Here is a 46,385-nt window from a genome sequence, read left to right as displayed (position 1 = left end):
GAAGCGGAACGCCAAGCGCAGTTAGCCAAAGAACAAGCGGAACGTGAAGAAGCGGAACGTGAAGAAGCGGAACGTGAAGAAGCGGAACGTGAAGAAGCGGAGCGCCAAGCACAATTAGCAAAAGAAGAACCCAAACCTAAAAAAGAGGGGTTATTTTCTCGCCTTAAAAAAGGCCTGCTAAAAACGAAAGCTAATATAGGTTCAGGGTTTGCTTCTATATTTAAAGGTAAGAAAATCGATGATGAGTTATTTGAAGATTTAGAAACTCAGTTACTCACCGCTGATATTGGTGTTGAAACCACCATGAAGCTCATCGATAACCTGACCGATGCCGCTGACCGAAAGCAGTTAAAAGATGGCGAAGCACTCTATGATTTAATGAAAAAGGAAATGTCGGAGATTTTAAAAACGGCAGAGCAACCCCTTGCTATCCCGACCGATAAAAAACCTTTCGTTATTTTAATGGTCGGTGTAAATGGCGTGGGTAAAACTACGACTATCGGTAAGCTTGCAAAGCAGTTTCAAAGTGAAGGTAAGTCAGTCATGCTTGCGGCAGGCGATACTTTCCGAGCGGCAGCCGTTGAACAATTGCAGGTTTGGGGCGAAAGAAATAGCATTCCGGTTGTTGCACAACATACCGGTGCTGACTCAGCCTCAGTGGTGTTTGATGCGTTTCAAGCTGCTAAAGCAAGAAATATTGACGTATTAATAGCAGATACAGCGGGTCGATTACAGAATAAAGACAACTTGATGCAAGAGCTTGAAAAAATAGCTCGAGTAATGAAAAAACTTGATCCGGATGCGCCGCATGAAGTGATGTTAACAATTGATGCTGGTACTGGTCAGAATGCCATTAGTCAGGTAAAACTGTTTAATCAGGCTGTTGGGTTAACAGGGATCGCGTTGACTAAGCTTGACGGCACTGCGAAAGGTGGGGTGATCTTCTCTGTTGCAGATCAATTTAAAGTTCCCATTAGGTATATCGGTGTAGGTGAAGGTATTGATGACTTACGTACCTTCAAAAGCGATGACTTTATCGAGGCGCTGTTCAGTCAAGAGTAAATAGAGACATCAGTTGCAACAAGGCGGGCAAATTTGCCCGCTTTGTCGATTGCCGAATTGCTACAATCGCCAAGGACTGAGTGCCAATGGCAAGAATAAGTATAAGAGGCCAGCATGATTAAATTTGAGCAAGTGAGCAAAACTTACCCCGGTGGACACAAAGCACTGGAAAAGGTGAGTTTTGAACTAGGTAATGGAGAGCTTGCATTCTTAACCGGCCACAGTGGCGCAGGTAAAAGTACGTTATTAAAATTAGTCAGCGTGATGGAAAGGCCATCAGCAGGCCGTGTTTATATTAATGGTGTTGACTTAAACACCGTATCTAACAGACAAGTTCCTTTCGTGCGTCGCGATATTGGTATTATCTTCCAAAACCACCGTTTATTAGAGCGCTATAGTGTGTTCGATAATGTCGCTTTGCCGCTGGTGATTGAAGGTACTCACCATAAACAAATCACTAAACGGGTTCACGCTGCGCTAGATAAGGTTGGTTTACTTGATAAAGTAAAATGTCATCCCAGTGTTTTGTCTGGCGGTGAGCAGCAGCGGGTCGGTATAGCGAGAGCCATTGTAAATTCACCACCTTTATTGCTTGCGGATGAGCCTACAGGAAACTTAGATCCAGAGCTGTCGATGGAAATTCTTAGTTTATTTGAGGAATTTAATCAACACGGCACTTCAGTCCTTATTGCTACTCATGATCTTGGGTTAATTGCTCGGATGAAATACCGCAGTTTTACCCTTAACCAAGGTCGTATGTTGCAAGATCCGCTAGCGGAGGGCACATTATGAGTTTGCTGTTTAAAGGGCGTGGTAGTCAGACTGAGCAAGGTAAAAAGTCAATTTTCCACCATTTTTACTTTTTTTGCCTGATGATTATTCGTCAAGGTATACAAAGCCTTGGTGAAATGTGGCGAACCCCGATGGCCTCTTTAATGACTATTTTAGTACTGGGGTTGAGCTTGACGTTACCAGCAACACTTTATGTTGTGGTCAAAAACGTGCAGCAGGTTAGTAGCGGCTTTAAGGAAGCGTCGGAGATTTCACTGTTTGTGAAAGACGAGATGTCAGAAGCGCAAACGCAAACCTTGGTGAAACGACTGGCATTGTATCCAGAAATTGAAAAAGTGGTCTTGATCAATAAAGCCCAAGCTTTGAATGAATTTAAAACGATGTCAGGGTTTGGCGAGGCGCTGAATTACTTAGAGGAAAATCCTTTACCTAATGTGGTACTGGTTACTCCTGTTAGCCGTTATCGAAAGCCACAAGCAGCATCAGAGTTGCTTACTAAGTTAGAAAAAGAGCGCGAAGTTGAGTTTGGTAAACTTGATATTGAATGGCTTGAGCGATTAAACGCATTACTTGGCTTATTAAAAGAGAGTGTGATCACAGTCGGATTTTTATTGCTAAGTGCAGTTATTTTAATTATCGGAAATACGATACGCCTATCGATCATGGATAAAAAAGAAGAAATTCAGGTGCTAAAATTAGTTGGCGCAACAAATACCTTTATTCAGGCCCCGTTTCTATGGACTGGTGTATGGTACGGTATTGTTGGTGGGCTCGTTGCCTTTATCTGTGTAGTACTCATGCTTTGGTGGCTAGAATCTGCGGTCTCCACTGTGGTTGGGGTATATCAAAGTAGTTTTGTGCTTCAAGGGTTGACAGGTAATGAACTGCTCGTGCTGCTCGGTACTGCCATCGCATTAGGTTTTGTGGGATCTTTTCTTTCCGTTCATCGCTATATTAAAGAGATTGAACCCGAGAAAGTATAGCAAATGCCATTAGACTGCTAATCTTTAGCAGTCTAATGCGACTTATCATCGTGTTTTAGCACACAAAGTTGTCGAACGAATCAAATTTAGCACTGTCATAAAAAAATAACATCGTAAAATAGCACGCACCATTTAATTATTTTTATATATAAATCAATTGATTATGCGTTTTTCTTTGAGGCGTTATAAAAAGGTTGATTTTAAAAATTAGATAAAGTAGATTGCATTTAGCACTCTAGATGTTAGAGTGCTAAATATACACGAAACGGTTTATCACTGAGGTGAAAAATGACGAAAGATTTATACGCACTAGCACTAACAGGTCAGCAAAGCGCAAGCGTTGAGGGTTACCTTCAATCGGTTAGCACAATACCTATGTTGGGTGCCGAGGAAGAGAAACAACTTGCGACACGCCTTCAGGAAGAAGGGGATCTTAACGCAGCTAAGCAACTTATCATGTCTCACTTGAGATTCGTTGCACACATTGCGAAAAGTTATTCTGGCTATGGCCTACCTCAAGCGGACTTAATTCAAGAAGGTAATATTGGATTAATGAAAGCTGTAAAGCGTTTTGACCCAAGTGTGGGTGTGCGCCTAGTCTCTTTTGCAGTACATTGGATTAAAGCTGAAATTCATGAATACGTATTGAAAAACTGGCGTATCGTTAAAGTTGCAACGACAAAAGCGCAACGTAAATTATTTTTCAACCTGCGCAAAAACAAAAAGCGTCTAGGTTGGTTTAACCAAGATGAGGTGACTACGGTCGCTAATGAACTTGGTGTAAGTGAGAAAGAAGTTCGTGAGATGGAATCGCGTATGGCTGGTCAAGATATGGGTTTTGACCTATCAGCCGATGAAGACGAAGGGCAAACAAGCAACTTTTCTCCAGTACAATATTTAACAGACACCAGCAGCGACCTTGCAGAAGAAGTTGAGCAAGAGCAGTGGCAAGAGCAATCACATAATCGTCTGTTTGCAGCACTTAAGACCTTAGACGAGCGCTCGCAGGACATTGTAAGTGCACGTTGGCTTGCTGATGACAAGGCGACATTACAAGATCTCGCTGAAAAGTATAACGTTTCAGCTGAGCGTGTACGTCAGCTAGAAAAATCAGCAATGAAAAAATTGCAAAGTGCAATGAGCTAAATTTTTGCAAAAATGATAAATCGTGTTTTAAATGCCGCTACGCTAGCGGCATTTTTATTTTCCCCTCAGATCAATACCTTAACTAGAGCAACCTTGATAGCCTGTGGCATTCTTTAAACTATCATTATTTTGAGCTTACAAGTGTTCGCTAATTTTACTATAATGCGCCAGATTTTAGTTCTGGAGTGGTTAAATTGATTGCCATCATACGAATTCTCTTTTTAACAATATTTATTATTGTAAGTGGTATTTTGGGCTTGTTGTTGTGTATTGTGCGCCCTTTTCACGCCAATAATGTACATACTATTGCCAAGTGGTATGGCTATATGTCTAAATTGATTGGCGTGGAGCTCGTTATTACTCGCCATGAAAAGGCCAAAGATGTGGTTCCGGCAATGTATATTGCTAACCACCAAAATAATTATGATTTATTCACCCTACCAGCCGTAGTGCCAAAAAATACGGTGAGTATGGGTAAGAAAAGTTTAAAGTGGATCCCTTTCTTTGGTCAGATGTATTGGCTCTCAGGTAATATCCTCATCGATAGAGCAAATCGCTCAAAAGCACTGGGTACACTTACTAAATCTGCAAAAAAGATCACAGAATCAAAATTATCTGTTTGGATGTTTCCTGAAGGCACACGTAGCTATGGTCGTGGGCTACTGCCGTTTAAAACGGGAGCCTTTCATACCGCGATGAGCGCAAATGTGCCCATTGTTCCTGTATGTATGAGCTCTACCCATGAACAGATAAAACTGAACCGCTGGAACAACGGTAAAGTGTATATTGATATGTTGGAACCGATAAATTTAGATCCAGAAGTTCCAGCAAGGGATCACGCAGTTCAGATCCATGCTAAAATGGCACAAAGAATAGCTGAACTAGATGCAAAAGCGAGAGTACAATAATGGAAAACTGGCGTGAAATAAGTGAAGACATCGTTTCTTCATTACTTGAAGATGGTTCAAACCCTGAGACGCTATATGAAGTAGAGCACCACTTTGTGTGTGAAGACTTTGACAAGTTAGAAGCAGCAGCACTTGCCGCATTTAAATTGGGTTACGATGTTGAAGAGCCAGCTGAGCTTGAGCTTGAAGATGGTGGCAAGATTTGGGGCTTTGATGTGGTTGTTGAAGCTGAACTTGATACAGATGTTATTATGGAAGATGTAGAAAAGTTAGAAAAGGTCGCAATGGACGCTGGTGTTGAATACGATGGCTGGGGAACTTACTTCCAAGAATAGCACCCTTTCCAGAGCCCTGTTCGCGGGGCTTTCCCCCTCGTTATGTCGTTTAAAAGCTGCTCACATTCATTTTCCGATTGCTTGCAATATTCAATACAATAGTGTGAATTTAATCTGAATAGATGGTGTTTTATCTCATTCAATGGTATTAATATCCATTGGCTAAACTTGTAGTGTAAACGATTCATGCAGATTGTTCTCCCTATTGAAGACCTTAAACCAGGTATGTTTGTGGATAGTGTTCATAAGCACAAATCTGACGCGGGTGTTAAGATCAAATCTCGGGGTATGGTTAGAGATGAATCGATCATTCAAAAGCTCGTAGACAAAGGTGTACTTGAGCTAACCATTGACTTTACACAAAGTGATATTCCGGTTCCGCAAAAATACCAACAGCCAGAAAAGCCTCAAACCGAAGCTAAGGTTGAAACAACTGAAACCGAGCCAAAACAGGGGAGCGAAGGCAGTTTATCTACTACGCGTAGTAAGCCTAAAAGCAAACCTAAAACACAAACGAAAGAACAAACACTGCAACAAGAGTTTGCAGTTGCGATGCAAAAGTTCGAGAACAACAATCGTAAAATCCAAAGCTTATATGGTGATGTAACATCCGGCCTCAAAGTGGATATGACGTTAATTAATGAAGTGAGTAAGGACATTGTCGCTTCAGTGCTGCGTAACACCAATGCAATGGCTATTTTAACCCGAATTAAAGACAAAGATGGTTACAACTGGCGTCATATGACTAACTGCGCCATTTTGATCACCGTATTTGGAAAGCACTTAGGACTACAGCACCATATTATTGAACAACTAGCCATGGGGGCGATGTTACATGATATTGGTCATGCCAAATTACCTCAGGGCTTGATTAATAAGCCCGGCAGTTTTACGGAGCTTGAGTACCGAGCAGTAAAAAAGCATGTAGCGCAATCATTGGGGTTGAGTAAGGGGGAATCAGGGATTACGCCGATCATGTTGGATATGATCATCAATCATCACGAGCGACTTGATGGTACGGGTTACCCAAGAGGGATCAAAGGTGACGCACTTAGTACTGCTGCAAGAATGATGGCCATTGTCGATGTATATGATGCCATTACAGCAGATCAATACCACAAAGAGGCTGATGAACCCATTAATGCCCTGCGATTTTTACTATCGAGTAAGAAACAATTCGATCCTATCTTGGTCCAGCGGTTTATCAAATGCATAGGGGTTCACCCTGTTGGTACGATAGTTAAACTGACTAATGAAAGGTTAGGGTTAGTACTTGAGGGGAACAAGCATGCTCCTACAGCACCATTGGTTCGAGTATTTTATAACACCAAACATCTACATCATGTTACAGCAAAAGACTTAGATTTAAGTGAGTCAGAAATAAAAGTAATCGCGAGCGTGAGACCATTGGATTACCAAATTAATCTCTCTCGTTTGCTACGAGATCAGTTGCTTATTTAACCTCTTGGTTATTGCAAGCAAATTTAACACGGTAGTGGCGGAGTACTCTGACTAAGCATAAGTTTTTGATTCAAGATTTAGACTGAGCAACAGGAGAGAAAGCATTTTTACAACGCCGCTTGAGGTTCTGCCATTTCGCTGAAAGCAGCGCGCCTGTCATGCAGCTAGCCATCATCAATATCCACAGCAAAGTCCCATTTTCAGCGTGCAGCGCTGAACAATTTAACAATAGCGAAAGCAGTGCTGCGGCTATCGCACTCAACCAATACTGGTTCACTGGGTTGTCACATTCACCTGCATGACGACAGGCGCAATAGTTTGCTTTACATAGACAGTAAACACTAATACCGCAAAATACTAATGCCAAAAACAGTAATGCTACAGACATGTTGTTCTCCTTGCTACGAGTAGCGCACAGATTTGATTCACACTTAGAGTCATGAGTTTATATAAGAGACTAATATCCGTCAATGATATTGGTAATTATTATCATTTGGGTGGTTAACTCATCCGATGAGCTTATAAAGTGCGTAATTTGTACGTTAAATGTTCACTTAATCAACAAAAAGTCGCAAAAAAGAAGATTTCTAGTCTGCTTTTAGGTAGGGTGTCGGGAATTTATTATTTGACCGATTTTGGAATAAGAAGTTAGTTAACTCATTGAAATGCGTAAGCTCAAAAATGGGAGACTAGGCTAACCAGATATTATTTCGAATTTAGGTTATTTGGCTTATTTATTGGGTGCCGATACCTTCAGTGAACTGATGCTTAGTGCTATCAGAATTAGCATGATATTTGGCCCTAAAAAGTTTTTAATCATTGGCTTATCAGTGGTTAATTCACAGGGGATTAGAGAATGAACAAAGTATTATTAGGTCTTATTGCCTCGGGTGCGATTTTGTCGTCTTCACAGGCTTTGGCTGCTGCTTTCCAATTAGCAGAGCAAAACGTATCTGGTCTTGGCCGCGCATATGCGGGTGAGGCTTCTGCAGCGGATGATGCATCTGTTGTTGCGCGTAACCCAGCGTTGATGGGGCAACTATCAGGTACTCAACTTTCGGTTGCTGCTATGTACGTTCAGCCAGATGTGAGTCTAACAGGTACTAGTACAAACAATGGCGTTCCAGCTGCTGCATTGAATGACAACAGCATCGCGCCTAGCGCCATTGTTCCTGCTATTTATGCAACACACAAATACAATGACAAATGGTCTATTGGTGCAGGTGTATATTCACAGTTCGGCCTATCGACTGAATTTGATAAAGACTATGTTGCCGGTCAAATTGCAGGTGAAACTGAAATCGTTACCGTTAACGCAGGTATTTCCGCTTCATACCAAGTTGATGAGCAGTGGAGTGTTGCATTGGGTATTAACCATGTTTATGCCGATGCAAAAATTATCCGCAATTTGGGTGTGAACAACCTAGGTCAACCAGCTAGCCTTGAAGCAGTGCATCTTGAAGGTGATGACACAGGCTTTGGTTGGAATGTGGGTGTAGCTTATCAAATCGATGAAGACAATCGCCTTGGCTTCCATTATCGCAGCGAAACAGACATCACTTTTGATGGTCACTTCCGCAGCGCTTTACCAGTAACTATGGGCGGAACCAGCAATGTATCAGTTCCTGGCTATGTAGATGTTACTTTACCTGCGATTGCTGAGATTTCTGGTTCGCATAAATTAAATGCAGCAACTTCTGTGCACTATAGCGTATTGTGGACGGGCTGGAGTAGCTTTGATGAGCTTGAGGCGATCATCGGTACTTCAAAGTCAGCATTCACGAAAGAAGAAAACTTCTCGAACTCACTACGTTTTGCGTTTGGTGCAGATTATCAGCTAAATGACTATGTTAAGTTACGTGCTGGTATGGCCTATGACGAGTCTCCTGCGGATGAAAAGCTTCTGTCAATTTCAATCCCAGATACCGATCGTACTTGGTACTCTTTTGGTGCTGAATACACTTTACCAAATCAAGCAACTGTTGATTTTGGGATCAGCTTACTAAGAGGTAAGACACAAAACTTTATCGAGACCGACAAAGCTCAAAGCGAATGGGGCTTCCGTTCAAAAGGTCACGCGATGATCTTTGGTCTACAGTATAACCACACGTTTTAATCTCAAAATAATTTGAGATAAAAAAAGCGGCTGAACAGCCGCTTTTTTGCTATTTATAGCAGAGACTTTAGTTGATAAAGCAAGGCGTGTGCCTGCTTAGGAGTTAGGTCATCTGGGTCCATATCAGCTAGCAAAACTTCCACTTCTGAAGGTTCATTGGCAAGCATAAGACTTTGCTGCACAGGGGCTTGAGCTGCGCTTGGCTGATCGCCAACCACGCTTTGGTGCTGCTCTAATAAGGCCAGTTTTTGTTTCGCCATTTTAATAACGGCTTTTGGTACGCCCGCAAGGCTTGCGACTTGCAGACCAAAGCTTTTACTTGCAGCACCTTCCATTACCGTATGTTTAAATGCGATTGTGTCGTTGTGCTCAACAGCGTCAAGGTGCACATTCACCAGACCGGCTTGTTGCTCTGCAAGCTCGGTGAGTTCGAAATAGTGGGTAGCAAATAATGTTTTTGCAGCGATTTTACTGGCGAGATAATCCGCTGTGGCATAGGCCAGAGATAGGCCATCATAGGTGCTGGTCCCACGACCGATTTCATCCATTAATATCAAGGATTGTGCCGTGGCATTGTTTAAAATGGTCGCGGTTTCAGTCATCTCAACCATAAAGGTTGAGCGCCCTGAGGCGAGATCATCACTGGCTCCAATGCGTGTAAAGATGCGGTCGACTAAACCAATCGTTGCTGCGCTTGCCGGTACGTAACTCCCTATGTGTGCCATTAACACAATTAATGCAGTTTGGCGCATATAAGTCGACTTACCGCCCATGTTGGGACCGGTGATAATCAGCATTTTACGCTCATCGTTTAGCTTGACCGGGTTGGCAATAAAGGGCTCTTTACTTACCTGTTCAACCACAGGGTGACGGCCATCCTGCAAATCGATTTCAGTGCCGTCGGTTAGAGTTGGCTTGCAATAGTCAAGTGTCTGGGCACGTTCAGCTAAGGTATTTAATACATCTAAATCAGCAAGTGCAGCTGCCATTACCTGTAACTGCTCAATGTAGGGAGCGATTAGTTCAAACAGTTCTTCATATAAGCGTTTTTCAAGCGCAAGGGCTTTTGATTGGCTACCGAGTACTTTGTCTTCATGCTCTTTTAGCTCTGGAATAATGTAGCGCTCATTATTCTTCAGTGTTTGTCTGCGAATGTACTCTGCTGGCACCAAGTGTGAATTAGCACGGCTGATCTCAATATAAAATCCATGAACTCGGTTATAGCCAATCTTTAGTGTTGAAATACCTGTACGTTCACGCTCACGCTCTTCGAGTTTTTCTAGTACATCGGTTGCCCCTGCACTTAATGCGCGAAGTTCATCAAGCTCTGCATGGTAACCTTCAGCGATAACGCCACCGTCGCGAATAAGCACTGGTGGGTTATCAATGACCGCGCGTTCTAATAGGTCCTGCAGTTTTGGCAATGCAGGCGACTGGCTAACAATGGATTGGATGCGAGGATCTTGTGCATCTTGTAGAATGTCGTGTAGCGGTGGCAGAGCCTGCAGAGCGCTTCTTAGTCTGGTTAAATCTCTTGGACGCGCGGTAAACAGCGCAAGGCGCGCTACGACGCGTTCAATGTCGCCGATTTGCTTCAATGCGTCATAAACTTCCATGCATAGTTGCTGTTCGATAAGATTGGCGATGGCATTAAGACGAGCGTTGAGCTCTTGGCGTTGGCGAACTGGGGTATGGATCCGGCGCTTTAACAGTCGAGAACCCATTGCAGTCGACGACTTATCTAAGATCTGAGCAAGGGTGTTTTCAACGCCACCGGATAAATTGACAGTGAGCTCTAAGTTTTTACGTGTCGCAGCATCTAAGATCACCGCATGCTCATTCTTTTCGAGCGTGATGGCGCGAATATGAGGTAATGCTGTCCGTTGTGTATCTTTGACATACTGCATGACGCAGCCCGCTGCGATAAGTCCCATTTCTGCATTTTCAACACCAAAGCCAACTAAATCGCGAGTTTCAAATTGCTGGCAGAGTAAATGTCTTGCTGTATCTAAATCAAACTCCCAATCTGGGCGGCGGCGACTGCCTTTTATAGACTCAAGTACTAAAAGATTTTGAAATGATTCAGGGTACAATAACTCTGCGGGTTGTAGACGTTGTAAGGTTGAATTCAGCGCCTCATCTGTTTTTAGTTCAACAATATTGAAGCGACCTGAATTTATATCTAGATACGCTACGCCATAACCTAACTGCTTTGGGTGTTGGTAGACCGCGGCTAATAAATTATCTTGACGCTCTTGCAGCAGCGCTTCGTCTGTTACTGTACCAGGGGTAACAATACGGACTACCTTACGTTCAACAGGACCTTTGCTGGTTGCAGGGTCGCCTACTTGCTCACAGATGGCTACGGATTCACCAAGTTGTACTAAGCGTGCTAAATAGTTCTCTACTGCGTGATAGGGAACGCCAGCCATTGGAATTGGGTTGCCGCCTGCCTTACCACGATAGGTTTGAGAAATATCTAGCAGCTGTGCCGCTCTAATCGCATCGTCAAAAAAGAGCTCGTAAAAGTCACCCATACGATAGAACAGCAAAATTTCTTGATGCTGAGCTTTTATTCTCAGGTATTGCTGCATCATTGGGGTTTGTTGGTTTATAGTGTGTTCTGAATATAGATCTGACGACATTGTTGATACCTAAAAGGTTTTCCTATGGAGCACTACAAAGAGATAGCCGAATATGCGGCACAATTGGGCGCTATTCTAACGAATAAAGGCATAACAATCACTACCGCAGAATCATGTACTGGGGGAGGAGTGAGTTACGCGTTAACGGATACCCCTGGAAGTTCTGCTTATATCGATCGCTGTTTTGTGACTTACAGCAACCAAGCCAAACACGAATTATTGGGAGTATCACAGCAGACATTAGAACAATATGGAGCGGTGAGTGAACAAACAGTATTAGAAATGGCACGTGGTGCGCAACGAGTGGCGAATGCCGAAGTTGCGATTGCGGTTTCGGGTATTGCAGGGCCGTCGGGTGGGAGTGTTGAAAAACCTGTAGGTACTGTATGGTTTGCGATTGCAAATACTGTTAGTGTGCACACATTTCATCAAGTTTTTGCTGGAAATAGAGCTGAAGTTAGAGTTCAAGCTATTGAATTTGTTTTAAAAAATGTAATAGAGATAGTAAATTCATAAAATTATACTTGATACTGTAATTTCATACAGTATACTAGGTGTCATTACGCTGAATTGGAGAAGCAAATGAACGATAACAAGCAAAAAGCACTAGACGCAGCACTATCACAAATTGAGCGTCAGTTTGGTAAAGGCTCAATCATGAAGCTAGGTGAGAACAAGGCACTAGATATTGAAGCCATCTCAACTGGTTCATTAGGTCTAGATATTGCGCTTGGTATCGGCGGCTTACCAACAGGTCGTATTGTTGAAATCTATGGTCCTGAATCATCGGGTAAAACAACACTAACGTTACAAGCGATTGCTGAAGCGCAAAAGCTGGGCAAAACATGTGCTTTCGTTGATGCGGAACATGCACTTGACCCTATTTACGCGGAAAAGCTCGGTGTTAATGTTGATGAGCTGCTAGTGTCACAGCCAGACACAGGCGAACAAGCACTTGAAATCTGTGACATGCTAGTACGCTCTGGTGCGGTTGATGTGGTTATTGTTGACTCAGTAGCAGCCCTAACACCAAAAGCGGAAATTGAAGGCGACATGGGTGACTCACACGTTGGTTTGCAAGCTCGTCTAATGTCTCAGGCACTACGTAAACTAACTGCTAATATCAAGCGTTCGAATACACTATGTGTTTTCATCAACCAAATTCGTATGAAGATTGGTGTGATGTTTGGTAACCCAGAAACAACTACAGGTGGTAATGCGCTTAAATTCTACGCTTCAGTGCGTTTAGATATTCGTCGTATCGGTTCTGTAAAAGAAGGTGACGAAGTAGTTGGTAACGAAACGCGTGTTAAGGTTGTGAAAAACAAGGTTGCGCCACCATTTAAACAAGCTGAGTTTATCATCATGTATGGTGAAGGTACTTCTAAGCAAGGTGAGTTGATTGACCTTGGGGTTAAACACAAGCTAGTCGATAAAGCGGGTGCATGGTTTAGCTACAAGGGCAATAAGATTGGTCAAGGTAAAGCTAACTCAATTAAGTTCTTAAAAGAGAATGTAGAGATTGCCAACGAAATTGAAGGCAAACTTAGAGAAATGCTACTGGCACAAGCTACCATCCCTGAAGATGCAGAGGGTAAAGGCCTTGCTGAAGTTGAAGACGATTTAGAGCTATAGCCTATTAGTCCGCAGCCACATTTGCGTATTGGCTGTAGTGACGATAACAAAAAAGCCTGACGTTAAATTGTCGGGCTTTTTGCGTTTTACGAGAAGTTTACTTTTGATAACAAGGAGATAGTTATCGATTAATTCGAATGGATTGCGAATTTTGATATAAAAATTTATTAGTCATCTTTTCTAGTGCCTATTCAGCCGCCTTTTCAATGAGTTATATTTTTTAACGAGATAACGAAATTAATGAATATCGATGAAAGCAGAAAAATTAGGCAAATTGGGATGATCTCGACTATGGTTTTCTGATAAAATCTGCGCCTAATTTTTTCTAAGTGAATTTGCAATGGGTAAAAACGTCGTTGTATTGGGCACCCAGTGGGGTGACGAAGGTAAAGGTAAAGTAGTAGACCTACTTACAGATAAGGCTTCTTTAGTTGTTCGCTATCAAGGTGGACACAACGCAGGCCATACACTAGTAATTAACGGTGAAAAAACGGTATTACACTTGATCCCATCAGGTGTGCTACGTGAAGACGTTAAATGTGTGATTGGTAACGGTGTAGTATTAGCACCAGATGCACTAATGAAAGAAATCCACATGCTTGAGGCGCGTGGCGTTCCAGTTCGTGAGCGTCTGCTTATCAGTGAAGCATGTCCTTTGATTTTGCCTTACCACGTTGCACTAGACCAAGCACGCGAACTTGCCCGTGGCGAGAAAGCAATTGGTACAACAGGTCGTGGTATCGGCCCTGCATACGAAGATAAAGTTGCACGTCGCGGTCTGCGCGTTGGCGATCTTTTCAATCCAGAGCAATTTGCAGCGAAACTAAAAGAAGTACTTGAGTTCCACAACTTTGCGTTGGTTAACTACTACAAAGTAGACCCAGTTGACTTCCAGAAGACATACGATGATGCAATGGAAGTTGCAAAAGTACTTAAGTCTATGATCGTTGATGTAACTGAGCTACTTGATCAAGCGCGTAATGCAGGTGATCACATCTTGTTCGAAGGTGCGCAAGGTACATTGCTTGATATCGACCATGGTACTTACCCATATGTAACCTCTTCAAATACGACTGCAGGTGGCGTTGCTACGGGTGCTGGTTTTGGCCCTCTACACTTAGATTATGTGTTGGGTATCGTTAAAGCGTACACTACCCGTGTAGGCTCAGGTCCTTTCCCAACAGAATTATATGACGGCCTAGATAAGCAAGACCCTGTTGGTAAGCACTTAGGTGAAAAAGGCCACGAATTTGGTGCTACGACTGGTCGTCTGCGTCGTACCGGTTGGTTTGATGCAGTGGCGATGCGCCGTGCCGTTCAAATCAATAGTATTAGCGGCTTCTGTTTAACTAAACTAGACGTACTTGATGGCCTAGAAACAGTAAAAATCTGTACTGGCTATCAGTTAGAAGACGGTACGGTGACGAATGTAACTCCTCTAGCGGCTGAAGGCTATGAAAAAGTAACGCCGATTTATGAATCAATGCCTGGTTGGAGCGAAAACACATTTGGTGCTACTACTGTTGAGCAGCTTCCTGAAGCGGCAATTAACTACATTAAGCGCCTAGAAGAAATCACAGGTGTACCAATTGATATTATTTCAACTGGTCCAGATCGTGTTGAGACAATGATTGTTCGTAACCCATTTACTGAATAATCTCTCAGCGATTTTAGAGACGAAAAAGCTGCTTTTGCAGCTTTTTTTGTGCCAGTCACCCTACAACTTTTTCGTTACCTGCCGATATTAAATAGAGTGCATATGCTTCGGGCATCCAAAGAGTGGTTACACTTTGGCCTGAATAATGCTAATCAATAATGCTGTAGCGCAAGCATGCTGCTTCTGCTGCCTGCTATAGTTAAAAAACTAGCTTTAATTTAATGGGTCTCCAATGAACTACTTACTTCGTTACATTGCTGCACCGCTGTTAGGTGCTTCTCTTGGTCTTGCTATACATGGGAATGCATCGGCTGAAGAGGCGATTGAGGCTGTGCCTTTGTACACTCAGCAAGAGTTGCTCGAACTCATTAATAAAAACCAGCATCTAGCACGAGTTAAGGCGGATGAATGCCAGTTAGTCAAAGATATTGAGGCCCGCGCCGAAATTATGGCACTGCCTTCATACCAGTTTCTCTATGGCGACATGCTTGCTTATGCGGTATGTGTCGACCGTAATGTTGAGTTGGGTCTGCACTATATGAAAAAAGCCGCTGAGCAAGGCTTAGCAGCGGCCCTAGAGCAACTTGGGCGCTATTATGATGTCGGTCAGTTGGTACAAGAAGACAAAGCGATGGCGGTTACCTACTTAAGAGAGGCCGCAGCATTGGGTAATCTAAATGCTCAGTTGCGTCTAGTAGATGTGTTTAATCGCGGTCACGGTAGTCCAAGAGATTATGAAGACGCCTATCGTTGGTTATTTCACTCTGCCGTTGCAGACAAAAAACTGCATAAGCGCATTCAGCTTGCCCTTTCTCAGCTAGCTGAAAAGATGCCCGATAGTGTGGTAAAACGCGCTAGGTTACCGATATAGATAAAGCTTCTGCACTAACCTGAACTCGGGATAACAACTTGTTCTCTAGCAGCTGTTATTCCTTACTACGGCGTTAAATTTGCTTGCAATAGGCCAGCTATTGGCGCACAAATTTGCCTTGTATTAAGCAATAACTTCTGGCTAGAGTGGTATCACGTTTTTGAGTTTAGGTATTTTAGTTGATTAACTAACTTCTTATCCCGAGTTCAGGTTAATGAACTCGGGATAACAACTTGTTCTCTAGCAGCTGTTATTCCTTACTACGGCGTTAAATTTGCTTGCAATAGGCCAGCTATTGACGCGCAAATTTGCCTTGTATTAAGCAATAACTTCTGGCTAGAGTGGTATCACGTTTTTGAGTTTAGGTATTTTAGTTGATTAACTAACTTCTTATCCCGAGTTCAGGTTAACTAGCCAGCGGCGCACTTACAAATATAAAGGGTGAGCCTGTTCATTACTCACATCTAAATCGCAAAATTTTTGTCTAGCTACTAAAGCTATTTCTGCGCTTCAAATAGCTCGTTTACTTAATACATTTGATATAACCAGTATTGAGCTGAGCCGCATAAATTTATACTGCTCAGCTTTTTCAGGGGGAACTCAGATTAAGTGATCTGTTGATTACTCAACTTGGCACCAATTTGCCCCTCTTTACTGGCATTGGGATCTTTCAGCACGGTGAGCTTTGGTGGTTGTAGCGCAATGACTCGATCCCCTTCTTCTGGTAGCTTTTTCATTTGTGAAGTAAAAGGCCGGATCAACACAGGCTCTTCATCTTTGTTCTGCTCAGTAAGCACAAACAGTGGAATCGCCTCGTTATTAACCTCTTGATATTGCTCCCATTTAAACTCATCAGAGATTCGAGTGACACTCACTTTCCCCCCTTTAGCCATCATGCTACTTAGCTTGGCGTAGTTACCTTCTTCACCAAATAAAATCTGGCGTGAAAGGAAGGTTGCGCTGTCTTTATTGGCTTTTGCATGGTTGGTCGACGACTTAAGCGAGTAGACAAATTGATCACCAAGCAAGTGTGAAAAATACTGCACGCCAAGGGCGTTGTGATGGCGATTTGGAGAAAGTGCCAATACCGACTTTAAACTTGTCAGCGGTAGATAACGCTCTGCGTGCTCGGATTGTGGGTTTCCATAGTAGCAAGGTAAGCCGTCCATTCTCGCCATTTTACAGTTTTCCCAAGCGGGATCGGACAGATAAACATCGACATTTTGGTCTTTTAAGCCTTTAGCTATGGCGCGAGCAACGTGGTTTGCACCAATAATGAGTAAGGTATTGGGTTTAGGTTGACGTACACCTAACAGGCGTGCAAATGGTGTGGCTGTTAGGCTTTGCAGTACAACCGTGATAATAATTACCGTAAAAATCAGCGGTACCATTTTGTCCGCATCAGCAATCTGAGATTTAGTCATGCTTAGGGCAAACACTGAGCCTACAGCCGCCGCGACAATCCCTCGCGGGGCTATCCAGCTAAGCAAAATTCGCGACTTAATGGGCAAGTCAGTATTAAACGTCGACAAGAAAATCGACAGGGGACGAGCAACAAACAGTACCACAGCTAAAAAGATAAACACGTCTGTATCTAATAGCATTAAATCTTCGAGTTTGAGTCTAGCAGCCAGCAAAATAAACAAACTAGAAATGAGGATCATTGAAAGATCTTCTTTAAACTCTAAAACCGAATCAATTTCCAAATCATCTTGGTTTGCAAGCCAGATCCCAAAAATCGTCACCGCCAATAAGCCAGACTCATGGCTAAGGTGGTTTGAGAGAGTAAAGCTAAATAACACTAAAGCGAGGATCGCAAATTTGTGTAACTCAAAGGGAAGCCACTCTTTGCGGATTAAAAAACTGGTTAAAAAGCCAGAGACTACTCCAATGCTAATACCTACTCCTAAAGTGGAGATGAGCGCCCAGAGTGTATGACTAAAGATCCCTTCGCCACCAACCAGTGACACCGCCTCAAACACCAAAACAGCAAACAAGGCACCTATCGGGTCAATTACTATTCCTTCCCAACGCAATATTCTGTCGATGTCTTTATCTGGTCGCATCGCGTTCAGCATTGGGGCGATGACGGTAGGTCCTGTAACGACCAATACGGCACCTAAAACGGCAGCCACTTGCCAGTTAAGTTCGAGTACAAAAATGGCGGTAGTAGCAATGATGGCAAATGTAGCTAACATCCCGATAGAACATAAGTTTCTGACTACTTTTCCGATCCCTTTGAGCTCTTTAAAGTGAAGGGTAAGGGCCCCCTCAAAAAGAATTACTGCAACCGAAAGTGAGACCACTGGAAAGAGTAAATCTCCAAGCAAAGCATCAGGATCAAGGGTGCCGCTAAAAGGACCAAGTGCCAAGCCGATCAGTAGTAAAAACAAAATAGCAGGCACCTTAAAGGCCCAAGCAAGCCATTGGGCGATTACAGAGCAAACTGCAATACCGGCAATGTAGATTGCTGACATAGATTCTCCCCGGTTGGATTATTCCAACATTTTTATCAGTATAGCTATCATCCAGTTATAACATAGTGTGAATGAGGGTAAAGTGAATAAATAATTGAAACTAGGGTATTATTAAATTGATTTATGGTGGTCATAAATAATTAACATACATTAGGGTTGCAATCTTACCCGTGCTTACGTTAAGGTAATAAGCGTTCGAGGTGTAAGGCAACTTATACCGTCATTCACAATCTACTCATTACGCAATTATTCATTGCGGTACAGCCTTTCCAGCCGCACCAAACCATGGTGGACCTGTTGGAAACGGCTCGACGTCAAGGTCTAAATACTTGGTGTCACAATCAATCTTCTATTAGTGAAATGTCAGCCAACAAAATTTTTGTTGCGTCTGGGTTTAGCATGTGTGGCGATGTTATGGGACTACTGTCTTCGCCGTCGCACGTCTGTTTGTTTTATCTATTTGCCGACTTTATGGTCGATGCATTGCGCTTTCTGCCGTCTTCTAATAGGGGATCTTTGGGGTACCGTCACGTGAGTGGATGGTTAATTTATAGCAGGAATTTATGTCGATGAAACAGTCAAAACGTGTAGTTATCAAAATCGGAAGTGCGTTAATTGCACCGGAGCAAGATGGGTGTCGATCCCGTTATCTGCTCAGTATTGCGCAATTTATCGTGCGCTGTCGAGCAAGAGGTATCGAAGTTATTTTGGTTTCTTCTGGTTCGGTTGCTGCCGGTTCCCATTTATTTCCGAATGCTGACAAGCCAACGATTGCCGTGAAAAAGGCAATGGCGGCGGCAGGTCAAACTGAAATGATGGCAACATGGGACCGTTTCTTCGATTTCCCATCAGCGCAGATCTTATTGACTCACGGCGACTTGCGTGACAGAGAACGCTATACCAGCATTCGTGAAACAATATTCACTTTACTGGATCACGGAATACTGCCTATTATCAATGAAAACGATACCGTTACAACGGATGATCTTAAGGTTGGTGATAACGATAACTTGTCTGCCATGGTTGCAGGAGCGGCTGATGCCGATGGCCTAATTATTTGTTCCGATGTGAGCGGTTTGTATAACAAGAATCCAAATTTACATGCTGATGCCGAGCTTATCTCTGAAGTGACCGAGATTACGGAAGAGATCTACGATATGGCTGGATGTCCAACCAGTAAAGTAGGTACAGGTGGCATGAAAACTAAAATTGAAGCTGCAGAAAAAGCAACATCACATGGCATTGACACTTATATTGTAAACGGTTTTGAGGAAACGACGTTCGAGCTATTGTTAGCAGGTAAGAACCCAGGCACCGTGTTTACAGCCTACGATAAACCGATGCAAGAAGCGGTACATTGGATGACTCATACTGCATCAGAGCAAGGTGAACTAGTTGTCGAAAGTGATTATGGTGAGAGCGAAGACCAGATTGTTGGGCAGCTAAGTGGTGACGAAATTACCGAAGTTAAAGGTGAATTTTCTGTCGGTGATACTGTGCTTGTGCGCAGCAAAGATGGCAAGCGCTTAGCTAAGGCAACCACGAATTACAGCAGTTGTTTGCTTAACTTTTTAACCGAACAAGAAGAAAGTCCGATCAGCGAAAAAATTCAAGATAGTATCGGACCCGTTATTTCAGAACAAGATATTGCATTATTGGAGAAGTCTTAAGACATGAGTTTAATTACAGATATTTCATCACAAGCAGCAAAAGCTGCGAAGAAGCTTGCACTGTTATCTACAGAGCAAAAGAATGCAGTTCTTGCGGATATGGCAAAAGGCATTCGCGAAAATAGCGATGCAATTATCAAAGCCAATGAAGCAGATCTAGCTGCAGCGCGTGATAACCAGCTGAGCGATGCCATGATAGACAGGTTAACGCTAAACCAAGCGCGCATTGAAAGTATGGCTGAAGGGATCGAAACGATTATTCAGCTAGACGATCCTGTCGGTGCTCGTCGAGACATGGGCGTAAGACCAAATGGCATTAAAATCAGCAAAATGCGAGTGCCACTTGGTGTTGTTTGCATGATTTACGAAGCGCGACCAAATGTGACCGCAGATGCGGGGGCGTTATGTTTTAAATCAGGCAATGGCGTGATTTTACGAGGTGGTAAAGAGGCGCTAGCGAGCTCACTGGAGATTGCCAAGGCGATGCATAAAGCTCTAGAGAAGCATGATCTACCGGCAGCGTTGGTTTCAGTGATTCCAGACCCAGATCGTGGGCTATTAATGGAGCTAATGCAGCAAAAAGATTATATCGATTTGATAATACCGCGTGGTGGTGAAGGGCTGATTAATTTCGTCACAGAAAATAGTACAGTCCCTGTGATCCAGCATTTTAAAGGGGTTTGTCACTTATATATTGATAAGGATGCTGATTTAGACAAAGCACTAGCATTGTTATTGAACGGTAAGACCCAGCGCACAGGTGTATGTAATGCACTTGAGGGACTCGTCGTACATCAAGACATTGCTGCGACATTCTTACCAAAAGCGGCCGCTGCATTGGCTGAAAAAGGCGTGAAAATAAATGCGTGTAAGCAAAGCGCAGAGTATTTTGAAAACGCCGTGATGCTGAACGAAGATGAGTTTGGTGAAGAATACTTAAGTTTAGAAATTGCGATCCGTCAGGTTGCTGACTTTGATGCGGCACTGGCGCACATTGATCGCTTTGGTAGCCACCATACCGAAGTTATTTGTACGGAAAACCAAGCGGCGGCAGAGCTATTCCAACGCGGTGTTGATGCGTCGGTTGTGATGGTTAATGCTTCGTCTCGTTTTAGTGATGGCTCGGCGTTAGGCTTAGGTGCCGAAATTGGTATTGCGACCACAAAATTACATGCCTATGGTCCAATGGGCTTGGAGTCACTCACAACAGAAAAGTTCCTAGTGAACGGTGAAGGTCAAGTCAGAGAATAGCTTGAATTGGCACAATACAGAATGACATAAGTAACTGCAAAGCTCGGGTCGAAAGACTTGGGCTTTTTTCTTTTTTAGTATTAGTTTTTGTAAGAAGTAAGAAGTAAGAAGTAAGAAGTAAGAAGTAAGGAAAGTGGTGGAGCTAAGCAGGATCGAACTGCTGACCTCCTGCGTGCAAGGCAGGCGCTCTCCCAGCTGAGCTATAGCCCCACATTCCGTCTTTTGGACGAAACGAAATTTAATCATTTTTTATTTGCTCGTCAACCCTTGGCAAAAAAATTTCGCTATTTTTTTATAGTCTTTGTTACACTGAAGCGAAAGTATAATGATTAAGTTAGCTATGTTTCAACGTTGCCTATTTTTTATTGTTGCGTTCGCTACCCTTGCAGGGTGCGCCTCTAAGTCTGATGAACCAGTACTCGTAATCGAAAAGCAATCACTTCATAAGCGCCTAGCACCAAACGGTGAACAGGAGTTTGCGTTTATCGTGACGGTAGAGGCAACACCTAGAATGGAACTAGACTCGAGTAAGCCGATGAGTCGACGCGATCTAAAACGTTTCGCTGAGTTTGAGCGTATAGAAGACTCACCAGCGCTGAAGCTAAAACTTGAAGAACAAGCGGTTGCATTATTGAAGCCTGCGCTGACGGAGGCTGATTATTGTGGTTCAGGTCACAAAATTACTGATGTTTATTGGCGTCAACGTAGCGTTCAGCTAAGAGGCAAGTGTTTGTGATTAGAAACAATCCTGCGGTGCTAGCGAAGTGGTTAGCTGAGCTAAATATCAACTACCTCGATTATGATCATCCTCCTTTGCATACTTGCCTTGATGCAGATAAGTTAGCATTAAACCGGCAAGGGACACGCCTCAAAAACCTTTTTCTACGAGACAATTACGGCAAGCGGCATTTTCTATTTATTATTCCCGCTGATAAGCAAGTCGATTTAAAAGCATTATCCAAAGCACAGGGGGTATCTCGTCTAGGCTTTGCGTCCACTGAGAGGTTGGCTAAATACCTAGGTGTTGAGCAAGGTTGTGTTTCTGCGCTTGCGCTTTGTAATGATGTAAATCAGCATGTTGAACTGTGGCTTGATAGTGAGTTGCAATCCGCACAGCTGTGGCAGTGTCATCCATTCGTGAACACCAAAACTTGGGTTTTAACATTAGACGATTTGAACTGCTTTTGGCGGTCGACAGGTCATTCACCTCGTTGGATCCAAAGTGTTTCTCAAACTGAATAATAACCCGAGAGCACATACCGCAAACAGTGATGCAGCAAACCAGAACAAACCTGCATGCTCGTATATCAGTCCTGGCAAATAAGAGCCAAGTACGCCTCCTGAATAGTAAAATGACACATATGCGCCATTTGTGACAGTAGCTGGCGCTTGGCTTATGCTGTTGGCAAGTGGTGCAGCGGTGGAGTGGATCACAAACATGCAGGCACAAAAGAGCGTGAATAAAATGACAAAAAAGCTAATAGAAGCAATAGGTAATAGCGAAATAGTTACTGCGTAGACTAAAAACATCATGGCTAAGAAACGCCACGTAGAATGAAATTTACTTTGCAGCCAAGGCGTGATGATAGAGCCTAACGCCCCCACTAAATAGCCTGTATAGACCCAGCCTACTTTACTCGGATCGGTTAACTTAAAATCATATTTGAGGATAAAAGGTAAAAAGTTAAGCAACCCGGCAAAACAAAAGAACATACAAAATACTGAGCTATAGAGCCGAACCAAGCGCGATTGCTTGAGTGGTGTTAGGTAGTCTCTGATCCTTGTAGCGTGAATTATTGGTGGTTTGTTCTTGCTTGCACGAATACTAAAAGCAAGCACGATCAATAACAAAGCGTTTAAGAAATAAAAGCTTTGCCATTCAAACCACACTGCAAAGTTTGCCGCAAGTGTTCGGCCAAAATAGCCTCCGGCAATGGTACTGCCGATGTACAAACTCATGTTTTTTTTCAACTGAGAGCCACTAAATTGTTGGCCGATATAACCAGTCATGGCAGTGAGTGCAGCAGGGAGTAACAGTCCTTGAACTAGTCGTGTAAGCAACAAGCCCGAGAATGAGGTCATTGAAGCGAAAGCCAAACTACTTAGCGCCAATAGTAGCATTGTCCATTTTAAGATCCGCAAAGGGTTGGACTTTGCGAGTAATAGTCCATAACAGATTGGCGCGATGGCCAGCGGCAGCATGGTGGCTGACATCAGCATACCTGCATCTGACGCAGAGACATTGAACTGCTCTGCAAATTCAGCCAGCAGCGGCTGTGGTGCATACAACACAAAAAAAATAGTAACAGAGCAAAGCAACAAATGAATGACGGGCATTAAGCAAGAAGGCTTTTATTTTTGATAACTTAGCTTAAATTAAAGCAAACTAGTTGACAATTTTTTGCGCTAAATCACGATGCTATAAAATTATTTTGATAGTTTTACAGTGGATTGGCCTATTCCTCTCTGGTCAATCGAAATTGCTGAGTTAAAATAGTGAAAAGTCTATTTTACGGAGTGGCATTATGGGTTCACTGCAAGATCAGTTGCTGAAAGCTGGCCTAACAACTGAGCACAAAGCGAAAGTTGCAAAAACGCAAAAGCGTAAGCAGCAGAAGAAAAAGAAGAAGGGCGCAACGAGCGACCAAACCGACCTTCAGAAGCATATTGAGCAGACCAAGCAAGAGCAGCAAAAGCGTGCTGAAGAGCTGAACAAAGCAAAACTTGAAGCATTAAAAGACAAAGAACAGATCGCTCGTGTCAAACAGATCTTAGAGCATCATAATCAAGATGCGATCCGTGGCGATGTCACCTTTAATTTTACCTATCAAAATAAGGTAAAAGAGTTAGAGGTTAATGCGGAAACACAAAAAGCATTATCGAAGGGGCGTTTAGCGATTTGTGTTTTAGAAGAGCAGTTTTACGTGCTACAAGATGAACCAGCAAGAAAGATTGCAGAGGTAGACGAGAAATATATCGTTTTCCATGTTGAGGACAATCAGCAAGGAGATGAGGATGATCCTTATGCTGACTTTGAAGTCCCAGATGATTTGATGTGGTAGTGATTAGGCTTTAGGTCAAACTTTAGTCTACACTGACCTACAACGTTAACCGTCAATAAAAAGAGTAATGATATGAGCAAGATGAAAAAACTACTAGTAGGGACTACTGTGGCAATTTGCGCACTAGGTTCAGTAAGTTCAATGGCTGCAGATGGTAAAGCGCTATACACTGCAAAGATGTGTCAAACCTGCCATGGTGCAGAAGGTAAAGCACCAATCATGCCTCTGTATCCAAAGCTAAGCGGCCAAAGCAAAGAGTATTTAGCGGCGCAGATGAAAGATATCAAATCAGGTAATCGTAATAACGGTATGTCTGCGGCAATGAAAGCAATGGTTGCCAATGTCACTGATGCAGAAATTGATGCGATTGCAGAATACCTCTCTAAAGTTGAATAACATTAAACTTAGAGATGAAGCAAAATAAAAAACCACCGTTCGCGGTGGTTTTTAGTTGAAGATATGATTAAGCTATTTTAGACTTCTATACATCTAAATGTGGAGTCAATAAGGGATCCCCATGTTCGAATTACCTCAGTTAAATTTAAAAGAAAAAGTAAGCGCAGAAGAATGGCAACTGCGTGTTGACCTTGCCGCTTGCTATCGACTGGTTGAGCACTTTCGCTGGGGAGATTTAATTTATACGCATATGTCGGCGCGCTTGCCGGGGACGGATCATTATTTAGTAAACGCGTTTGGGCTTACTTTTGATGAAGTCACGGCCTCAAATTTAGTGAAAGTGGATCTTGAGGGGAATATTCTCGATGATACACCATTTGAGATTAACCCCGCGGGTTTTACCATTCATAGTGCAATTCATGAAGTACGGGAAGATGCACATTGCGTTATTCACCTCCATACTAAAGAGACGATTGCAGTGGCGAGCTTAGAGTGTGGTCTATTGCCATTGAGTCAGCATAGTATGTTTTCTTTACCATCACTGTCGTATCACGGCTATGAAGGCTTAGCGGTGAATATGGATGAGAAAAAGCGCTTGCAAGATGACTTAGGTACAACTAATCATATGCTGCTGGTGAACCATGGTGGTTTAACTGTTGGACCAACGGTAGGCGATGCCTTTATGCGTTTTTATGACTTACAGCGAGCATGCGAGATTCAAGTTGCGATTCAAGCAACTGGACAACAAGCTGTACCAGTACCACAACCCATTATTGATAACATTTATAACCAAGCGAATGTCGTACATAGCGGTAGTACAGGTGGTCAATTAGCATGGCCCGCAATGCTTCGCAAAGCTTACCGCCTAGACCCAAGCTTCGCTCAATAGGAGTCAACATGAAAGTTAATCGCGTCGAAGTCTTCGATATTCACTGTCCAGAAAGACCTGCTTGGACACCCGTTTTTGTTCGTATTCACACTGATGAAGGCATTTCAGGAGTTGGGGAAGCCGGGCTTGCATACGACTTAGGTCACAGCGCTGCGGCCAGTATGATCAAAGAAATGGCTGAAGCCTTTTTAATTGGTCACGACCCTTTTCAAACCGAGCTGCTTTGGTCGCGTATGCTTAGAGAAAGCTTTTGGGGTTTAGGTGGTGGACCCGTTGTATATGCGGCGATGTCGGCAATAGATACCGCACTTTGGGATATTAAAGGTAAAGCCTTAAACCTACCTGTTTATCAATTACTTGGTGGAAAAGTAAATCCTGAACTTCGTACCTATGCCTCGCAATTACAGTTTGACTGGGATAGCGAATTTAAGGCGCTTGTTCAACCACACGAGTATGCTGAAGCTGCACATAAAGCCATTGCAGAAGGGTACGATGCGGTTAAAGTTGATCCTATTCAGTACGACAAAGATGGCAACACGTATTACGATAGAACTAAGCTAATCTCCCGCGCGGAAATGAAATTATACCGTGCAAGAATGAAAGCGATCCGTGAAGCGGTAGGCGATGAAGTGGACATTATTTTTGAATGCCACAGCTTACCAGGTGCAACATCGGCCATTCAAATTGCAGACATCGCCGAAGAATTTGATTGTATGTACTATGAAGAGCCAGTGAATTATCTTAATCACTCTTTACATGCAAAAGTAGCAAACAAGACTTCTGTGCCAATCGCTGGTGGTGAGCGTTTGTATAATCGCTGGGGTGTTCGTCCTTATTTTGAAGATCAAAGTATTGATGTACTGCAGCCAGATATTGGCTTATGTGGTGGCTTTACGGAAACCAAGAAAGTATGTGATTACGCCGATATTTTTGATATTCGTATTCAGGCGCACGTTTGTGGCGGTCCAGTAGCAACCGCAGCTTCACTACATTTGGAAACCGCGATCCCAAATTTCCTGATCCATGAGCACCACACTTATGCAATCAAAAAGTGGAACAGGGAGCTATGCTTACAAGATCCACAGCCTAAGAACGGTATCTTTACAGTATCAGAAGAACCGGGACTTGGTATTGAGCTAAACGACGAAATCGTGATGCGCTCAGCCCGTGTGGAGATTAAGTAACCTGAACTCGGGATAACAACTTGTGTTCTAGCAGCTGTTATCCCTTACTACTGCAGTAAATTTACTTGCAATAGGCCAGCTATTGTCGCACAAATTAGCCTTGTATTAAGAAATAACTTCTGGCTAGAATAATCCTAAGCTTTTGAGTTTAGGTATATTAGTTGGTTAACTAACAGTAATACTAAAAGTAGTTTATTTTTAGGCTAGAAAGCCTTTGAGATAATAGCGTGCTTTATGTCCCGTTATCACTGAAAGAAGCGCTTTCTTTCAAGATAAGGCTAGCATTTTGCCACTTGACCTGAGATTTGGATAAGAAATAGATTGATCTACTATAGTTATTCAAACCTCAGGTTAGTTATAGTTATTCAAACCTCAGGTTAGTTATAGTTATTCAAACCTCAGGTTAGTTATAGTTAGCAAAGCTTAATAAAGCCAATAGACAAAGTGAGTATACCCCAGCTTGTCCCTTAGTGATCAGTTCTCTTGAATTGTCACCTGACCGCAAGCGGTAGTTTTGTCATAGATATAATTTGGGTCTTCACAAAAATCCAGCCATTTTTCATCATCCATATAAACTAGTTTTCGCATAAGATCCCCCACTGAAAAAGAACCATACTCTGGAAGCAGCTTATATTCTAGCTTTGTTTTTTGTACTGGTATTTTATTACTTTCAAATAATGGTTGGATCAAGTAAAAGTCAAAATTATCCGCTTGACGGGCAAAGCGCATAGACTTTCCGGTTTCAAAAAACTCGACACTCTCATCAGGAAATTTAAAGATGTAGCGGTACTTGAATGGCGTTTCCTCGACTTCGTCGCTTTGCTTTAAAATCAGATTAAATCGTTGACTTACCTTTGACTCATCTTGGGTGTAAGAGAGTACAGTATAAGCTTGGTTCACAGCATTCGGTAGTGGTACTGATGATAGTAAGATAATCTCCCATGTTTTAATATCAGATGTCATTAGCTCTGCGGTATAGTAAGTGTTTTTAATAAACACTGGGTAGCTTTCTCGCATCGAGAGAGGTTGTGCTTGCCACGAAACGGTACCTGCTTCTACTGTTGCTTCTGATATTTTTCCTAACACACTACACCCTTGAAGTAGTATGACGATAGATAAGGTTAAAAGTATATAGAGTCGGTGACTATGCATAATGAATTTTCCGTAAAAGTTCATTTGCAATATCAGCTCCCCTAGATACAACATTTTTAACTGCACCAGTTTCTTTATTAAAGATAAATTGTTTATTGTGGTTTACCTCAAACATAAGGTTGAGTGAGACAGAAAAAGCGTGTGGTGGTATTTGTAAATGGGCATCTAATGACGGTTCGTAAAAGACAACTTCTCCCTTAGTTAGCTGGTGTAGATGTGTTGGCCTGAGGTTGCATAACTGACCTGGAGATAAGGAGTCGTTATAATCATATTGATAAAACTGGGAGCAGTAACCAGGGCCAAAATAATTCGTGGTAAGAAAGGGAAAGTTGTGATCGTGTAAACTGCTATAAACAGGGTTTTGTGTTAAATTTTTAGCGTTGGATGGGTGCCAAAAGCACAACCTAATTTGGAAAAAAGGGTCGTGATTTACATGTACTACATAAGAGTCATGGCCAGAGAAAAAGTCGCGCTCAATACCTTCCTCTCTTAAAATTCGATTAGATATGCTTCTAGTGAGAAAGTACTTGTTTAAGCTGAGGCGATGCAAAGTTTCAGCCATGGTACGGAGCGTTTTCTCTGCTAATGAATTATCCTTTAAGTATGCGTCAGTGATAATTTTGATAAAAGTATCCAGCTCTAACGGCGAACTATTTTTAAAGTTGTTATAAAAAATTGCCATAGATTACCCCTTTTAAACACCTTGGATCAGCAACTGGTGTGCTCTGTTACGTACAATCTTTGACTCATGTGTTGATTCTATTTTTCGCAGCAAGGGTATTAATAAATCTGGGGAGCGTGAACTTAACCCTTCTATTGCTCTCCAAGCGACTTCATCCACATAATGGTTTATAAGTTGCTTTAGCGCATTCAGACTGTCTTCACATGATGATCTTGCCAGTATTTCAATAAAATTAAATAATCTAGCGTCAACATGGTTTATTAAGGAAATTTGAATTGTTCGCATTGTATCAGCGCAAATGATGACGTTATAAGGAGAGGTTGAGAGCTTGGAATACTGCTCAATCCATATGCTGTCTGAAGAAGTGTCGATAGATATTGCCATATCTTCTTCACAATGAAATACTGACTCGACACATAGTTTAGTTGTGCTCAGAGAAGAGCAAGGTAAATAGTACGTTGTAGTACCATTATGTTCTTTTTTAACATGCAGAGATCTTATCTGTAGAGAGCCTTTTAGTAACTTAATGACTTTTTTACCACTATTGATTAATCTTTTGTTACTTAGCGTTTTTCCAACACAAGCAAGCAGTTTTACTTCACTATTTTCATATAAAACCACTCTTTGATTTCCTGCATTATTTATTTTGTCTTTGGACTCTAAATTATTAGAGAGTATATTTTTTACCTTTAATAGGTCGATTGACTCAATCATATTACTATCCTTGCAGTTCATCCTCTTAAACTCTTTTATTAATGATTTTTAATTTTTGAGTATTTAAATTAGTGAATAGCGTTACCGCTGAGTTTTCAATCAAACGCTATTAGTTATACCAGTTTTCTTAATTGAGAAATCTACTTTGAGAGGGGGTATATAACATTGATACCACATCCTGCTCAGTCTCGACATCAATATAGGCAAGGGGAATGTTTTCTATTTATTCGCTCTAAATGAAAAGTTAACGTGATTAGTTTCAGGTCTCCCCCTTCAAACTGAGTGAGTATTAAGATTTTAATAAACAATGATAATTATGGGGATAACAAAAACAGGGTCGAGCGCTTGAGGGTCAAAAAGTTGATTTCCCATTATTTGAGAGTCAAAACTGCCAAGTAAGTTAATGCTTTCAGTTAATAGTTCCATACAAATCTCCTTTAGTTTTAATGTACTGTAATAAATGCTGGCCAGCACTTACATAGTAGGAGGTTTCTCAATCATTTTTGAGTTTTTTTATGGTTATTTTGTATTTTTCATGTTGGTTTGCTATTACTATTAGCTGGTTTTGCATAGTTGTTTTTGAAATCTATTTCTTTGTTTTTGATGAAAGCTGTATAAATTGATGCGCTAATGAAGTTGATTTATGAGGGTTTTCTTGTTTTTAAAGGAGGTTAGTTGATGTTTTTAATTGGTAATGTAAAGTGGCTTGTTCAAGTTATGTTAATAGTTTATAGGGACGTTTGTAGACGAGGTAGAGTAAACTTTTGATAAAAAATAAATAATAATATTTTTAGAGTTTTAACTTTCTTGAATATAATTCAAATGAGGTTACAGAGCTGTATAGAGATAGCCCTGATTGAACTATCTCCAAAAGCTCATTGCATTATTTTAACAATGACTCAGTTAATACTGGGCGAATTTCTTTTACAATCGCTTGGCAAAGCTTAGGTGCGCCACAGATAATGTTGCCGCTACGGTTAAAGTTAGCACCGCCTGCAAAATCAGTGACCATGCCGCCTGCTTCTTTTACCAACAGTTCACCAGCAGCTGTATCCCAAGGCTTAAGGCCAATTTCAAAGAAGCCATCCATACGACCTGCAGCAACATATGCCATGTCTAAAGCGGCAGAGCCTGCACGGCGAATATCAGCTGTATGAATGAATAGTGCTTTGAACGCTTCAAGGTAGGCATCCATGTGGTGCTTTTGCTTGAAAGGGAAGCCTGTCGCAAGCACTGTGCCTTGTAATTCAATTGACTTGGATACACGAATACGTTTGTTGTTTAGCTGTGCGCCTTGACCACGAGAAGCGGTAAATAATTCATCGCGAATTGGATCATAAACAACAGCCTGCTCTACACGGCCTTTAACTCTAAGCGCGATAGAAACGGCATAGTGAGGGATACCTTTAACAAAGTTAGTAGTACCGTCTAGAGGATCGATAACCCAAAGGTAGTCTGCATCTTTGCCTTCGTGGTGACCAAATTCTTCACCAACAATAGCGTGATCAGGGTAAGATTTTAAAATAGTATCACGAATGATTGATTCCGCATCTTTATCGATGTTCGTTACTAAATCATTAGTGCCTTTTTGAGTAGCTTCAACGCGCGACAAATCTTCACTTGCACGTAGGATAACCTTACCCGCGTTACGCGCAGCGCGTACCGCAATGTTCAACATTGGATGCATAGCATTACCTTTAGGTTGTAAAAGAACAGGATCATTTTGAGCCGGCGTATTCTAGCGGTTTTTTGTCTAAAGTAAATAACCAATTGTAAATTTATTTGGTCGTTTTTTGTACTTCCTTGCTGTGCAAAGATTTTTAATTTCTGATTGTGGAGCTTGGATAAACGTAAATGAGATATGCTACACTGCGCCATTATTTTTGTTTGAGACTCGTGTAAATGGCTTTAGAAGATATTCGAATTGTATTAGTGAACACCTCACACTCTGGCAATATAGGTTCTGTTGCGAGAGCGATGAAAACAATGGGGTTATCTAAACTTTATTTAGTGGATCCGGCTTGCGAAGTAGACAGTCATGCAAGTGCCCTAGCAGCGGGCGCAACCGATGTGTTGGGGGCAGCGACTAAAGTAGATACCCTTCAAGAAGCAATAGCAGAGTGTGTTTTAACCATTGGTACTAGTGCACGTTCACGAACTTTATCATGGCCGATGGTTGATCCACGCGAGTGTGCACAAAAATTGGTTACTGAGTCAGTCAATGGTCCAGTTGCATTGGTATTTGGTCGAGAAAACAGCGGCTTGACCAATGAAGAGCTACAGCTATGTAACTACCACGTTTGCATCCCAGCTAACCCTGAATATAGTTCGCTTAATCTTGCAATGGCAGTGCAAACGCTGGCTTATGAAACACGAATGACTTATCTAGACACGTTAGAAGCACCAGCTGAAGAGGTGGATGAAGCGGTTTATCCTTCATCTAAGCAGATGGAGTTATTCTATGAGCATCTTGAAAATACCTTAAATGACACCGGCTTCATCATCAAACAGCACCCTGGGATGGTGATGACGAAATTAAAGCGCTTATTTAATCGTGCTCGTCCTGAAGATCAAGAGCTAAACATCCTCCGTGGGATCTTAAGCTCAATTGATAAGTCAACAAAGTAATAAAGCGAATTCAACGAGCGTATTAATGGCTTTGGTACGCTCGTCCTGCTCAAGTATCAGCACTCCAATCCCTACAAAATACCTGCATAAATCTTCATCAATAATACTTGACTAAAATACTCAGGTAATTACAATATCCACAATACCTGATTAAATTACTCAGGTATTTCGGGTAAGCAGTTGCAGATCTAAAGCGGTTATTATGCTTGGTTAATACTTGACTATCCTAGTCAAGTAATTAAAATTTGCGGCTTGGTAAATTAGCGGGGGTTATGCATGAAACTGACATCAAAAGGCAGATACGCCGTGACAGCAATGTTAGATGTTGCGTTACACGCAAATATTGGCCCTGTTCCATTGGCTGATATCTCAGAGCGACAAGAGATTTCGCTATCTTACCTTGAACAATTATTTGCCCGCCTACGTAAACATGGCTTAGTAAGCTCTGTGCGTGGTCCAGGCGGCGGTTACCTATTAGGTCGCGACGCACACACGATTTCTGTTGGTGATGTGATTAATGCTGTTGACGAGTCTGTTGACGCAACACGTTGTCACGGCGAAGGCGGCGGATGCCAAAGTGGTATGCGTTGTCTGACTCATTCTTTATGGTCTGACCTAAGTGTGCGAATTGAAGAGTTTTTAAATAATATTTCCCTAGCCGAGTTAGTCGCAGATACAGACGTACAGTCCGTTGCAACGCGGCAAGATAAGCACGTTAAACGTGCTATCGAGCAATTAGACAATATTCAAGTGAGCTGTCAACTCTAGGTTGACGTCAAGCGGAGAGATAAATGAAATTACCGATATATCTAGATTATGCAGCAACCGCTCCGGTTGATCAGCGTGTTGCAGACGAAATGATGCAGTGCCTGACAATGGATGGTAACTTTGGTAATCCAGCTTCTCGTTCACACCGTTTCGGTTGGCAAGCAGAAGAGCTGGTTGATCAGGCGCGTAATGATATCGCTGATTTAATCAATGCTGATCCGCGTGAAATCGTTTTCACATCTGGTGCAACTGAGTCAAATAACCTTGCAATCAAAGGTGCTGCGCAGTTCTATAAAAAGAAAGGCAAGCATATCATCACAGTACGTACTGAGCACAAAGCAGTACTCGACACCTGTCGTGAGCTTGAGCGTCAAGGTTTTGAAGTAACCTATATGGACGTTGAAGAAAACGGCTTGCTTGACCTGAAAAAGCTTGAAGCAACCATGCGTGAAGACACTATTCTTGTCAGCGTAATGCATGTAAATAATGAATTAGGTGTTATCCAAGATATCGCAACCATCGGTGAAATGTGTCGTGAACGTAAGATTATGTTCCATGTTGATGCAGCACAAAGCGCTGGTAAGGTACAAATTGACCTACAAACGCTAAAAGTAGACTTCATGTCGTTTTCTGGCCACAAAGTATATGGCCCTAAAGGGATCGGTGCGTTGTATGTTCGCCGTAAACCTCGCGCACGTCTAGAAGCGCAAATGCACGGCGGTGGTCATGAGCGTGGTATGCGTTCAGGTACTTTGGCGACACACCAAATAGTGGGCATGGGTGCTGCATTTAGAATCGCAAAGCAAGATTTTGAAAAAGATCATGCACACATCAGTGCGCTACGCCAGCGTTTGCTAGATGGCGTAATGGATATGGACGAAGTTTACTTTAACGGCGCTATCGACCAATCGGTTCCGGGTATTGTAAACATCAGCTTTAACTTTGTTGAAGGTGAGAGCCTATTGATGGCAGTTAAAGACATTGCCGTATCATCAGGTTCTGCATGTACGTCAGCAAGCTTAGAACCTTCATACGTGCTTCGTGCATTGGGCCGTAATGATGAGTTAGCGCACAGCTCAATCCGTTTTAGTATTGGTCGTTTTACGACAGAAGAAGAGATCGATTACACCGTCAATCTGATCAAAGATTCAATTGGTCGCCTACGTGAGATGTCACCGCTTTGGGAAATGCACCAAGATGGCATCGACTTAGATAGCGTTGAATGGGCACACCATTAAGCAAGTTTTAGCCGCTGGCTGGGGACGCTCCAGCCGCAAGCAGGTAGTGAGGAAATAGTTATGGCTTACAGTGATAAAGTTATCGACCACGTTGAGAATCCACGTAACGTAGGTTCTTTAGACAAGAATGATCCGAGCGTTGCAACAGGCATGGTGGGTGCACCTGCGTGTGGTGACGTAATGAAGCTACAAATCAAAGTATCTGACACTGGCATCATTGAAGATGCGAAGTTTAAAACATATGGTTGTGGTAGCGCGATTGCATCTTCATCACTCGTAACTGAGTGGGTGAAAGGTAAATCACTAGATGAAGCTGCCACCATCAAAAACACAGACATCAGTGCTGAGCTTGAGTTGCCACCAGTGAAAATCCACTGCTCGATTTTGGCAGAAGATGCGATTCAAGCTGCGATTGCAGATTATAAGAGTAAACAAGCGAAGTAAGAGACTATTATGGCAGTGACGTTAACAGATGCAGCCGCTAATCGCGTATTAGCCTTTTTGAGTAACCGTGGAAAAGGCATAGGGCTGCGCGTTGGTATTAAAACCACGGGCTGTTCAGGTCTTGCTTATGTTCTTGAATTTGTCGACGACTTAGACGAAGGTGATGAAGTTTTTGAAGACAAAGACGTGAAAATCATCGTTGATGCGAAAAGTTTAGTTTATATCGACGGCACTGAGCTTGATTACACAAAAGAAGGTCTGAATGAAGGGTTTAAATTTAATAACCCCAATCAGAAAGACGAATGTGGTTGTGGCGAAAGCTTCACCGTATAGTTTGCAACAGTGAATAGCTTAAAGCCCTGCCTTGGTGGGGCTTTGCTGTATTAGGTACGTATGCGTTATTTTGAATTATTTGATTTACCTGTTGATTATCACGTTGATTTAAACAAACTAAATCAAGGTTATTTAGAGCTACAACGTGCGGTTCACCCCGATAGATTCGCTGGTAAAAGTGAACGAGAAAAATTACTTGCGGTACAAAAAACAGCAGAGATTAATGATGCGTTAGCTGTACTTAAGCACCCCGTTAAGCGTGCTGAATATATGCTAAGCGAGAAGGGTGTTGATATTCGTGCCGAGCAACAAACGTTACAAGACCCCATGTTTTTGATGCAGCAGATGGAGTTACGTGAAGCGTTAGAAGAACTGCCTAGCGCCGCCGATCCTGATAGCGCAATAGCAGAGTTTGAAACGCAAATCAAAGCGTTAGATACCCAGTTCAGCGCTTCGCTGGCTGAGCAGCTACAAAGTGATGACGTTAGCATATTAGAATCGGCAGCGGACAACATTCGTAAGCTAAAATTTGTCTATAAGTTACGCGACGAATTGGCACGTATCGAAGATGAATTATTCGATTGATGATGCTTGGCATCAACAAACGTTAAAGTGAAAAGAGCATTATGGCATTATTGCAAATTGCTGAGCCGGGGCAGAGCGCGGCACCTCATGAGCATAAATTAGCAATTGGTATTGACTTAGGCACTACCAACTCACTGGTTGCCACTGTACAAAGTGGCGAAACAAAAACTCTCAGCGATTTAATGGGTAAACCCATGCTACCTTCGGTAGTCAGATATACGGACTCTGAGGTTATTGTTGGTGAGCAGGCCCAAGCAGCCTCAGCTGAAGACCCTACCAACACCTTGATTTCAGTAAAGCGTTTTTTAGGTAAAACACAAGCCGAAATAGAGCAAAGCTATGGCCAATTGCCGTATAACTTTGTTGAAAACAACGGTTCACTTGCCATCGAAACGGTGACTGGTGCGGTGAGTCCAGTTCAAGCATCTGCTGAGATCCTAAAAACCTTACATCAACGCGCTGTCGATAGCTTTGCCGGTGAGGATGTAATGGGAGCGGTGATCACGGTTCCTGCATACTTCGATGATGCACAAAGACAAAGTACAAAAGACGCCGCTGAGCTTGCGGGACTAAAAGTATTAAGGTTGCTGAACGAGCCGACTGCGGCGGCGGTCGCTTACGGGCTAGACTCAGGCCAAGAAGGCGTGATAGCGGTTTATGACTTAGGTGGTGGGACATTTGATATTTCTATCTTACGCCTAAACCAAGGGGTATTTGAAGTATTGTCGACAGGCGGTGACTCAAGCCTAGGAGGTGATGACTTTGACTCACTACTGGTTGATTTCTTTAAACAACAAACTCAGCTATTTGATTTAAACCCAAACGAATTACGTCTATTTATTAATAAAGCCAGAGCTTGTAAAGAAGCGTTATCTAGCTACGAGACAGTTAACGTTGAGTTACCAGTTCGCGACGAAAAATTTGTAGTATCGATCACTCGCCAAACATTTGCCGAAATGGCGATGCCTTTGGTTAAAAAGACACTACGTTCATGCCGTCGAGCGCTAAAAGATGCAGATGTAACACAAGAAGAAGTGTTACAGGTTGTGATGGTTGGCGGATCAACTCGTATGCCTGTGGTACGTGAAGAGGTCGGCAACTTTTTCGCTAAAGAACCGCTGACATCCATCGATCCTGACCGAGTTGTAGCGTTAGGTGCTGCTATTCAAGCAGATATTTTAGTAGGTAATAAGCCCGACTCTGATATGCTGTTACTCGACGTACTGCCACTATCTTTAGGTTTGGAAACCATGGGTGGCTTGGTTGAGAAGATCATACCGCGCAACACCACAATTCCTGTTGCACGCGCACAAGAGTTTACTACTTTTAAAGACGGTCAAACGGCGATGTCATTGCATGTATTGCAGGGCGAGCGTGAGCTAGTTGATGATTGCCGTAGCTTAGCTAAATTTAGTTTAAAGGGCATTCCGCCAATGGCGGCAGGCACCGCGCACATTCGCGTTACTTTCAGAGTTGACGCTGATGGTCTATTGAGTGTTTCTGCTGAAGAAAAGTCGACAGGTGTGCAGGCAGAGATCCAAGTGAAACCGTCGTTTGGCTTGAGCGATGACCAAGTAGCACAAATGCTTAAAGACTCCATGAGCCATGCTAAAGAAGACATGACTGCACGTATGCTGAAAGAGCAGCAGGTTGAGGCACTCAGAGTATTAGAAGCGCTAGAAGCATCGTTGGCAACAGACGGTCACTTATTGTCTGAAGATGAGCTTGAGACCTTACGCGATGCAATGACAAAGCTTGCACAAATGCGTGAAAGTGCAGACAATCCAGATCAGATTAAAAATGTGATCGAAGAAGTGGATCAGGCGAGTAGTGAGTTCGCTTCACGCCGTATGGACCAATCAATTAAAAAGGCACTGCAAGGGCAGTCGGTAGACGAGGTGTAATATGCCACAAATTATCTTTTTACCACATGAAGAGTTATGTCCAGAAGGTGCTGCAATTGAAGCAAAAACCGGTGAAACTGTACTTGATGTGGCATTAAAAAATGGTATTAGTATTCCACATGCCTGTGAAAAGTCATGTGCATGTACTACTTGCCATATCGTGATCCGTGAAGGCTTTGACTCGCTTGAAGAAAGTGATGAGCTTGAGGATGACATGCTAGATAAAGCTTGGGGGCTTGAAGCCGAATCGCGCTTAGGCTGCCAAGCGATTATTAACGATGAAGACTTAGTGGTTGAAATTCCAAAGTACAATCTCAATATCGTTAATGAAGACCATTAAGTGCAGCTAACAACCTAGGTTGTTACTGACTACTTTTATAAAAGCCGTAGTGTCTCACTGCGGCTTTTTGCATTTCTAGGAGGAACGCTATGTCACTCATCAGTAATCCAGAATACTCACTTATCAATGGCCAAGCACACCCTACTGAGCGTTACGTAGAAGTAATAAACCCCGCAACCGAAGCCTGTATTGCTCAGGTTGGTGAAGCGGATAGCGGGGCGGCCGATTCCGCACTACGAGCTGCTGTTGACACCTTTGAGCAGCTTACTAAGACAACAGCGCATGCCCGAAGTAAAGTATTGAGAAAGTGGTACGACTTGGTTGTAGAGCACCGCCAATCGCTTGCTGAGCTCGTCACCAAAGAACAAGGTAAGCCACTTAAAGAAGCATTGGCTGAGGCGGATTATGCAGCAGGATTTATTGAATGGTATAGCGAAGAAGTAAAACGCGCTTACGGGCAAGTTATTCCTAGTCATTCGCAAGCACATGAGCTCACGACGATTAAACAGGGAGTGGGTGTGGTACTTGGGATCACGCCCTGGAACTTTCCCCTTGCGATGATCACCAGAAAGGTTGCGCCTGCCTATGCAGCAGGGTGTAGTTTTATTTTGAAGCCTTCAGAGAAAACTCCCCTTGCGGCTATTGCGTTAGCTAAGCTGGCTATCCAAGCCGGGATGGAAGTTGGTGCTTTTCAGGTATTAGTAACCAATGATTCGAAAGGATTAGTCGCACATCTCACCGCGTCGCCAGATGTGCGTAAGTTAACCTTTACCGGCTCAACTCAAGTTGGCAGTGCGTTACTAAAACAGTGTGCAGACACCGTGAAAAGAACGTCAATGGAGCTTGGTGGGAACGCACCATTTATTATCTTTAATAGTGCAAAACTCCAAGAAGCGATAAATGGTTTAATGGCTGCAAAGTTTAGAAATGCGGGGCAAACCTGTGTTGCGGCTAACCGTGTTTTCATCGAACAGGATATTGCCGCTGAGGCGATAAAACAAATAACGCAGCGAGTTGAGCAACTTAAGGTTGGAAACGGCTTAGTGGAAGGGGTAGATATTGGTCCATTGATTTCGCTTGAGGCGAAGCAAAAGGCGCAAAGTCTATTAGAAGATGCACTGGAAAAGGGAGCTCGCATTGTTTATCAGGGGGAAGCATGTTCAGGACAATTTATGGCGCCCATCGTTTTAGTGGGAGTGACTCGCTCGATGCGGATCTTCCACGAAGAAATTTTTGCTCCCATATTGAGTGTGATTGAATTTGCTGAAGAAGCCGATGTAATTGCAATGGCAAATTCAGTTCCTGAGGGATTAGCTGCTTACTTTTATTGCGATGATGTTGCTCAAATTCGACGAGTTAGCCAAGCGCTTGAGTATGGCATGGTTGGGATCAATGAAGGGATTATCTCAAACCCTGTCGCGCCTTTTGGTGGCGTGAAATACTCAGGTGTAGGTAGAGAAGGCGCGCAGGAAGGCTTGCTTGAGTATCAAGAAGTAAAATACTTATGCCAAAAGTTTAATTAGTTCTCACACCTATAATACTAATTGCGGGGGGGGACTTCCTCGCAATTGCTTTTAATCTAGACAAAAGCTCAGTACACTAACCAGCTAATTTAAATTTTGATATTTTTTCAATGATAGGATCCGAACAACACCCCGCGCTTATTATTTTAGCAGGCGGGCTAGGAAGCCGTTTTGGCGGCAACAAGCAAGTAGCTGAGTTACCAAACATCAATAAAAGCATCATGGAGCTGAGTATCATTGATGCCCACCAAGTGGGTATTCGAGATGTAATTTTGATCATCAATGATAAAGTGCGAAGTTTAGTCGAAGACGTCATTTTGCCGCGATTACCAGTTGCAATAAATGTGATACTGGTTGAACAGCGTGTGAACGATATTCCCGGCGAGTTTATACACTGTCTTGAAGGAAGGGAAAAGCCGTGGGGCACAGGGCATGCGTTGCTTTGTGCTAAATCCCATGTTGATAAACCCGCAGTTGTCATTACCGCAGATGACTACTATGGGCCAGATGCATTTGAACAACTGGTAGAGCACTTTCAACATCACAATAATATGGCGATGGTAGCGTATCCAATAATTAATACATTATCAGAGCAAGGTGGCGTAAACCGCGGTGTTTGTCAGGTGCAGAGTGGGCTACTACACTCGGTTAAGGAAGCGCTGAATATTCAATTAGAAAATGGTGAACTGTTCGGTGATATAGACGGCGCTCGTTGCCATATTGATAGCATGGCGCTGGCTTCAATGACTTGTTGGGGTATTACACCAGAACTATTTACTGCGCTAAAAGCTGGTTTTGACCTGTTTTTAAAGAATTATGACAACGGTGTCAAAACCGAGTATTATTTACCAGACTGTATCCAACACTGTATCAATACTGCTGCACAATCGGTGTCTGTCTATCAAGCAAGATCTCATTGGTACGGCATAACTTATAAGAGCGAGCTCAACATTGTCGCAAGAAAAATACATGAAGCACGTCAAGGAAGATAATAATCTCCACACGACAATATCCGACATAACTCCTTTTGAGGTGAACATGGAGTATCAAGCCGTTGCAAAGCAACTAGCCGATGAGTATGGTCTCATTAGTGAAAAAGCTACAATGAAGCCAATCGGTAGTGGCCACATTAATAGCACTATGCTGCTGCAAGACACGCATAACACAATGGTGGTGCAAAAGCTGAATACGACTGTTTTTCCAAATCCAGAACACTTGGTCGAAAATGCACGAGCGATTGAACGACATTTAACCGCTAAAGCGTTAAATGGTGAGTATAGTCTTGCGATCATCAAACATGTAGCAACGAGTTCAGGCCAATATTTAGTTGATATCAACGACGAAGTTTGGCGTGCGCTTGCATTTATTGGTCGTAGTTACAGTGAAGATGTTGTCGCAAATGAACAGCAGGCTCTCACAGCCGCAAATGCGTTTGGGCAATTTGCACATGCGCTAAATGACTTTGATGCTAAACAGTTACACTATGTGATCCCTGATTTTCATAACTTGTCGATGCGTATTGATGCCTTCAATAAAGTATTGGAAAAAGATGAACATGGTCGTGCAGCACAATGCGGCGATGTTATTGAAGCATTTCAACAGCAATTCACACTAGCTGAAGAATTACAGCAAGTACAAAAGCAGATCCCGCTTCGTGCTTGTCATAATGATACTAAAATCAATAATATGCTGTTCTCTACTCAAAGTGACAAGGCCAGAGCTGTAATAGATTTGGATACCTGTATGCCGGGTAACTGGTTGTTTGATTTTGGCGATATGGTTCGCACCTTTTGCTCTCCTGAGGCTGAAGATTCAACTAACTTGGATAAAGTACAAGTAAGAGAGACTATCTTCGCTGCGCTCGCGAAAGGATATATCGAGCCACTTCAAGATAGCGTGACGGAAGTTGAGAAAGAAAGCTTTATTCTTGGTGCCAAAGTGATGCCATTTATGATTGGTCTTAGATTTTTAACAGACTATCTTGATGGGGATAATTATTTTGCCACGCACAGAGCGGATCACAATCTTGACCGTGCTAAGAATCAGTTTGCGCTCTATTCCAGTGTGTTAGAAAAAGAATCAAGCTTGACTCACATCATCAGAGCTATTTAACCTGAGCTGCGGATAATTAATACTTTTCTAGCAGGCAGTTTTAACGCTAACTGCGTAAATTCGCCTTGCCTACATGGGTGTAGGTACCTTAGCGAGAGCTGGACGCGTAAGCGGTGTTATCCCCAAAACTGGCTGCTAGATAAGGAAATAATTCAATGTGATTCTAAAAATAAGGAGTTAGCTCACTCCTTATCCAAATCTCAGGTTGTTTAACGCTCAATTGGTATAAAGAGGCGCTTCAGGCGTCTTTTTTGCATCTTCATCGCAATGTTTTGAACCTAAGATTGGGATAGGTTAGCTTGATATGCACCAGCATTTCTGCTGTTAGGAAGTATCGTTTAGGAGTAAGAATGAAAAATATAAACCGCCGCGATTTTTTAAAAGCCGCGGGAGCCGCAGCGGCTGCCAGTGTTGTTGCTGGGTGCGCAAGTTCAAATTCAAATAACAGTATTACACCTAAGCAACAGGGTCGTTCAGTCATCGGACTTGTTGCACCGAAAATGGATGTAGTGCGCGTTGGCTTTATTGGTGTAGGTCAACGAGGTTATGGGCACGTTAAACGAATGAGCCATATTGATGGTGCGCGGATCGTGGCAATTTGTGACACCCATAATGAAGTACTTGAAAAGTCAGCCAGTTACCTTGTCAATGAGCGAGGTTTACCAAAGCCGGCCCTGTATCGTGGCAGTGATTTAGCCTATCAAGAAATGCTTAATCGGGATGATATTGACATCGTTATCATTTCAACCCCTTGGAAATGGCATGCGCCGATGGCCATCGATACTATGAACAGTGGTAAGCACGCTTTTGTTGAAGTGCCACTGGCATTAACCGTTGAAGAAATGTGGCAAATCGTTGATACCGCAGAGCGCACACAAAAGAACTGTATGATGATGGAAAACGTCAACTACGGTCGAGATGAATTGATGGTGCTCAACATGGTTCGACAAGGCTTATTTGGTGAACTATTACACGGTGAAGCTGCCTATATTCACGAGTTACGCTGGCAAATGAAAGAAATTGAGCACAAAACCGGATCGTGGCGAACCCATTGGCATACTAAACGAGATGGTAACTTATATCCGACCCATGGGTTAGGGCCAGTATCTCAATATATGAATATCAACCGTGGTGATCGCTTTGATTATCTTACTTCAATGAGCTCTCCAGCCCTTGGCCGTGCAGCGTATGCAAAACGGGAGTTTCCAGCAGATCATGAGCGCAACCAGTTGAATTACATTGCCGGTGATATGAACACCACGATGATTAAAACCATCAAAGGGCGTAGTATTATGGTACAGCATGATACTACAACGCCTCGGCCATATTCTCGTCATAATCTTATTCAAGGTACAAACGGTGTCTTTGCTGGTTTTCCAAACCGTATTGCACTAGAGCAAGGCGGTACGAAAAGCTTCCATGAGTGGGATTATGAAATGGAGTCATGGTACAAGCAATATGACCACCCTCTGTGGACGAAAATGGGTGAAGAAGCCAAGCGCAATGGTGGCCATGGTGGTATGGACTTTTTAATGTTTTGGCGCATGATTTATTGTCTACGCAATGGCGAGCCGTTGGATCAGGATGTGTATGATGGCGCCGCTTGGTCTGTTATATCCCCGTTATCAGTTCAATCGGTCGCTAATCGCAGTGAATCTTTGAGTGTTCCAGACTTTACTCGTGGTGCGTGGAAAACCGCTAAACCATTGGGTATAGTAACAGTATAAGAATACACACTTTCTTATCATTGAATTAAGCGCTGTAGGCGCTTTTTTTATACCCGATTATTACCGCTTTTGGAGTGGCTTTGATGCGCTATAGATTCTTGTTATTCGTTATATTAATCCTGAGTGGTTGTAGTAATTCGATTAATAGCAGTAAGAAAAATACACTCATCAACCACGCTGACGCTTACTTTAATACCTATGCTCAGCGGAAAAACTTTACTCAGTTTATCGAGTTCTATGCAGAAGATGCTGTGCTGGAAGATATGGTTTTTGGTCATAAGGCACAAGGTAAAGAGCAAATTATGGCTTTTTTGAATTGGTCTGCTGGGAGTTTTGCTGTGCTAGATGAGCAACCTGTCTTAGTGATAGAAGATCAGGTCGTCGATACCACGACTCGAACCGTGGTTGCTAGAGGCGTTTTTAACCGCTTTAATTATGCGTCACGCGAGTTAGGGCCTTGGCGATTTCTTATAGTGCTAAAGTTTAACGAAAAAGGTAAAATTACCTATCAGCAAGATTGGATTAATTATACCCCGAAGTCGGACTTTACCGGTGGGGAAAATCTAAACCAGCAATATTAATAATCGGCTGCTATTTGTAAGGAGCGCCCATGCAAGTTTCTGTTGAAATAAGCAAATATCCACTGCATCAAGACTACATTCCGTTTATTAAAGGCTTCATTGATAGGTTAAATGAACATGAAGGCTTGAAAGTGATCACCAATACAATGTCTACCCAAGTGTTTGGTGACTTTGATTTGGTGACCAAGGTACTGAATCAAGAAATGAAGCGTTCATTTGAAAGTTATGGCAAGTGTATCTTTGTTTGCAAGTTTATTTCAGGCGACTTGTCGCCGGCAGATAGCGCGGTTGTTTAATGGAGTGGCTTACTGAACTTTTTTCAGGTTTCACCGCAATGTCTAGTTGGGAGTACATTGCTGTAGTGCTTGCGGTAGCGTATTTGCTATTGGCAATCAGAGAAAATATCTGGTGTTGGCCTGTTGCCTTTATCAATACATTTATTTATACCGTGCTGTATTGGAATGGCGCATTAGTCATGGAGTCCTTGTTACATTTCTACTATATGGTTATGGCCGTGGTTGGCTGGTGGATGTGGCGCCAAGGTGATAAAAATAAACCCAGTGAAATCATCTCTTGGTCACTATCGAAGCACCTTGTGATCATTGCTGTTACTTCCGTAGTGTCTATTTTACTCGGATACTTTACTAAACATTATATGGCGGCAGATCTCGCCTATTTAGATAGTTTCACGACTTGCTTCGCGGTAGTTACCACTTACTTAGTTGCGAAGAAAATCCTCGAGAATTGGCTATATTGGGTTGTCATTGATGCCGCATCAATCTACCTCTATTACCTCAAAGGCTTTTACCCTACCTTGGTGCTATTTATTTTCTATACCTTGATGGCATGTTGGGGTTATAAACGTTGGTACGAAGAGTTTGAGGCTAAACAAGGAAAGTCACTTGCAACACTCTGAGCTTGAAGCGTTAACAGCAAGTGCTAGTGCGGTTTTTAATATCCCAATTGATAAGCTTGAAAAGCTCACGAAAGGAGTAAGTAACAAAAACTACTTACTGGTGAGCAAAGGTGAAAAGTATCTTCTAAAGTGCTATAGCCATGGTGTCCCTGTTGCTGCACTGAAGGCGCAAAATATATTGGCAGTACAAGGGATCACCTCTAAGGTATTACAGTACGATTTACAGACTCGCATGGCGGTTTTCACGTTTATGCCAGAGGTATGCGGCTCTCCTTCACTGAACACATCGCTACTTGAACAAGTTCTGCAAGTACATCAGCTTGAACTTGAGGTTTACGAGGTGCTGGATTTGGTTGGCTATATTCAAACGGTTGATGAGCCTATACATCAATTGCTTGATATTGAGTGGTTGGTCAAAACACTTACTGGGTTACCTGAAGACATCGCGTTTTGCCACAATGACCTAGTCGAGAGTAATATTATTCAAAGCCCTGAAGGTATTCGCCTCATCGACTTTGAATATGCATGTCATAGCGATATTTTCTTTGATCTAGCCGCACTGGTGTGTAGCTTTAACTATGATACCCAAAGGGCAATGACGGTCGTTGAGTCTTACTTTGCTTTAAAAGAACAGCCAATGCCAGTATACGCGCAGCTAAAGCTCACGGTGTTTTGCCAAGCCTATTTGATTGTTAGCATTCAATGGTACGAGCAACGCGGGATCGCAAACGAAGCTAAAAAGCTTCGGCAGTTACTCAAGCTGTGGGTTGATTCGCATTGAGCTGAGCCAGCAGCACATCGTACTCCTTGAGTTACAATACTGGCTAAATGATAGAAAATGGCTTAGATACCGCCTAATCGTTGAGCAAGCTCTTTGTATTTTTCAACATCGGCTTTATCAAAAATAGGCTCGCCACTGGCGTCAGTGTCTTTAGCGACTAGCAAGTTTTCTCGTGCTAAGCGTCTTACGCGCTCAACTTTAACGTCAAGAAACTCTGCAACTTGCTCTGTGGTCATTGGTGTCATACTTGGGATCCTCATGATGTATCATGATACTTCTGTGCGGGCAGTCGTATCAGTCTATATTATTATTTTCAAAGCATAGTTGAATAACTGGTTTTTTGCTCAAAGTACAGCTTTTTTTAAAAAATAGGTTACTAATTAGGCATATAGCAAACATTGTCTGGTATTTGTTAGCACTTAGCATTATTATATTGCAGACGCTCTCGTGGTGAAATGGATATCACGTGGCCCTCCGGAGGCCAAGTTCTAGGTTCGATCCCTAGCGAGAGCGCCAGTTTCACCGCTGTTTTTGGCACCGATGAATGTTCTGCTCACTTCTTTTATATCAATTGAATTCATTCTCCAATCAATTAGAAAACATCAGCACGATTTTGCTTGTAATAGGCTGGCTATTGATGCACAAATTTGCCTTGTATTAAGAAATAGCATTTGGCTCGCGTTTGAGATTAGGTATTTTAGTTGGTTAACTAACCTCTTATCCCGAGTTCAGATAAGGAAGTAAACGCTTCTATGGCAGGTTCCGAATGATACAAAATGTCACAAGTAAAGCTTGGAATTTTTAGTGCTCTACAAAGTAGGATGACTCAATATGGTCATAAAATATTGGGCAATAAAAATGAGAGAGAATAATAACAAACGCGGTCTAATTTACTTGATTCCATTTTTGCCACTAATGGGTGGGTGTTTCGTTGATCCTTCTGCTTCTGAGGATAATCATGCAATACACTACAGTCAGGCTTCAGAGCTCAACCATAGGCAATCTTACGCTGTCGGGGCGCAATTCGGGCGTTTTGCAAGTACACACATAGAAAGGGAAAGTAAAGCTGACAACCTTCTCGACAAAGAGCTCATTGTTAAAGGCTTTATTGATGTATTAAATGGAAAAGGATCAATAAGCGTGCAGGATGTTGATGAGTTAATCAGTGAAATGAAAAAGCGTTCTAGACAGCTTGCAAACGATAAAGTACTAGAGGAATTGAAGCAAAAAAATGAAGCATATTTAGTAACTAACTCTGCGCGCGAGAACGTAACTGTAACGGCTTCAGGGCTTCAGATAGAAGTTTTAAAACAAGGATCTGGAAAAACGCCATCTGAAACGGACTATGTGCAAGTTAGATATAAAGGAAGGTTGATCGACGGCACATTATTTGATGCGATAGCGACCCCTGAGGGGC

At 42.6% G+C, this 46,385-nt stretch carries 47 protein-coding genes and 2 tRNA genes; 38 read left to right on the top strand and 11 right to left on the bottom strand.

Going from position 1 to position 46,385, the window contains the following annotated elements:
- The 7 genes from ftsY to CEX98_RS21255 form a co-directional block, all read left to right on the top strand.
- Positions 1 to 1,062: signal recognition particle-docking protein FtsY (gene ftsY, locus CEX98_RS21285; RefSeq protein ID WP_099643994.1), on the top strand; the 1,062-nt coding region annotated here is incomplete at its 5' end.
- A 114-nt stretch (positions 1,063 to 1,176) separates the two neighbouring features.
- The gene (ftsE, locus tag CEX98_RS21280; protein ID WP_099643993.1) at positions 1,177 to 1,854 is read left to right on the top strand and encodes a cell division ATP-binding protein FtsE; all 678 of its coding nucleotides are present in this window, start codon (positions 1,177 to 1,179) and stop codon (positions 1,852 to 1,854) included.
- The gene (gene ftsX, locus CEX98_RS21275; RefSeq protein ID WP_099643992.1) at positions 1,851 to 2,837 is read left to right on the top strand and encodes a permease-like cell division protein FtsX; all 987 of its coding nucleotides are present in this window, start codon (positions 1,851 to 1,853) and stop codon (positions 2,835 to 2,837) included. The genes ftsE and ftsX overlap by 4 nt, the downstream gene beginning before the upstream one ends.
- 288 nt (positions 2,838 to 3,125) lie before the next feature.
- On the top strand, positions 3,126 to 3,983 hold the full coding sequence (gene rpoH / locus CEX98_RS21270; RefSeq protein ID WP_099643991.1) for an RNA polymerase sigma factor RpoH: 858 nt from the start codon (positions 3,126 to 3,128) through the stop codon (positions 3,981 to 3,983).
- 194 nt (positions 3,984 to 4,177) lie between these two features.
- On the top strand, positions 4,178 to 4,891 hold the full coding sequence (locus CEX98_RS21265) for a 1-acylglycerol-3-phosphate O-acyltransferase (protein ID WP_172439825.1): 714 nt from the start codon (positions 4,178 to 4,180) through the stop codon (positions 4,889 to 4,891).
- Positions 4,891 to 5,226 (top strand): ribonuclease E inhibitor RraB, encoded by a 336-nt coding sequence (gene rraB, locus CEX98_RS21260; RefSeq protein WP_099643990.1) that lies wholly within the window; start codon positions 4,891 to 4,893, stop codon positions 5,224 to 5,226. Before CEX98_RS21265 ends, rraB begins: the two co-directional genes overlap by 1 nt.
- A gap of 186 nt (positions 5,227 to 5,412) precedes the next feature.
- Entirely contained in the window at positions 5,413 to 6,687 is a 1,275-nt protein-coding gene (locus tag CEX98_RS21255) for an HD-GYP domain-containing protein (protein ID WP_099643989.1), read from the top strand.
- 70 nt (positions 6,688 to 6,757) lie between these two features.
- Here CEX98_RS21255 and CEX98_RS21250 read toward each other — a convergent pair whose 3' ends face one another.
- Positions 6,758 to 7,075, bottom strand: coding sequence for a hypothetical protein (locus CEX98_RS21250; protein WP_099643988.1), 318 nt, complete (start codon positions 7,073 to 7,075; stop codon positions 6,758 to 6,760).
- Between the two features lie 468 nt (positions 7,076 to 7,543).
- Here CEX98_RS21250 and CEX98_RS21245 point away from each other — a divergent pair, with 468 nt between their 5' ends.
- Positions 7,544 to 8,803, top strand: a complete 1,260-nt coding sequence (locus tag CEX98_RS21245; RefSeq protein WP_099643987.1) for an outer membrane protein transport protein — start codon at positions 7,544 to 7,546, stop codon at positions 8,801 to 8,803.
- 53 nt (positions 8,804 to 8,856) lie between these two features.
- Here CEX98_RS21245 and mutS read toward each other — a convergent pair whose 3' ends face one another.
- On the bottom strand, positions 8,857 to 11,448 hold the full coding sequence (mutS, locus tag CEX98_RS21240) for a DNA mismatch repair protein MutS (RefSeq protein ID WP_099643986.1): 2,592 nt from the start codon (positions 11,446 to 11,448) through the stop codon (positions 8,857 to 8,859).
- Positions 11,449 to 11,472: 24 nt separating this feature from the next.
- On the opposite strand from mutS, the gene CEX98_RS21235 reads away from it, so the two are divergent.
- From CEX98_RS21235 to CEX98_RS21220, 4 genes are all read left to right on the top strand, one after another.
- Positions 11,473 to 11,964, top strand: coding sequence for a CinA family protein (locus tag CEX98_RS21235; RefSeq protein WP_099643985.1), 492 nt, complete (start codon positions 11,473 to 11,475; stop codon positions 11,962 to 11,964).
- A 66-nt stretch (positions 11,965 to 12,030) separates the two neighbouring features.
- Positions 12,031 to 13,083, top strand: a complete 1,053-nt coding sequence (gene recA, locus CEX98_RS21230) for a recombinase RecA (RefSeq protein WP_099643984.1) — start codon at positions 12,031 to 12,033, stop codon at positions 13,081 to 13,083.
- 340 nt (positions 13,084 to 13,423) lie between these two features.
- Entirely contained in the window at positions 13,424 to 14,740 is a 1,317-nt protein-coding gene (locus CEX98_RS21225) for an adenylosuccinate synthase (protein ID WP_099643983.1), read from the top strand.
- A 232-nt stretch (positions 14,741 to 14,972) separates the two neighbouring features.
- Positions 14,973 to 15,611 carry a tetratricopeptide repeat protein gene (locus CEX98_RS21220; protein ID WP_099643982.1) on the top strand — a complete coding sequence of 213 codons (639 nt, stop codon included), beginning with the start codon at positions 14,973 to 14,975 and terminating at the stop codon, positions 15,609 to 15,611.
- A gap of 605 nt (positions 15,612 to 16,216) precedes the next feature.
- Here the strand turns inward: CEX98_RS21220 and CEX98_RS21215 are convergent.
- A complete protein-coding gene (locus tag CEX98_RS21215; RefSeq protein WP_099643981.1) occupies positions 16,217 to 18,088 on the bottom strand; it encodes a cation:proton antiporter in 1,872 nt (623 codons plus the stop codon).
- Between the two features lie 563 nt (positions 18,089 to 18,651).
- Between CEX98_RS21215 and proB the strand changes: the two genes are divergently transcribed.
- Positions 18,652 to 19,758 carry a glutamate 5-kinase gene (gene proB, locus CEX98_RS21210; protein ID WP_425334956.1) on the top strand — a complete coding sequence of 369 codons (1,107 nt, stop codon included), beginning with the start codon at positions 18,652 to 18,654 and terminating at the stop codon, positions 19,756 to 19,758.
- Between the two features lie 3 nt (positions 19,759 to 19,761).
- Positions 19,762 to 21,009, top strand: a complete 1,248-nt coding sequence (locus CEX98_RS21205; protein WP_099643979.1) for a glutamate-5-semialdehyde dehydrogenase — start codon at positions 19,762 to 19,764, stop codon at positions 21,007 to 21,009.
- Positions 21,010 to 21,143: 134 nt separating this feature from the next.
- Here the strand turns inward: CEX98_RS21205 and CEX98_RS21200 are convergent.
- Positions 21,144 to 21,219, bottom strand: a tRNA-Ala gene (locus tag CEX98_RS21200).
- A 115-nt stretch (positions 21,220 to 21,334) separates the two neighbouring features.
- On the opposite strand from CEX98_RS21200, the gene CEX98_RS21195 reads away from it, so the two are divergent.
- The gene (locus CEX98_RS21195) at positions 21,335 to 21,745 is read left to right on the top strand and encodes a hypothetical protein (protein WP_242441780.1); all 411 of its coding nucleotides are present in this window, start codon (positions 21,335 to 21,337) and stop codon (positions 21,743 to 21,745) included.
- Positions 21,742 to 22,251, top strand: coding sequence for a prolyl-tRNA synthetase associated domain-containing protein (locus CEX98_RS21190; RefSeq protein WP_099643995.1), 510 nt, complete (start codon positions 21,742 to 21,744; stop codon positions 22,249 to 22,251). Before CEX98_RS21195 ends, CEX98_RS21190 begins: the two co-directional genes overlap by 4 nt.
- Here the strand turns inward: CEX98_RS21190 and CEX98_RS21185 are convergent.
- On the bottom strand, positions 22,213 to 23,346 hold the full coding sequence (locus CEX98_RS21185; protein ID WP_099643978.1) for an MFS transporter: 1,134 nt from the start codon (positions 23,344 to 23,346) through the stop codon (positions 22,213 to 22,215). The two genes, CEX98_RS21190 and CEX98_RS21185, sit on opposite strands and share 39 nt — an antisense overlap.
- A 188-nt stretch (positions 23,347 to 23,534) precedes the next feature.
- On the opposite strand from CEX98_RS21185, the gene CEX98_RS21180 reads away from it, so the two are divergent.
- The 4 genes from CEX98_RS21180 to CEX98_RS21165 all read left to right on the top strand — a co-directional run bounded on the left by CEX98_RS21180 (position 23,535) and on the right by CEX98_RS21165 (position 26,540).
- The gene (locus CEX98_RS21180) at positions 23,535 to 24,071 is read left to right on the top strand and encodes a DUF2058 domain-containing protein (protein ID WP_099643977.1); all 537 of its coding nucleotides are present in this window, start codon (positions 23,535 to 23,537) and stop codon (positions 24,069 to 24,071) included.
- Positions 24,072 to 24,143: 72 nt separating this feature from the next.
- The gene (locus tag CEX98_RS21175; RefSeq protein ID WP_099643976.1) at positions 24,144 to 24,467 is read left to right on the top strand and encodes a c-type cytochrome; all 324 of its coding nucleotides are present in this window, start codon (positions 24,144 to 24,146) and stop codon (positions 24,465 to 24,467) included.
- 121 nt (positions 24,468 to 24,588) lie between these two features.
- Entirely contained in the window at positions 24,589 to 25,356 is a 768-nt protein-coding gene (locus CEX98_RS21170; protein ID WP_099643975.1) for a class II aldolase/adducin family protein, read from the top strand.
- Positions 25,357 to 25,364: 8 nt separating this feature from the next.
- On the top strand, positions 25,365 to 26,540 hold the full coding sequence (locus tag CEX98_RS21165) for a mandelate racemase/muconate lactonizing enzyme family protein (RefSeq protein ID WP_099643974.1): 1,176 nt from the start codon (positions 25,365 to 25,367) through the stop codon (positions 26,538 to 26,540).
- A 474-nt stretch (positions 26,541 to 27,014) separates the two neighbouring features.
- Here the strand turns inward: CEX98_RS21165 and CEX98_RS21160 are convergent, their stop codons facing one another.
- The 5 genes from CEX98_RS21160 to suhB all read right to left on the bottom strand — a co-directional run bounded on the left by CEX98_RS21160 (position 27,015) and on the right by suhB (position 30,775).
- Positions 27,015 to 27,626 carry a hypothetical protein gene (locus CEX98_RS21160; protein WP_143484366.1) on the bottom strand — a complete coding sequence of 204 codons (612 nt, stop codon included), beginning with the start codon at positions 27,624 to 27,626 and terminating at the stop codon, positions 27,015 to 27,017.
- Between the two features lie 58 nt (positions 27,627 to 27,684).
- Positions 27,685 to 28,374: a hypothetical protein gene (locus tag CEX98_RS21155; protein WP_099643972.1), complete on the bottom strand. Its 690-nt coding sequence runs from the start codon at positions 28,372 to 28,374 to the stop codon at positions 27,685 to 27,687.
- Positions 28,375 to 28,386: 12 nt separating this feature from the next.
- A complete protein-coding gene (locus tag CEX98_RS21150) occupies positions 28,387 to 29,088 on the bottom strand; it encodes a HEAT repeat domain-containing protein (protein ID WP_099643971.1) in 702 nt (233 codons plus the stop codon).
- 297 nt (positions 29,089 to 29,385) lie between these two features.
- The gene (locus CEX98_RS23515) at positions 29,386 to 29,514 is read right to left on the bottom strand and encodes a hypothetical protein (protein WP_277948942.1); all 129 of its coding nucleotides are present in this window, start codon (positions 29,512 to 29,514) and stop codon (positions 29,386 to 29,388) included.
- Between the two features lie 457 nt (positions 29,515 to 29,971).
- A complete protein-coding gene (suhB, locus tag CEX98_RS21145; protein WP_099643970.1) occupies positions 29,972 to 30,775 on the bottom strand; it encodes an inositol-1-monophosphatase in 804 nt (267 codons plus the stop codon).
- Between the two features lie 215 nt (positions 30,776 to 30,990).
- On the opposite strand from suhB, the gene trmJ reads away from it, so the two are divergent.
- The 16 genes from trmJ (at position 30,991) to CEX98_RS21065 (ending at position 44,968) form a co-directional block, all read left to right on the top strand.
- On the top strand, positions 30,991 to 31,716 hold the full coding sequence (gene trmJ, locus CEX98_RS21140) for a tRNA (cytosine(32)/uridine(32)-2'-O)-methyltransferase TrmJ (protein ID WP_099643969.1): 726 nt from the start codon (positions 30,991 to 30,993) through the stop codon (positions 31,714 to 31,716).
- Positions 31,717 to 31,992: 276 nt separating this feature from the next.
- Positions 31,993 to 32,484, top strand: a complete 492-nt coding sequence (gene iscR / locus CEX98_RS21135; RefSeq protein WP_099643968.1) for a Fe-S cluster assembly transcriptional regulator IscR — start codon at positions 31,993 to 31,995, stop codon at positions 32,482 to 32,484.
- A gap of 23 nt (positions 32,485 to 32,507) precedes the next feature.
- Positions 32,508 to 33,722, top strand: a complete 1,215-nt coding sequence (locus CEX98_RS21130) for an IscS subfamily cysteine desulfurase (protein WP_099643967.1) — start codon at positions 32,508 to 32,510, stop codon at positions 33,720 to 33,722.
- Between the two features lie 60 nt (positions 33,723 to 33,782).
- A complete protein-coding gene (gene iscU / locus CEX98_RS21125) occupies positions 33,783 to 34,166 on the top strand; it encodes a Fe-S cluster assembly scaffold IscU (RefSeq protein ID WP_099643966.1) in 384 nt (127 codons plus the stop codon).
- A 9-nt stretch (positions 34,167 to 34,175) separates the two neighbouring features.
- On the top strand, positions 34,176 to 34,499 hold the full coding sequence (iscA, locus tag CEX98_RS21120; protein WP_010378967.1) for an iron-sulfur cluster assembly protein IscA: 324 nt from the start codon (positions 34,176 to 34,178) through the stop codon (positions 34,497 to 34,499).
- A gap of 60 nt (positions 34,500 to 34,559) precedes the next feature.
- Complete coding sequence (gene hscB, locus CEX98_RS21115) at positions 34,560 to 35,084, top strand: co-chaperone HscB (protein ID WP_099643965.1); 525 nt, start codon at positions 34,560 to 34,562, stop codon at positions 35,082 to 35,084.
- A 41-nt stretch (positions 35,085 to 35,125) separates the two neighbouring features.
- On the top strand, positions 35,126 to 36,988 hold the full coding sequence (hscA, locus tag CEX98_RS21110; RefSeq protein ID WP_099643964.1) for a Fe-S protein assembly chaperone HscA: 1,863 nt from the start codon (positions 35,126 to 35,128) through the stop codon (positions 36,986 to 36,988).
- Between the two features lies 1 nt (position 36,989).
- A complete protein-coding gene (fdx, locus tag CEX98_RS21105) occupies positions 36,990 to 37,328 on the top strand; it encodes an ISC system 2Fe-2S type ferredoxin (protein WP_099643963.1) in 339 nt (112 codons plus the stop codon).
- 89 nt (positions 37,329 to 37,417) lie between these two features.
- Positions 37,418 to 38,851 carry an NAD-dependent succinate-semialdehyde dehydrogenase gene (locus CEX98_RS21100; protein WP_099643962.1) on the top strand — a complete coding sequence of 478 codons (1,434 nt, stop codon included), beginning with the start codon at positions 37,418 to 37,420 and terminating at the stop codon, positions 38,849 to 38,851.
- 110 nt (positions 38,852 to 38,961) lie between these two features.
- Positions 38,962 to 39,843: a nucleotidyltransferase family protein gene (locus CEX98_RS21095; RefSeq protein ID WP_099643961.1), complete on the top strand. Its 882-nt coding sequence runs from the start codon at positions 38,962 to 38,964 to the stop codon at positions 39,841 to 39,843.
- A gap of 46 nt (positions 39,844 to 39,889) precedes the next feature.
- Entirely contained in the window at positions 39,890 to 40,963 is a 1,074-nt protein-coding gene (locus CEX98_RS21090; protein ID WP_099643960.1) for a phosphotransferase enzyme family protein, read from the top strand.
- 350 nt (positions 40,964 to 41,313) lie between these two features.
- The gene (locus CEX98_RS21085) at positions 41,314 to 42,690 is read left to right on the top strand and encodes a Gfo/Idh/MocA family protein (protein WP_099643959.1); all 1,377 of its coding nucleotides are present in this window, start codon (positions 41,314 to 41,316) and stop codon (positions 42,688 to 42,690) included.
- Between the two features lie 83 nt (positions 42,691 to 42,773).
- Complete coding sequence (locus CEX98_RS21080) at positions 42,774 to 43,271, top strand: nuclear transport factor 2 family protein (protein WP_099643958.1); 498 nt, start codon at positions 42,774 to 42,776, stop codon at positions 43,269 to 43,271.
- A 29-nt stretch (positions 43,272 to 43,300) separates the two neighbouring features.
- Entirely contained in the window at positions 43,301 to 43,567 is a 267-nt protein-coding gene (locus CEX98_RS21075; RefSeq protein WP_099643957.1) for a YkoF family thiamine/hydroxymethylpyrimidine-binding protein, read from the top strand.
- Positions 43,567 to 44,187 carry a nicotinamide riboside transporter PnuC gene (gene pnuC, locus CEX98_RS21070; protein ID WP_099643956.1) on the top strand — a complete coding sequence of 207 codons (621 nt, stop codon included), beginning with the start codon at positions 43,567 to 43,569 and terminating at the stop codon, positions 44,185 to 44,187. Before CEX98_RS21075 ends, pnuC begins: the two co-directional genes overlap by 1 nt.
- Positions 44,174 to 44,968 carry a phosphotransferase gene (locus CEX98_RS21065; protein ID WP_099643955.1) on the top strand — a complete coding sequence of 265 codons (795 nt, stop codon included), beginning with the start codon at positions 44,174 to 44,176 and terminating at the stop codon, positions 44,966 to 44,968. The genes pnuC and CEX98_RS21065 overlap by 14 nt, the downstream gene beginning before the upstream one ends.
- A gap of 62 nt (positions 44,969 to 45,030) precedes the next feature.
- On the opposite strand, the gene CEX98_RS21060 is transcribed toward CEX98_RS21065, so the two are convergent.
- Entirely contained in the window at positions 45,031 to 45,213 is a 183-nt protein-coding gene (locus CEX98_RS21060) for a helix-turn-helix domain-containing protein (protein ID WP_010378988.1), read from the bottom strand.
- Positions 45,214 to 45,409: 196 nt separating this feature from the next.
- On the opposite strand from CEX98_RS21060, the gene CEX98_RS21055 reads away from it, so the two are divergent.
- A tRNA-Arg gene (locus CEX98_RS21055) sits at positions 45,410 to 45,484 on the top strand.
- A gap of 315 nt (positions 45,485 to 45,799) precedes the next feature.
- Positions 45,800 to 46,385 (top strand): FKBP-type peptidyl-prolyl cis-trans isomerase N-terminal domain-containing protein (locus CEX98_RS21050; protein WP_277948941.1); only part of this gene is annotated, 586 nt, incomplete at its 3' end.

It is taken from the genome of Pseudoalteromonas piscicida, assembly GCF_002744175.1.
Taxonomy (GTDB): domain Bacteria; phylum Pseudomonadota; class Gammaproteobacteria; order Enterobacterales; family Alteromonadaceae; genus Pseudoalteromonas; species Pseudoalteromonas piscicida_B.
Note: the sequence above shows the minus strand (reverse complement) of the source record. Positions and strands in the feature narration are given on the sequence as shown.

Bases quoted from the DNA above. Each gene is read 5' to 3' on its own strand.
- hscB (WP_099643965.1), top strand. From the start codon at position 34,560: ATGCGTTATTTTGAATTATTTGATTTACCTGTTGATTATCACGTTGAT.
- CEX98_RS21220 (WP_099643982.1), top strand. From the start codon at position 14,973: ATGAACTACTTACTTCGTTACATTGCTGCACCGCTGTTAGGTGCTTCT.
- CEX98_RS21095 (WP_099643961.1), top strand. From the start codon at position 38,962: ATGATAGGATCCGAACAACACCCCGCGCTTATTATTTTAGCAGGCGGG.
- pnuC (WP_099643956.1), top strand. From the start codon at position 43,567: ATGGAGTGGCTTACTGAACTTTTTTCAGGTTTCACCGCAATGTCTAGT.
- CEX98_RS21150 (WP_099643971.1), bottom strand. From the start codon at position 29,088: ATGATTGAGTCAATCGACCTATTAAAGGTAAAAAATATACTCTCTAAT.
- CEX98_RS21130 (WP_099643967.1), top strand. From the start codon at position 32,508: ATGAAATTACCGATATATCTAGATTATGCAGCAACCGCTCCGGTTGAT.
- CEX98_RS21175 (WP_099643976.1), top strand. From the start codon at position 24,144: ATGAGCAAGATGAAAAAACTACTAGTAGGGACTACTGTGGCAATTTGC.
- iscR (WP_099643968.1), top strand. From the start codon at position 31,993: ATGAAACTGACATCAAAAGGCAGATACGCCGTGACAGCAATGTTAGAT.
- iscA (WP_010378967.1), top strand. From the start codon at position 34,176: ATGGCAGTGACGTTAACAGATGCAGCCGCTAATCGCGTATTAGCCTTT.
- CEX98_RS21195 (WP_242441780.1), top strand. From the start codon at position 21,335: ATGATTAAGTTAGCTATGTTTCAACGTTGCCTATTTTTTATTGTTGCG.
- CEX98_RS21235 (WP_099643985.1), top strand. From the start codon at position 11,473: ATGGAGCACTACAAAGAGATAGCCGAATATGCGGCACAATTGGGCGCT.
- CEX98_RS21090 (WP_099643960.1), top strand. From the start codon at position 39,890: ATGGAGTATCAAGCCGTTGCAAAGCAACTAGCCGATGAGTATGGTCTC.
- CEX98_RS21085 (WP_099643959.1), top strand. From the start codon at position 41,314: ATGAAAAATATAAACCGCCGCGATTTTTTAAAAGCCGCGGGAGCCGCA.
- proB (WP_425334956.1), top strand. From the start codon at position 18,652: ATGTCGATGAAACAGTCAAAACGTGTAGTTATCAAAATCGGAAGTGCG.
- CEX98_RS21180 (WP_099643977.1), top strand. From the start codon at position 23,535: ATGGGTTCACTGCAAGATCAGTTGCTGAAAGCTGGCCTAACAACTGAG.
- CEX98_RS21185 (WP_099643978.1), bottom strand. From the start codon at position 23,346: ATGCCCGTCATTCATTTGTTGCTTTGCTCTGTTACTATTTTTTTTGTG.
- CEX98_RS21170 (WP_099643975.1), top strand. From the start codon at position 24,589: ATGTTCGAATTACCTCAGTTAAATTTAAAAGAAAAAGTAAGCGCAGAA.
- CEX98_RS21205 (WP_099643979.1), top strand. From the start codon at position 19,762: ATGAGTTTAATTACAGATATTTCATCACAAGCAGCAAAAGCTGCGAAG.
- trmJ (WP_099643969.1), top strand. From the start codon at position 30,991: ATGGCTTTAGAAGATATTCGAATTGTATTAGTGAACACCTCACACTCT.
- CEX98_RS21100 (WP_099643962.1), top strand. From the start codon at position 37,418: ATGTCACTCATCAGTAATCCAGAATACTCACTTATCAATGGCCAAGCA.
- rraB (WP_099643990.1), top strand. From the start codon at position 4,891: ATGGAAAACTGGCGTGAAATAAGTGAAGACATCGTTTCTTCATTACTT.
- mutS (WP_099643986.1), bottom strand. From the start codon at position 11,448: ATGTCGTCAGATCTATATTCAGAACACACTATAAACCAACAAACCCCA.
- fdx (WP_099643963.1), top strand. From the start codon at position 36,990: ATGCCACAAATTATCTTTTTACCACATGAAGAGTTATGTCCAGAAGGT.
- CEX98_RS21250 (WP_099643988.1), bottom strand. From the start codon at position 7,075: ATGTCTGTAGCATTACTGTTTTTGGCATTAGTATTTTGCGGTATTAGT.
- ftsX (WP_099643992.1), top strand. From the start codon at position 1,851: ATGAGTTTGCTGTTTAAAGGGCGTGGTAGTCAGACTGAGCAAGGTAAA.
- CEX98_RS21225 (WP_099643983.1), top strand. From the start codon at position 13,424: ATGGGTAAAAACGTCGTTGTATTGGGCACCCAGTGGGGTGACGAAGGT.
- CEX98_RS21165 (WP_099643974.1), top strand. From the start codon at position 25,365: ATGAAAGTTAATCGCGTCGAAGTCTTCGATATTCACTGTCCAGAAAGA.
- ftsE (WP_099643993.1), top strand. From the start codon at position 1,177: ATGATTAAATTTGAGCAAGTGAGCAAAACTTACCCCGGTGGACACAAA.
- iscU (WP_099643966.1), top strand. From the start codon at position 33,783: ATGGCTTACAGTGATAAAGTTATCGACCACGTTGAGAATCCACGTAAC.
- CEX98_RS21155 (WP_099643972.1), bottom strand. From the start codon at position 28,374: ATGGCAATTTTTTATAACAACTTTAAAAATAGTTCGCCGTTAGAGCTG.
- rpoH (WP_099643991.1), top strand. From the start codon at position 3,126: ATGACGAAAGATTTATACGCACTAGCACTAACAGGTCAGCAAAGCGCA.
- CEX98_RS21255 (WP_099643989.1), top strand. From the start codon at position 5,413: ATGCAGATTGTTCTCCCTATTGAAGACCTTAAACCAGGTATGTTTGTG.
- CEX98_RS21080 (WP_099643958.1), top strand. From the start codon at position 42,774: ATGCGCTATAGATTCTTGTTATTCGTTATATTAATCCTGAGTGGTTGT.
- hscA (WP_099643964.1), top strand. From the start codon at position 35,126: ATGGCATTATTGCAAATTGCTGAGCCGGGGCAGAGCGCGGCACCTCAT.
- CEX98_RS21245 (WP_099643987.1), top strand. From the start codon at position 7,544: ATGAACAAAGTATTATTAGGTCTTATTGCCTCGGGTGCGATTTTGTCG.
- recA (WP_099643984.1), top strand. From the start codon at position 12,031: ATGAACGATAACAAGCAAAAAGCACTAGACGCAGCACTATCACAAATT.
- suhB (WP_099643970.1), bottom strand. From the start codon at position 30,775: ATGCATCCAATGTTGAACATTGCGGTACGCGCTGCGCGTAACGCGGGT.
- CEX98_RS21215 (WP_099643981.1), bottom strand. From the start codon at position 18,088: ATGTCAGCAATCTACATTGCCGGTATTGCAGTTTGCTCTGTAATCGCC.
- CEX98_RS21060 (WP_010378988.1), bottom strand. From the start codon at position 45,213: ATGACACCAATGACCACAGAGCAAGTTGCAGAGTTTCTTGACGTTAAA.
- CEX98_RS23515 (WP_277948942.1), bottom strand. From the start codon at position 29,514: ATGGAACTATTAACTGAAAGCATTAACTTACTTGGCAGTTTTGACTCT.
- CEX98_RS21075 (WP_099643957.1), top strand. From the start codon at position 43,301: ATGCAAGTTTCTGTTGAAATAAGCAAATATCCACTGCATCAAGACTAC.